Source organism: Pantoea sp. y20, from assembly GCF_054903455.1.
In genome coordinates this window covers 2,129,023-2,186,693 of sequence record NZ_CM142816.1, presented here as the reverse complement: position 1 = coordinate 2,186,693, position 57,671 = coordinate 2,129,023, and the positions used below count along the sequence as shown (strand labels likewise).

Here is a 57,671-nt window from a genome sequence, read left to right as displayed (position 1 = left end):
GATCGCCGCATCGGCAGCGACGTGGTGTCTGCACGCCATTTCGATAGCTGGTGGAAGCAAGCCAGCAAAGAGAATCCGGATCTGCTGAGCTTTGATAAGCAAATGCTGATCAAAGACGGCGCGGACAAAGTCAGCCAGCTCGATTACCCCAACTTCTGGCATCAAGGCAACCTGAAACTCAAACTGAGCTATCAGTTTGAACCGGGCGCGGATGCCGATGGCGTGACGGTGCACATTCCGCTGCCGCTGCTGAACCAAATCGAAGAGACCGGTTTTGAGTGGCAAATTCCGGGCGTGCGCCGCGAACTGGTTATCGCGCTGATCAAATCGCTGCCCAAGCCGGTGCGCCGCAATCTGGTACCCGCGCCCAACTACGCCGAAGCGTTTCTCGGTCGCGTTACGGCGATGAAACTGCCGTTGCTGGATGCGCTGGAACGCGAATTCCGCCGCATGACCGGCGTCACCATTGACCGGGAAGCCTGGCAGTGGGATCAGGTGCCCGATCACCTGAAAATGACTTTCCGTGTAGTTGACGAACACAACCGTAAGCTGCAGGAAGGCAAAAATCTGCATCAGCTGCGGCTGCTGCTGAAAGGCAAAGTGCAGGAAACGCTGTCGAAAGTGGCGGATGATGGCCTGGAACAGAGCGGTCTGCACATCTGGAGCTTTGGCGATTTGCCGCAAAGCTACGAACAGAAGCGCGGCAGCTATCAGGTCAAAGCCTGGCCGGCGCTGGTGGATGAAAAGGACAGCGTGGCGATTCGCCTGTTCGATAGCGAAGTGGAACAGCAGAAAATGATGTGGCGCGGTCAACGTCGCCTGCTGCTGCTCAACATTCCGTCGCCAACCAAGTATCTGCACGAGAAGCTACCGAACAAAGCCAAACTCGGTTTGTACTTCAATCCCTACGGCAAAGTGCTGGAACTGATCGATGACTGTATCGCCTGCGGCGTGGATAAGCTGATGGCGGAGGCGGGCGGCCCGGCGTGGCAACAGGAAAACTTCGAACAGCTGCGCGACAAAGTGCGTGCTGATTTAAATGAAACCGTGGTCACTATCGCCAAACAGGTCGAACAGATCCTGACCTGCGTGTTCAATATCAACAAGTTTCTTAAAGGACGCGTAGATATGTCGCTGGCGCTGGCGTTAGGCGATATCAAAGCGCAAATGAATGGCCTGGTGTATCGCGGTTTCGTCACCAGCAATGGCTGGTCGCGTCTTGGTGATACGCTGCGCTATCTGCAAGGTATTGAGCGTCGTCTCGAGAAGCTGCCGGTCGATCCTCACAGCGATCGTGCGCGTATGCTGAAAGTGCAGGCGGTGGAGCAAGCCTGGCAGACGTGGCGGAATAAATTGCCGCCTCAGCGTCAGGATGATGCCGACGTGCAGGCGATTCGCTGGATGCTGGAAGAGCTGCGAATTAGCTATTTCGCCCAGCAGTTGGGCACGCCTTATCCAATTTCGGATAAGCGTATTCTGCAGGCGATGGAGCAGTTGAGTTAATTGTTAGATGGCGCGATAAATCGCGCCGCTACGAAACAGCGCGGTTTTAACATCGCAAAATTCGCGAAGAAAACGGCAAGACGGTGCAGAGGCCCCAGGGATGGGTCCACGACGACGTTACGTAGCGGACCCGCCTTTTTGCCTGAGAGCGCCGAATTACTGAGCTAACTCTTCCAGCTTATCTTTAAAGGACGGCACCGCAATCGCGCGGTTATCGGCACGGTAACGATCGGCCGGCGCGGGTGCTGAACTCTGTACCGCAATCAACTGCCACTCATCACCGTTCTTCAACAGCAGCGGCGAACCGCTGTCGCCCGGCAAGGTATCGCACTGATGCGACAACACTGCACGCTGCGCCCAACCGGTCACTAAACAATCGCTGTGCGAATAGAGCGTATCCAGATGATCGGCCGGATATCCGGCTTGCGTCACTTTACGTTGCGTGGTTTTCAACGCGGCGGTTAAATCGCCACGCGAACCCTCAAACAATGGAATCGGCACAATACCGGAGGGCGGATTATGCAAAATAACCAGCCCATAATCGTAGGGTGCGGCTCCCGGCGGCACGATCCAGCCTTCGCCGTCTGCCTGCAACCGGCGCGCTAAAGAGGGTTCAACGCGCGCATCAATATCATGAATCTCGTAGCGCCAACCTTTCGCGCTGGCCATAAAACGCAGCGCCACCGGCTTATCAAACTTGCCGGGCGGAGCCAATAAACAGTGTCCGGCGGTCAACGCCAGATGGGCAGAAATCAAGGTGGCAGTGCAGAGGTTACCGCTTTCGGTCTCTAACTGACCGATGGCATCCCAGGGCGCGGCGCTCACGTCGCTGATCGCCTGGCGATGATCTTTGCCAAAAAACAACGTTTTGATGTCTTCCGGGCTTGGCCCATCTTCATCATCGGCATGTGCTGTGTGGGTAAAACTGAAAAGACCAACGAGTAACAGGATAGCCAGGCGCATAGTTCTCTCAATGGCGAGAATAAGTAGAAGTTGTTGTCATCACGCTTGAGCGATAACTATAGTCGGTGAGCGGTGAAAAAGGGAGAAATATTGGAGTAATCAGCACGCTACAACGACTAGATAAAAAAGCTGGCTGCAACTATGCCACAGAGGATCATCACAATCAGAATAATTTCGAAGCGATAGCGACGCACCATTTTTCGCTACTCCAGTAAATAAACACCCGGCATAACCGGGTGTTTTCAATCATCAATACGGTGTTGGCGCTAAAGCGATCTTATTTAGCTGCTTTTTTCACTTTGTGGTGCTTTTTAGCAGCCTGAGCTTTCTGCGCAGCTGGCTTGGTTACTTTGTGGTGCTTTTTAGCAGCCTGAGCTTTCTGTGCAGCTGGTTTGGTTGCTTTGTGGTGCTTTTTAGCTGCCTGGGCTTTCTGTGCAGCTGGCTTGGTTGCTTTTTTGTGGTGCTTTTTAGCAGCCTGGGCTTTCTGAGCCGCTGGCTTGGTTGCTTTTTTATGATGCTTTTTAGCGGCCTGAGCTTTCTGTGCAGCTGGCGCTTTCTTCTCTACTTTTTTGTGCTTCTTAGCCGCCTGCGCTTTCTGAGCAACAGGTTTCTTATGGTGTACTGCTTTGTGTTTCGCTGGCGCTGCAGTGGTTGCTGGCGTTGCTGGAGCAGCTGAGGTCTCAGCAGCGAAAGCAACAGAAGACATACCCATAGCAGCGGCGATCACCAGTGCAAATAATTTTTTCATTGCAAAATCCTCGAACTATTTTTTCATGTGTAGCCCACTGCGGGGCCGGTGAAAACACTATATGAAAAACAATTCAGGCTTTCCGTGAGGCATTGGTATCGGCGTGTAACGGATTGTACAAAGCGGCGTAAAGGAAGAGAAAAGGGCGGCCGCATCGGCCGCCGCGCAGTTTACTCAGAGAGATAACGTTGTTCAAGGTGCTGACGGAAATAGTGCGGATTCAGCGCTTCGCCGGTGGCATTGATCAGCAGCTGCTGCGTTGGGAAACGGCTGCCGTGCTGCCAGATGTTCTGCTGTAACCAGTCAAACACTGGCTGCAACTCACCTTGCTGGATCAGCGTCTCAACCTGCGGAATGGCACGCTTCACCGCCTGGAACAGCTGGGCTGCATACATCGCACCCAAGGTGTAGGTGGGGAAATAGCCAAACGCACCGTCGGTCCAGTGAATATCCTGCATGCAGCCATCGCGATAATTACCGCGCGTATCAATGCCCAACGATTGCTGCATCTTCTCGTCCCACAGCGCTGGGATATCTTCAACTTCAATCTCGCCCTCAATCAGCGCGCGCTCGATCTCGTAACGTAAAATCACGTGCGCCGGATAACTCAGTTCATCAGCGTCGACACGAATAAAGCCCGGCTTCACGCGCTGCGCCTGACGGATAAAGTTGTTTAACGCCAGCGCAGGCTGATCGCCCATCAGCGCCACCACCTGCGGATGAATATGCTGCAGGAAGGCTTTACTGCGCCCCAGCTGCATCTCCATAAACAGGCTTTGCGACTCATGAATTGCGGTAGAACGCGCCTGCGCCACCGGCTGACCGCGCCACTGTTTTGGCAAATTCTGCTCGTAGCGCGCATGGCCGGTTTCATGGATCACGCCCATCATGGCGCTAAGGAAGTCGTTCTCGTTGTAACGCGTGGTAATGCGCACATCTTCCGGCACGCCGCCGCAGAACGGGTGCGCACTCACATCTAGACGACCGTGATTGAAATCGAAGCCCAGCGTTTTCATCACGCTCAGGCCGAGCTGTTTCTGCGATTCGATAGCGAACGGACCCACCGGCTGCGCGATCGGGGTTTGCTGCTGCTTCGCCACTGCTCTTTGTAGCAGGTCAGGCAACCAGCTTTTCAGACCGCCAAAGGTTTGATCCAGCTGCGCGCTGGTCATGCCTGGCTCAAACACATCCAGCAGCGCGTCGTAGCGCGATACGCCAAGTGCATCGGCACGCAGCTGCGCCTCTTGACGACTCAGCTTGACCACTTCTTTCAGATTGGCGGAGAAACCTTGCCAGTCGTTCGCCGGACGCTGCTGACGCCAGGCGTGTTCACAGCGCGAACCGGCCAGCGACTTGGCTTCCACCAGTGAGGCGGGCAGCAGCGTCGCTTGCTGCCAGGCGCGCTGCATTTCGCTCAGGTTAACCTGCTCGACATCATTCAATGATTCCTGCTGCGCGGCATCAAACAGCCCGCCGAGGCGTTTATCGGTCAGCACTTCGTGCATGAACACGCTCAGTTCGGCCATCGCTTCACCGCGCGCCTGGCTGCCGCCCGGCGGCATAGTGGTTTGCATATCGACACCGGCAATGGCGCCTAAATGGCCAAAGCGGGAGAGACGCTGAAAAGTGCGGCTAAGTTCTTGATAAGCTGAAGTCACGTAAAAAGCTCCTTATGACGGTAAGCGTGGCGCAATGTCCCGCAAGGGTAGATCAACCGGCCAGCAAAAGCGAACGCTGGCGCCGCCAAGCGGGCTGCTCTCAATCGAGACATTTCCCTGCATGGCCAGCGCAATGGAGTGCACGATCGCCAGACCCAAACCACAACCGCCGGTGGCGCGATCGCGGCTCGGATCGAGGCGTACAAAAGGTTCGAACACGCGGGCGCGCTCTTCCTGTGGAATGCCCGGACCGTCGTCTTCCACCTGCAAACAGCCCAGCGCGCCATCAAACCATAAGCTGACGCGCAGGCGCTGTTGCGCATAGCGCAGGGCGTTATTCACCAGATTATCCAGCACACGCTCCATAAGGCGCGTATCAGCGCTGCCGACGTTCTCCAGCTGCGGGATATCCAGCGCAATCTGCGTCTGCGGATTCATGGTTTGCACGTCTTCAATATGTACACGCAGCCATTGCGCAAGATCGAAGGATTGCAGATGAAGATCAACGCGCGGACGATCGAGGCGCGCATACGTCAGCAACTCCTCAATCAAACTCTCCAGCTGGCCCACATCGCGGTTCAGCGCGGCGGATTCCGTGGCGGTGAGGTTATCGCTCATCTCCAGCCGGTAGCGCAGTCGTACCAGCGGCGTACGCAACTCGTGTGCGATGCCGTCAATCAGCTGTTTCTTACTGGCAACCAGCGTGTTGATGTTCTCCGCCATCTGATTAAACGCCACGCCAAGACTATGCAGGCTGGAGGTGCTTTCAAAATGGGTGCGCACGTCGAGTTCGCCACGGCCAAAACGCTGCGCGGCTTTCTCTAGCCGCTGCATCTCTTGCCAGTGCGGACGCAGCCAGATAAACACCGGCAGCGCCAGCGACATCCCGATAAATGCCAGCAGCGCGATATCCAGAATGCGCATCTGATGCAGATAGAAAAGATACGGAATCGGGCCAACGGAAAGCACATAGTGGCTGCGCGGAATATGCTGTAAGAAGGTGTACTGATCGTCAATCGCCACGATTTCCCCGGCGCGCAGGCGCTTCATGTCTGCATCACCCAACTGATATTTGCTCATCGGCTCAATATTCAGATCAAACGACAGGTCAAGATCGAGGCTGCGAATGGTTTTGCTCCAGTCGCGCGGTGGGATCTCACGCAGTTCGCTGCGCATCAAAAAAAGCGAGCTGGCCATCAAGTCGTTCATCGACTGACGTCCGGCGCGTTCGGCGGTAAATTTGTACACCAGCCCAACCAGCAGCGTCATCACCAGAAAACAGACGAACAGCAGCAAATAGAACTGAATAAAGAGCTTTCTCATGCGGAACGGGTATCCCAGGCCTGCGGCGCGAACAGATAGCCTTTGTTACGGATGGTTTTAATGCGGAATGGCTCGGTGGCGCTGTCGTAGAGTTTTTTGCGTAAGCGAGAAATCGCCACGTCGATGCTGCGATCCATGCCATCGTAGGTCACGCCGCGCAGGGTTTTCAGCAGCGCATCGCGATTGAGGATCTGTCCGGCGTGATTCGCCAGTTCCCACAGCAGATCGAAATCGGCGGTGGATAGCACAATATTCTCCTCAAACAGCGTCACCTGGCGATTGAGCGAGTCGATGGTCAGGGAACCAAAACGCAGCACGCGTTGTGAGCTTTGTAGGGCGGGCGTCACTTCCGGCTGACCGGCATGCGCCTGACGCAGATGCAAACGCAGGCGCGCCAGCAACACAGCCGGCGGCGTGGTTTTGAGGATGTAATCGTTAGCGCCCATCTCCAGCGACAGAATGTGGTTCATGTCGCTATCGAGCGAGGTGAGCAGCACAATCGGACCTTGCCAGCTGGCACGTAGATCGCGGCACAGTGTCATGCCATCTTTGCCGGGTAACATGATATCCAGCATCACTAAATCGGGATCGTGCAGGGCGATGGTGGCTTCGGCGCGGTCACCGCGCGTTTCAACAATAACTTCAATATCGTGGCGGCCAAGATAAGCGGCGATCAGTTCGCCTACTTCTGGCTCATCTTCCACATAGACGATTTTGTTCATAATTCACTGTGACGGATGAGAATCTCAGCAGCATAGCTTTTCCTGGTCCTGAGCTCTACGCTATCGCACGAAATATCCCTGCGTGACTGGTATGTATACCGTGAAATGTGCCATCATTAGCGGCGCGTTGTCGCGCAAGGTTCGGAACCGCAACGAAAAACAGGAGGAGTGCGAGAGTGTCTGATAAAGAGCTGGCTTCAGCCGGATACAGTGATCGCATCTGCTTCAATTACAGTGATTATCTCTCCGCTTCCTGCAAAAAACGCTGGAGTTTTGTTGATGCCATTTATGGCGTGATGCCTATTTTTGGCATGGTGACGCGTAAATCGGCGCACAATCTTCAGGCCAGCGACGATCATCTGAAAGAATTAGCATTACAAATCATTTCAACGCAGGTGAGCGACGAGATTAATATCGCGCGTTTGATCACCCTGGCCGAACAACAACATATCAGCCGCTTTGATATTCAGCTGCCGTATCCGCTGTCAACCGAGCAGCTTGACGCTATTCATCAGGAATACCGTAAGCCGCTCAATCTGTCACAGCAGGATGACCTGCTGTGCGTTTCCATTCCGGTTCAGCCGCACTAATTCGTTAGCTGCCACAACGCGGGCAGTGACGCCGCAATCAACAACACAATCGCGATGCGCTCCAGCTGTGACAACATTTTGTCGCCACGGCCGCCGCGTCGTGCGTACAGAAACAGCAGCAATCCGGGCGCATAGAGCACGACTGAAAGCAGCAAATGCAAAGGACCCGATGCATACAGCAGCCAAATGCCATACGCGCTGGCACCGACGCCGGTAAACATCGCCCAGGGTTTGTTCTGCCCGCGTACTACCTTAATCAGATACAGACCCACCAGCAGATAGGGCACCAAAATCATTTCTGAAGCGATGGTCAGCAGCGTGTTGTAATCCGCGCCGGTTAGGGCGATCAAAATCAGGCAAACCTGTACGCTGCCGTTGGTCAGCCATAACGACGCCGAAGGGGAGTTGTGGCGGTTCTGACGCGCGATGCTGCGCGGGAAGGCACCTTGTTGTGCGGCGAGGAACGGCACTTCAGCGGCCATAATCGTCCAGCTCAGATAAGCGCCGCACACCGAAATAATCAATCCGACCGCAATCACCGCATCGCCCCAATGACCGAGCAAATGCTTCATCAAACCCGCCATAGAAGGGTTACGCATCTGCGCCAGCTCGGCACGCGGAATCACGCCTAACGACAGCAGCGTAACCAGCAAGTAGACCAGCAGCGCGGCCAGCACCGCCATCAGCGTGGCGCGTCCGACATCCTGTTTATTACGCGCACGCGCAGAAACCACTACCGCGCCTTCCACACCAATAAATACCCACAAGGTGATCAGCATGGTTTGCTTCACCTGCTGCCACAGCGGCTGACCGAGTTCCACGCCGCTGAAATCAAAGCGGAAGCGATCGTAGTTGAATGCCAGCAGCGCCAGCACCACAAACAGCAACAGCGGCACCAGTTTTCCCAGGGTCGCCAGCACATTAATGCTGGCCGCAGTTTGCACGCCGCGCAGCACCAGACAATGCACCAGCCACAGCAGCACCGACGCGCCGAGCATCGCCTGCCACGTATTGCCATCACCAAACACCACGCGATCCGGCGTGTCGGTAAAGAAACTCAGCGCCGAGAAGACAATCACCAGATAAGAGACGTTGGCAATGACCGCACACAGCCAATATCCCCACGCCGAGCAGAAGCCCATCAGCTCGCCAAATCCGGCGCGCGCATAGGTAAAGATGCCGCCATCCAACTCCGGTTTTAGCCGCGTCAGTAACAGCATGGCGAGCGACAGGAAGATAATGCCAACGCCGGTGATGAGCCAGCCGATCAGCAGTGCCGCCGGGCCGGCAACCGCTGCCATATTTTGCGGCAGGCTGAACACGCCAGCGCCCAGCATAGAGCTGAGTACTAACGCGGTGAGCGCACTAAGACCTAATTTTTTATCCAAAACGCCCATCCTAAACAGCAGAGTATGCTGGGTGGTGACGATTCCGCTGGAGTGTCGCGTGGCAATGAGCCAACTTTGAAACGGAATCCCCTAAAAACAGGCGGCAGATTTTACGGAGTGCAAACGGGGAAGGCAATGCAAGACTATGCAAATCTGCGCACAGATTATGCAGTTAGTATGAAGGAGATTTTGAAAAGGGCGACGGACGCCGCCCTTGATCGCTATTACTTGAACAGATCGGCGGTGACGGTCAGGTTGCCGCCGCTCTGGTTCTGCCATTGACGCGTGATGTGGTAGTACTTAGCGCCTTTTTCCACTGCGCGTTTGCCAACCGCTTCCGAGATTTCGGTTGGGGTACCAAAGTGATCGGAGAAGGTGATGGTGTCAAACGGCTGCATCTGCGCAGCAGTAATCGCATTCACTTCCTGCACGCTACGGCCATCGGCAGTTTTCACCGTGTAACGTTGGCCGGTTGAGCTTTGCGTTTCGAAGAAACGACCAACGTTGCGGCTTGGGGTATCCGAAGAGGCCACGCCAGGAATGGCCACTTTAGTGGCGGCGGTGCCACCTGCGGCCAATGCTGCTTTACCGGCTTCAGAATCTGCTGGGATTGAATCAGAGGTGTTCTGTACTTTACGTTCTGGCGCATCAGCCTTGTAAACATACGCGGTCACGTACTGGTTGCCGCCGTTGTTAGCATCAACCTGACGCACGATAAAGAACGATGCCGCACCTTTATTTTTGGCTGCCTTGGCAATCGCTTCATTAACATCTGGCTGGCTGGAGAAGAAGCCATTTACCGATACGGTGTCATACGGCTCAAGGCGATAGGCTTCTGCTTTCGGCAGCTCTTTCACGCCTGAGAAGGTGCGATATTTAGTGGAGTCATCCGCTTTCGGTGCGTTGGCTTTATACAAATCAGCCGTTACGCGCCAGTTACCGCCGTTGCCGTTGCTATCATTAATACCCTGAACATAGAAAGAGTCAGCGCCTTTGGCATCGGCTTGTTTGGAGATGGCATCAGTTGCATCGCCAATCGCATTGAAACGGCCGCTGATATTAATACGTTCGAATGGTTTCAACGCGGCCGCTTGCTCTGGCGTTAACTCTTTAGCAGCAAACGCATTCGCTGCCAGCAGTGATAACAAGGTTGACGCCAGAATGGTGTTCTTCAGCTTCATAAAAATGATCCTTCGCCTTACGCAAAATGAGTACGAAAACGTGCTGGACTCTTGATGTATAACAGATTAGCCGATGATTATTGCATGTAATAATCGGCCTGTCTCAGCCAATTTAAGCGCATAACATTGACAATCTCTGCCGTTTATTCATCGACCTGTCATTGACTTCTGTTACGGCTCTTTTTTGCACAGATAACCACTTATTCTGGTAACACTTAGTGCCATAATAGTTAACGCATTGTTAATTAAAGGTTTTTAAAAACACTTAATTCGACATGACACGATTTTGCGCAGCACAATATTTTTTAATAAACACCAAATGCAGTGGCAAAACATGGCATTCAATCTTTGTGTCTGAATATTTGTGTGAATGTCATAAGTGGGCGTTATCGCTGTGGATCACTCTTCATATTTTCAGTAGGTTATAAAGACTTTGTTACATTGTGCATTTTGCTCATAAAAAGCTGAAACACTGTTTCGGCTTTTGAGCTTTTTGCCACTTACAGAACCTCATCCTTTAATTGTTGAAAGGAAACAGTATGTTAATTGGGATACCCAAAGAACGGTTAGCCAACGAGTCGCGCGTGGCCGCCACGCCAAAGACCGTTGAGCAACTGATCAAGCTGGGATTTAGCGTCACCGTTGAACAGAGCGCAGGACTTCGCGCCAGCTTTGATGATGAAAGCTTTATCGCCGTCGGCGCCACTATTACTAACACTCACGATGTGTGGCAATCGGACATCGTTTTGAAGGTGAATGCGCCGGACGATCAGGAGATTGAACTGACGCGCGCCGGTAGCACGCTGGTGAGCTTTATCTGGCCTGCGCAGAATCCCGCGCTGTTAGAAAAGCTGGCAGCACGCAACGTCACTGTGATGGCGATGGATTCGGTGCCGCGTATTTCTCGTGCTCAGGCGCTGGATGCGTTGAGCTCAATGGCGAACATCGCGGGTTATCGCGCCATCGTTGAAGCCGCTCATGAATTCGGCCGCTTCTTCACCGGCCAAATCACCGCTGCCGGTAAAGTGCCGCCAGCCAAAGTGATGGTGATCGGTGCGGGCGTCGCGGGATTAGCGGCCATCGGCGCGGCAGGCAGTTTAGGTGCCATCGTGCGTGCGTTCGATACGCGTCCGGAAGTGAAAGAGCAGGTGCAGAGTATGGGCGCCGAGTTCCTTGAGCTGGACTTTGAAGAGGAAGCAGGCAGCGGCGATGGTTATGCCAAAGTGATGTCTGAAGCCTTTATCAAGGCAGAGATGGAGCTGTTTGCCGCGCAGGCGAAAGAAGTCGACATTATCGTCACCACCGCGTTGATTCCTGGTCGTCCGGCCCCGAAGCTGATTACTGCCGAGATGGTTGCCAGCATGAAACCAGGCAGCGTAATCGTCGATCTGGCTGCGCAAACTGGCGGTAACTGCGAATTGACGGTGGCCGATCAGGTGACCTTAACCCCTAACGGCGTGAAGATTATTGGTTACACCGATTTGCCAAGCCGCCTGCCAACCCAATCCTCACAGCTGTACGGCACCAACCTTGTCAACCTGCTGAAACTGCTGTGTAAAGAGAAAAACGGCGAAATTACCGTGGATTTCGACGACGTGGTGGTGCGCGGGGTGACGGTGATTCGTGATGGCGAAGTGACATGGCCAGCGCCGCCGATTCAGGTTTCCGCCGCGCCGAAAGCGCAACCCGCCGCACAGCCGCTGCCGAAGGCAGAAGCCAAACCGGTTTCACCATGGCGCAAGTATCTGCTGCTGGCATTGGCGGTGGTGCTGTTTGCCTGCCTGGCCAACGTCGCGCCGCCGGACTTCCTGTCACACTTCACTGTGTTCGCGCTCTCTTGCGTGGTCGGCTATTACGTGGTGTGGAACGTGAGTCACGCATTGCACACGCCTTTGATGGCCGTCACCAACGCCATTTCCGGCATTATTGTGGTGGGTGCGGTGCTGCAGATGGGCCACGGCGGTTGGGTCACGATTCTGTCGTTTATCGCCGTACTGATCGCCAGCATCAATATCTTCGGTGGTTTCACCGTCACCCAGCGCATGCTGAAAATGTTTCGTAAGAATTAAGGGGTAGCAACATGTCTGGCGGATTAGTTACTGCAGCATATATTGTTGCCGCGATTCTGTTTATTTGCAGCCTTGCCGGTCTCTCGAAACACGAGACCTCCAAGCAGGGTAATATTTTTGGTATGAGCGGCATGGCGATTGCGCTGCTCGCCACCATTTTTGGCCCGAACACCGGGAACGTTGCCTGGATTCTGCTGGCGATGGTGATCGGCGGTGCGATTGGTTTGCGTCTGGCGAAAAAAGTCGAAATGACCGAAATGCCGGAACTGGTTGCCATTCTGCACAGCTTCGTGGGTTTGGCGGCGGTGTTGGTGGGCTTCAACAGCTACATCGATCACGCGCCGGGCCTCGCGCCGGTGATGGAAAATATCCATCTGACCGAAGTGTTCCTCGGCATTTTCATCGGTGCGGTGACCTTTACTGGTTCACTGGTGGCGTTTGGCAAACTGCGCGGCAAGATCTCCTCATCAGCGCTGATGCTGCCACATCGTCATAAAATGAACCTCGCGGCGCTGGTGATTTCCTTCCTGCTGATGCTGTGGTTCGTACAAACTGATAGCACCGGTGCGCAGGTGTTTGCGCTGCTGCTGATGACCGTCATTGCGCTGGTGTTTGGCTGGCATCTGGTGGCGTCAATTGGCGGCGCGGATATGCCGGTTGTGGTCTCGATGCTGAACTCTTACTCCGGTTGGGCGGCGGCGGCGGCAGGCTTCATGCTGAGCAATGATTTGCTGATCGTTACCGGTGCGCTGGTCGGTTCCTCGGGTGCCATCCTCTCTTACATCATGTGTAAAGCGATGAACCGCTCCTTTATTAGCGTGATCGCCGGTGGTTTTGGTACCGATGTAAGCGTGGGCGGCGAAAGCGATGAAGTGGGCGAGCACCGTGAAATTACGGCGGAAGAGACGGCAGAAATGCTGAAAGCCTCTTCTTCTGTAGTGATCACGCCGGGTTATGGCATGGCGGTGGCGCAGGCGCAGTATCCGGTAGCGGAGATTACCGAAAAACTGCGCGCGCGCGGTATCAAAGTTCGCTTTGGTATTCACCCGGTTGCCGGCCGTTTGCCTGGGCACATGAACGTACTGCTGGCGGAAGCGAAAGTGCCATACGATGTGGTGCTGGAAATGGATGAGATTAACGATGACTTCAGCGATACCGATACCGTTTTGGTTATCGGCGCGAATGACACTGTTAACCCAGCCGCACTGGAAGATCCGCGCAGTCCAATCGCTGGCATGCCGGTGCTGGAAGTGTGGAAAGCGCAGAACGTGATTGTGTTTAAACGCTCGATGAGCACCGGATACGCAGGCGTACAAAATCCGCTGTTCTTTAAAGACAATACGCAGATGCTGTTTGGCGATGCGAAAGCGAGCGTGGAAGGCATTCTGCGCGCGCTGTAAATAAGCAGGGCGGTGATGTGATTCACCGCCCTGAGTAGAAATAAGTAGGGCGGCCATTGCGAGCCGCCCTTTTTTTAATCAATCGTCTTCATCTTCTTCGTCATCGTAATCAATTGGCGATTTGAAATCGTCTGGCTTGATCGCCAGCAAATCACAACGCAGATGATCAATCACCTGTTCCGCAGTGTTACCCAGGAACGCGGCTGACAAACCGGTACGGCCAATGGTGCCAAGCACCACAATGCCGGCGTCCAGATGCGAGGCGATATCCGGAATCACTTCCTCGGGCAAACCTTTCGCCACGTGGGTGAACTCTTCACTGATGGAGAATTTTTGACGCAGCGCTTTCATCGCCACTAAATGCTGGCCGCGAATCGCGTCGTTGTAAACGCTGGGATCAAAGTCGGGCAGTTCGATAGCAATATTGATCGGTGTGATGGGATAAGCGCCGACCAAATGCACTTCGGTGTGATTCACCATCTCGGCAAGCAGCGTGGTTTCACGAATCAGCTTCTGATTGAGCTCATCATGATGCGGCTCTTCGCTGGCTAAGTTGACCGCCACCACCGCTTTGCCGCCTTCAGGCCACGCCTGATCTTTCACCATCCACACCGGACATGGACATTTACGCAGCAGATGCCAATCCGTCGGCGTAAATATCACCGCTTCCAGGCGATCGTGTTGGTGCGCCATTTTCAACACTAAATCATGCTGATGCGCCAGAATTTCCTGGATGATGGCTTCATACGGGCGGTTATGCCAAACAACTTTGATTTCAATTTCAACGCCAGCCTCAATATATGCCTGGGCCTGTTGGCGGATCCATTCGGTACGTTGACTGATCACCCCTTTGCGCATATTGGAGCGCTCGTCCGGCGACAGCAGCGTGGTCATTTCATATGAGAAGTCGTAAATAGGCAGGAAAGCTTTGATTTTTCCGCCAATACGTTGATTGAGATAAACCGCACGACGCAGCGCGGGCTGATCGTCCTGCTGGGCATCAATAGCCACCAGAATATTTTGGTACCGGGACATAAGCCGATCTCCTAAAACCAAAGCAAGTTGGGTTAAAGATAGCCTAAGTTTGGGCAGGGCAGAAGCGGAAAAGTTGTTGCCGGATCAATAAAATAACTTTTATTAACCCGGCACAGAATCACGCGGCTTGTTCGGTCTGGCCAGCTAATTCTGCCAGTAGAGCGTGGTTCTCAATGGTGATATATTTGCCTTTCACGGCCAGCATGCCACTTTTCTGGAAGCGACCCAGCAGACGACTAATGGTTTCTACGGTTAGTCCCAGATAGTTACCAATGTCGCCACGCGTCATGGTCAAACGGAATTCACGTTGTGAGAAGCCGCGCTGACCGAAACGACGCGACAGATTCCAGACAAACGCCGCCAGACGCTCTTCGGCATTTTTCTTCGACAGCAGCAGAATCATATCCTGATCGCCTTTGATTTCACCGCTCATCAAACGCATCATCTGCTGACGCAGCGCCGGCATTTTACCGGAGAGGTCGTCGAGCGTTTCAAACGGGATTTCGCACACCATCGCCGTTTCCAGCGCTTGCGCAAAGCTTGGATGTTTGGCACCAACAATGGCGTCAAAACCCACCAAATCGCCTGCCAAATGGAAGCCAGTAATTTGCTCGTCGCCTTGTTCAGTGATGGTGTAGCTTTTGATGGTGCCGGAGCGGATTGCGTAGAGAGATTTCAGTTCATCACCGGCTTTGAACAGCGTCTGGCCTTTTTGAATCGGCTTTTTGCGCTCAATGATGTTATCCAGCTGATCCAGTTCGTGCTCGTTCAGCGTGAAGGGAATACACAATTGGCTGATACTGCAATCCTGACAATGGATGGCACAACCGCCAGACTGAATACGTCGAATGCTGCGTTTTTCCTGGATCATATAGTTACGCTCGATGATTATTGACTGCGGTCAATTTTAACATTTTTCTAAGCGAAGGGAACTCATCCGAGCAGTAAATGTCCTTAAAACCCCACAAATGTCAGGTATTACGCGGTTTGCGCTGGTCTGACTGAAGCGCATTTATTGATCTGGAACGTTTTGTTGCCAGGTTTACAGCTAGAGCGCGCTTATTACAGCGCAAAAAGTGACAGATGTTTTGCCCATAATCCTTTGCTACTCTTTTGCTTTAGCGTCGAATTGGACGCGCAGGCAAACACCAGGCGAGAGGAGACACCATGAACCTTGATGATGAAGACCTTTTCCGTGATGCCATGGGTGATGTGACACCATTAAAAAATTGCGCTAATACCCAATGGCTACGCGCACCTTCGCCTAAAGCGCCACGTGCGCCGCAGGAAAGTGACGAGCAGGAAAATTTCCTCACGCGTGGCTATCTCGACATCGTTCCGTTGACAACACCGCTGGAATTTAAAGTTGAAGGCGTACAGCAAGGCGTGCTGGATAAGCTGCGACTGGGCAAATATCCGCCTCAAGCCAGCCTTAATCTGTTGCGTCAGCCAGTAGAAACCTGTCGTCAGGCGCTGTTCAGCTTTATGCAGCAGGCCAATAAACATGGGTTGCGCAATCTATTGATTATTCATGGCAAAGGGCGTGACGATGAGTCGCACGCCAATATCGTGCGCAGCTATGTGGCGCGATGGTTGCCGGAGTTTGCAGAAGTGCAGACCTTTTGTACGGCGCAGCCGAAAGATGGTGGGGCGGGCGCGCTCTATGTCGGTTTACGAAAAACCGAACAGGCGCGCCTGGAGAACCGTGAGCGTCATGCAAAACACAGTCGCTAGCTGTGGAATTTGCGGATGGTCGCCATCAACACTTCGGCGCTCAGGCTTAACGGACTGCCGCTGCGCGTAATAATGCCCACCGGTTCGCCTGGCCCCGGCGAGGCGATCGGTAGCGCACACAACGCATCGTGATTCAAATCTTCTTTGATGGCGCCAGAAGGCACAAACCACACATAGTCGTAACGCAGTGCCAGCTGTCGCGCCAGCGATGTCGATGAAGTTTCGACGCAGTTTGCTGGTAAGGTACAACCTTGCTCATTCAGCATATGCTGCGCGATACGGCGAGGTGCGGTGCCTTCCGGCGAAATCACTACTGGCCACTGCATCGCGCGCGACAGCATAACGTTCTCGCTTAATAGCGGATGATCGGGGCGCACCACCAGTTTGAGTGATTCCAGAAACAGCAGTTCATAAGTGAGTCCGGCCATCATATCGCTTTCCGCCATACGACCAATCCCGACATCAAACTCACCGGCACGTAAACCGGCCAACAACACGTTGTTATGCAATGTCGCAACCTGCACCGTGGTGTTGGGTTGCTGTTCATGGAAGCGATCGAGAATTTGCGGCAGCATGCCCATCGCCGCAGTCGTCAGCGCGCCGAGTCGAATCACCACCGGTCGGCCCGGCTGCGGCGCGTTGAAGCTCTGACCCGCATGATTAAGCGCATCCAGCACTTTCACCGCATGAACCAGAAATTGTTCGCCCAGCGTGGTGAGCTGCGCGCCGAGTCGTCCGCGCTCAAACAGTCGCGCGCCCGCCAGCTCTTCCAGCTCATTCAGTGTTTTCGATAAAGCGGGCTGGCTCAGATTGAGCGTTTCAGCGGCACGACCGAGCGTGCCTTGCTGCGCCACCGCCACAAAGGTATGTAAATGACGCAAGCGAATGCGCTGATTGAAAAGGATATTTTTGTCCATACGCCCAACATAATGAGTTATGCCGAGGTGCAGCAATGAGGAAACGTTAATTATGTTAACTTGCCTGCAAATTTATATTAACAAAAACACCGCTATGCAAGCTTCGCCGCTAACCTGATGTATTTATGGGTAAAGCTGAAAAAGACACTTTTTGCAGCATATTCGCGCGCTCTAAAATCAATAACATACAGCGTAAAAAGTTGAATAGTTCTCAATTACATCCAAAAAGAGTGCCTGTTATTGTTAACGATGAGCTATGATAAGCGCCGTTTTTTTTACTAAAACTGATGCCCTAAACGGTTAAAAGTGCAGGAGTCGTTACGTGACCAGCGTTGAAGCAGTAGACGTTCGCCAGCTTATCAATAAGAGTGCGCTTAGCAGCTGGCAGAAGCGCTTAATCGCGCTGTGCTTCGTGGTAGTGGCGCTGGACGGCATGGACATTGCGCTGATGGGCTTTATTGCGCCCACGCTGAAAGCCAGTTGGGGCGTCACGAATCATCAACTCGGCATGGTGATCAGCGCGGCGCTGATTGGTCTGGCATTGGGGGCGATGGTCGCCGGACCGCTGGCCGATCGCTATGGGCGCCGCGTGATGATCCTCATCAGCGTGCTGTTTTTCGGTCTGTGGACGCTGGCCACGGCGATGGCGCAGAACATCGAACAGATGATGCTGTTCCGCTTTCTCACCGGGTTAGGGCTTGGGGCCGCGATGCCCAACGTGGGCACGCTGGTGGCCGAATACGCGCCCGAACGTCGCCGCTCATTTATTATTACCGTGGTGTTCTGTGGCTTTACCTTTGGTGCCGCGACGGGAGGCTTTGCCGCTTCGTGGCTGCTGCCGCGCTATGACTGGCACTCCGTTATGCTGATGGGCGGCGTGCTGCCGCTGCTGGTGCTGCCTTTTTTAGTGCGCGGCTTACCGGAATCGGTACGTTTTCTGATTAGCCGTCGCGCGCCTGCCGCACGTATTCACGCCATCCTCGAACGTATGCTGCCCGGCAGCGTGCAGCCGGATAGCCATTATCAAAGCACTGAGTTGCCGACCGCGCGTAAAGGCTCGGTGGCGACCGTGGTGTCGCGCCGCTATCTGTTCGGCAGTTTGATGTTGTGGGGCGGCTACTTTATGGGGTTGTTCCTCGTTTACCTGATTGGCAGCTGGATGCCTTCATTGATCAGCACGCTCGGCATGTCGGTGACGGAAGCGGCGATTGTCACGGCGATGTATCAGGCCGGCGGAACCCTTGGCTCGCTGTTTGCGGGTTGGTTGATGGACCGCATCAACGCCAATCTGGCGCTGGCGGTGATCTATTTCTGCGGTGGCATTGCCATTGTGGCGCTGGGTTTTTCACCCGCGCAGGTCGGATTAATGAGCGCCATCGCTTTCTGCAGCGGCTTCTGTTTTAACGGCGCCAATACCGGCATGAATGCGCTCTCCGCCAGTTATTACCCAACTCATGCGCGTGCCACCGGCTCCAGCTGGATGCACGGCATAGGGCGCATCGGCGCCATCATTAGCGCCTTTGTCGGTGCCGAGTTGTTAACGCTTGGCTGGACGTTCAGTCAGATCTTCCTGCTGCTGGCGATTCCCGCCGTGTTAACCACCATCATGCTGGTGCTGAAATGTCGCTTTGGTGACCAGTCAAACCTCACCGAGTGACAAGGCGATCACAGTTCCACGAAATTGTTACCCGCCGCTAAAGGGTTGATCTACAGTAGCAACAACCCGTTAGCCCAAGGTGATGATGATGCCAAACTTTCTCAGCAGCGATGCCATCCGCACGCTGTTCTCGCAGGCAATGTCGACCCTGTATCAGCAGGAAGTGCCGCAATACGGCACGCTGACGCAGTTGGTCACCGCTGTTAATGAACGTACGCTGGAAGCCAATCCCGAGTTAAAAAACCGCTTGTCGGCCGCCGATGAACTGAGTCGCCTGAGCGTCGAGCGTCACGGTGCAATTCGCGTCGGAAAGGCTGATGAACTCAGCACGTTGCGCCGGATGTTCGCCGTGATGGGCATGGAAGCGGTGGGGTATTACGACCTGTCGCAAGCCGGTGTGCCGGTGCACTCCACGGCGTTTCGTCCGGTCAGCGATCGCGCGTTGCGCCATAATCCATTCCGCGTTTTCACTTCGTTGCTGCGTCTGGAACTGATTGATGATGCGGCGCTGCGCGAGAAGGCCGCTGCAATTCTCGCCGCGCGCGATATCTTTACGCCAGGTTGCCGCGCGTTGATCGCTAAGCATCAGCAGCAGGGCGGTTTGAACGCCGCGGATGCCGCCACTTTCGTGCAGGAAGCGCTGGAAACCTTCCGCTGGCATGCGCACACCACCGTAGACAGCACCACTTATCGCGCACTGAGCCAGCAGCATCGTCTGATTGCCGATGTGGTGTGTTTCCGTGGTTGCCACATCAACCATTTGACGCCGCGCACGCTGGATATCGATCGGGTGCAAGCGCTGATGCCTTCACGCGGCATCGATCCCAAAACCCTGATTGAAGGCCCGCCGCAGCGTAAAGTACCGATTCTGCTGCGCCAGACCAGCTTCAAAGCGCTGGAAGAAGCGGTGCACTTTAACGATGGCACGCCGGGCACGCACAACGCGCGCTTTGGTGAGATTGAACAGCGCGGCGCGGCGCTCACCCCGAAAGGACGCGAACTTTACGATCGTCTGCTGGCCGAAGCCGGTACCGGCAGCGATAACCAGCATCACCAGCAACATCTTAGCGCGGTGTTTAGTGATTTCCCCGACGACGAAGAGTCTTTGCGCGAGCAGCAGCTGGCGTGGTTCCGCTATCGCCTGACCGAAAAAGGCGAGCATCTGCCACCACGCGCGGGCGAAACCGTGACGCAGTTGCTGGCAGAAGAGCGTTTGAGTGCCGAACCGATCGTTTACGAGGATTTCCTGCCGGTCAGTGCCGCGGGGATTTTCCAGTCGAATCTGGGCGACGTGGCGCAAACACGCAGCGCGGGGAATGCCAGCCGAGCGGATTTTGAAAGCGCGTTAGGTTGCGCGGTGCAGGATGAAATGGCGTTGTACCAGCAGATGCAGCAGCGCAGTCTGGAACGGTGTGGCGTAGCCTGAGGAGAAATGTTACAGCCGGTCTGAAATTCAGCAGACCGGCTGCTTTTCTTGTGGTTATTGCAAGCGCGCGTCACGCACCAGCGTGTACTTCCCGGCACCTAAAAACATAATGGCGAGCGCACCCAGCAGGTAAAGCGCTTCTGTCTCCAGCGCCCACGCACCAACGTCGGTGCGATGCCAGACAGCGCCCATTTTTACCAGCAGTGTCGCAATAATCATGTTCACCGCAATAATGAACGCCGCAGGGCGCGTCAAAAATCCGATGATCACCATTACAGGTGCCGCTATTTCCCCGATGTAAGCACCGTAAGCGATGAAACCTGGCATTCCTTTGACGGCGAGCATGTGCGCAATCCAACCCACGCCATGCACCACTTTGAACGCCCCATGAAACAGCAGTAATCCGCCAAACGTCAGGCGCAAAAGCAGTTTGCCAAGGTCCGGGTGATCGCACATCCGGTTGAACATTTGATTAATGCCACCAAACATGGTGTTTCTCCGTCGCGCCAGGTTAACTTGCAACCTTAAAACAAATGGCCTCGATGGGGTTAGCCAAAATATTTGATGGAGTTGTTCAAAGAATCGCGCCGCGTTTCGGCTTAATCTGCAAATGCTTTCAGAACATGGACATTCGTCTAAGGCCTGCAAATAATGGAACGATGCATTATTAGGGAAGCCGAGATGAAAAATGAACGACGTCTGAGGATCATGACCGCAGAAGGGGAACTCAGAGGCCTGATGGACGAAGATCTTTTTGTCTTCAAAGGAATACCGTACGCAGCTGCACCTACTGGCGCTTTACGCTGGCGACCGCCGCAGCCGGTCCAGCCGTGGCAAGAGGTGCGTGATGCGACCAAATGGGGCGCAGCAAGTTGGCAAAATCGTGACTATTGCGTGGCCGCCGGCGGTGGCGATCCCGGTCGCTTTAGTGAGGATTGTCTCTACCTGAATATCTGGACGCCGGATGTTGAGCCTTCGCGGCCGTTGCCGGTAATGGTCTGGTTGCATGGCGGGGGATTTTCCATCGGCGCCGGTAATCTTGCTCCTTATCGCGGTAAAGCGCTGGCGGCGCAAGGTGTGGTGGTGGTAACGCTCAATTATCGCCTCGGTCACTTCGGTTTCTTCTCTCATCCGGCGCTGGATGCGCAATACCCCGACGGGCGCGTGATCAACAACTTTGCCTTACTCGATCAAATTGCTGCTTTGCAGTGGATTCAGCGCAACATTCCTGCCTTTGGCGGAGATCGCCATAACGTGACGCTGTTTGGTGAATCCTCCGGTGCGCGCAGCGTGTTATCGCTGTGCTGCTCGCCGCTCTCCGAGGGGCTGTTTCATAAAGGCATCGTACAAAGCGCCTACAGCCTGCCCGACATCCCGCAAAAGCAGGCACAACAGATCGGTTTACAGGTCGCGGCGCATTTTGCGTTACCCGAAGATGCCAGCGCCGAGCAGCTGCGCGAGCTACCGGCCGAACAATTTTGGCCGTTAGAACGCCCGCTGGCGCTCGGCCCGGTGCCCATCAGCGGCGATGCGGTACTGCCGAAACCGATGTTAACCACGTTTATGTCCGGCAAGCAGCATCGCATTCCGTTAATGATCGGCAGCAACAGCGATGAAGCCAGCGTACTGGACTATTTTGGCGTGGATGCCACAGCAGTATTGCGACAGATGCGCAGCAAAAACCGCATCAGTTATCGCCTGATGAAGTGGCTGTACGACATTCATGATGATGCGCTGCTGGGACGTGCGGTGGCGCGCGATATGGCGTTCACAGTGTTACCGTTAATCATCGCTCAGGCGCAGCACAATATCGGCCTGCCCGCATGGCGTTACTGGTTCGATTACGTCTCCGAAAACGCGCGCGATCTCTACCCGCACGGCACCTGGCACGGCAACGAAATTCCCTATGTCTTTAACACGCTGGATACGCTAGCGCCGCCAGCGGAACGCAGCTACAGCGAGCAGGATAAAGCGTTCGCCTCCACAGTCAGCGCTTATTGGGTCACCTTCGCGCGTGAAGCCAGCGAGTTTAGCTCGCACTTAGCGGGTGAAGTAGATTGGCCAGCCTGGCGACCGGGCGACGATCTGACGCTGGCGCTGGGCGAACAGGGCAAAGCCCAGGCGGTGGTGAAGGCGCGCTTTATGCGTGGACGGCTGCGTTTGTTCCGTTTGATGATGCGCAGCCACGTTAAGCTTTAATGAGCGTGCTAATGGTGTAATCTGGCAAATCAATTTATAAGGCAAATTTTCGCCTATCTTGCTGATAAATCTTAAAAGCGCATATTCCTCACCCGCGTCAGTAAGCAATTAATTAGCTTACAAAACCGTTACATTTTCCCGATCCGATGCCGATAAACGCAATATGCCCGATTTTATCGGGCCTCCTTCGCGTTTCACACCAAGGGATTATGTATGGGTATCTTAAAAAATTTCACCATCCGCGCCGTATTGCTCACCATTCTTGGGCTGTTTTGCCTGCTGTGGTGTGCCGTTGGGCTGTTTAGCGTCCACTCACTGAACGCCCTCGGCGAGGGCAACGAGATTGACCGCCAACTGGTCAATCAAATGACCATTTTAAGCAAAGGAAATGATCAATATTTTCGTGTCGTTACGCGTCTGTCTCGCGTGATGGAAGGCCGCGCCTCAGGCAGCGCAGTCGGTGCTGATGCTTTTACCCCGGTGCAACAAGCGCTCGACAATATGAAAACGCTGCTGGCGCAGTTTAAAACCATGGCGCCAGGTCCGATGGATGCGGAGACCGCCAATAGCGTCATCGCCAACTGGCAAAAACTGCTCGATGAAGGCATCGCACCGCAGGTATCGCTGGCGCAGCAGGGCACGCTTGAAGCCTATCGTGCGCAAGCCAATAACGTCACGCCGCCACTTAGTCGTGCGTTTGGTGCCAGCGCGGAAGCCTTCAATAAAGCCGCAGGCAGCAAACTGGATGAGACGCGAGTCACCGTCGATAAGCTCACCAGCATCACTAAAGTCATTATTCTGGTGGCGGTGGTGATTGGCTTGTTTATCTTGCTGTTTACCGATCGCTATCTGGTGGCGATGCTGGTGAAACCACTGGAGCGTATCCGTAACCATTTCACGATTATTGCGCAGGGCGACCTCAGCCAGCCGGTGGAAGATTTTGGCCGTAACTGCGTCGGCAAGCTGGTGCCGCTGCTGCGTGCCATGCAGGACAGCCTGCGCGAAGCGGTAAGCGCGATTCGCAGCGGCACTGAAAACATTTATCGCGGCGCAGCGGAGATCTCCTCCGGCAACAACGATCTCTCATCGCGTACCGAAGAGCAGGCGGCCGCGCTGGAGCAAACGGCGGCCAGCATGGAGCAGTTAACTGCCACCGTGAAGTTCAACGCCGACAACGCGCGTCAGGCCAGTTCGCTGGCTGAAACCGCTACCGGCACCGCACAGCAGGGCGGACGGTTGGTGGGCGAAGTGGTTACCACCATGCAAGGCATCTCAGGCAGCTCGAAGAAGATCGCTGAGATCACGAGCGTGATTAACAGTATCGCTTTCCAGACCAACATCCTGGCGCTGAACGCCGCGGTAGAAGCCGCACGCGCCGGTGAACAGGGCCGCGGTTTTGCCGTGGTGGCCAGTGAAGTGCGCAATCTGGCGCAGCGCAGCGCCGGTGCGGCGAAAGAGATCGCCACACTGATCGAAGATTCCGTGCAGCGCGTGGAAAAAGGGTCGGCGCTGGTGAGCAGCGCGGGTAGCACCATGCACGACATTCTTAAGTCGGTGCAGGATGTGAATGAAATCATGAAGCACATCGCTGCTGCGTCAGAAGAGCAGAGCAAAGGGATTTCGCAGGTCGGTACCGCCGTCACCGAGATGGACAGCGTCACCCAGCAGAACGCCTCGCTGGTTGAGGAAGTTTCTGCCGCTGCCAGCGCGCTGGAGCGCCAGACGCAAGAGCTGCAGGCCTCGGTGGCGAAATTCCGTCTATCGGACAGCGCGCCTGTGAATAAGGTCGTGGTATCGCCAACCGCGCTGCGTCGGCCGGTGTTGACCGGCGCAGGCCTCGCACAGCCGAAATCAGCCTCTGACGAATGGGTCTCGTTCTAAACCTCAGATAACCACGCCACCAGTTCCGGCAGGAACGGTGGCGCATCTTTTTCCGCCCGCTGTAACAGGCTGTAGCTTGCGCCGGTCGCCACACTGGTGGCAAACGGCGCAATCAGTCGCCCATTCACCACATCGTTCTGCACCAAGGTGACATCCGCCACCGTGACGCCAAAACCCTGAATCGCAGCGCTGATCGCGAGATCCATGGTGGCGAAATGCTGATTGCGCGCCATTGGCAACGCGGCATCCAGCCCGGCCAGCCAAAGCTGCCAGTCGCGTGAATCCGGCGTGGGATGCAGAAAAGTAAACTTCGCCAGTTCGCCAATCTGCGTGGGCGGCGTGACGCTGCTGGCCATCACCGGCGTTAAACGCTCCTCAAACAGGCAAATCGAACCGGCTGGCGACGGGCCAAACACAATCGCCGCGTCAAAGTTATCGAGCTGCGAGCCATGATCGAGTGTGGTGGTCAACGCTACGTGAATATCTGGCCGCTGCTGTTCTAGCGCTACCAGACGCGGCACCAGCCAGCGCATGGCGCAGGTAGGCGCTTTCAGGCGAATCGAGGCGTTGCTGCGGCTGGCTTTTTCTGTGGCATTCACCAGCATGGCGAAACCTTGCTGCAATTCCGGCAGCAGCGCGGCACCTTGTTCGGTGAGATGTAGACCACGTGCGTGGCGGGTAAACAGCGCGAAGCCCAGCCAACTCTCCAGCGTGGCGATTTTACGGCTCACCGCGCCTTGGGTGATGCACAGCTCGCTGGCGGCACGCGTCAAATTGAGATGGCGCGCGGTGACCAGAAACGCGTGGATGGCATTGAGCGGCAGAGCAGAGCGGGACATAACAACCTCAAGCTATGATTTTTAATCATGGCTATTATGACAACAATTCGCTTGTCGACTCAAGCCGCACACCGTTGAATAGAAATCTACTTTCGATACGTGGTTATGCAACCTTACGAGGCACCGATGACCTTGAACAGCAGTGTTAACATCTCTTCCAAACAGCCCGATGTCGGCACGACGATTTTTAGCGTCATTGGCCAGCTGTCGGCGCAGCATAAAGCCATTAACCTGTCGCAAGGCGCACCCAACTTCCCGTGTGATCCCCAGCTGGTTGAGCTGGTCAGCCAGGCGATGCGTGACGGTCATAACCAATACGCTTCAATGACCGGCCTGCCGTCGCTGCGTGAAGCGCTGGCGGAGAAAGTTCACACGCTGTATGGCCAGCACTATGATGCCGGCAGCGAAGTGCTGATCACCGGCAGCGCCAGCCAGGGCATTTACATGGCGATTTCCGCGCTGGTCCACGCAGGCGATGAAGTGATCTTCTTCGAGCCGGCGTTTGACAGCTACGCGCCGGTGGTCCGTCTGCAGGGCGCTACGCCAATTGGCCTGAAGTTGCAGGTGCCGGATTTCGCCATCAATTGGGACGAACTGCGCGCCACCATTACGCCGCGCACGCGCATGATCATTATCAATACGCCGCACAATCCCAGCGCGCAGGTGCTGTCAGCTGCGGATCTGGATCAGTTAGCCGCGTTGACGCGCAACACCGATATTGTGGTGCTGTCTGACGAAGTCTACGAACACATCCTGTTTGATGGCCGTAAGCACTGCGGCATGGCAACGCATCCGGAACTGGCGCAGCGCAGCGTGGTGGTTTCCTCCTTCGGTAAAACCTTCCATGTCACCGGCTGGCGCGTGGGTTATGCGCTGGCACCGGCAGCGCTGATGGAAGAGATCGTCAAAGTCCATCAGTTCATGATGTACGCCGCCGATACGCCGATGCAGGTCGGTTTTGCTCACTATCTGCAAAATCCGCAGAACTATCTGCAGCTGTCGCCGTTCTATCAGGAGAAGCGCGATCGCCTGCTGACCTTGATGGAGGATTCGCCGTTTAAACTGCTGCCGAGCGCCGGTTCGTTCTTTATGTTAGCCAGCTACGGACATTTCAGTGACGAAAGTGATAGCGAAATGGTAAAACGTCTCATCGTCGATCACGGTGTGGCCACCATTCCGCTGTCGGCGTTTTATATGGACGGCACTGACAATAAATTAATTCGCCTGTCATTCGCAAAAGACGACGCAACACTTCAGGCCGGTGCAGAAGCGCTCTGCCAGGTCAAAGGGTAACTTAGGGGTAAATATAATGAAAAAATTGAACGCACTGTTTGTCGCTTTGGGCATGCTGACTTCGGCGCACGCGCTGGCGCAGGAAACCTTACGCTATGGTCTTGAATCACAGTATCCGCCCTTTGAGAGCCGCAACGCGCAGGGTGAACTGGAAGGTTTCGACATCGAACTGGGTAAAGCGATTTGTCAGGTAGGCAACTTCGACTGTAAGTGGGTGGAAAGCAGCTTTGATGCGTTGATTCCGGCGCTGCAGGCGAAAAAATTTGATGCCATTAACTCCGCAATGAACATCACCGAAGCGCGGGCGAAAAGCATCGACTTCACTAAGCCGATCTACCGCATTCCGACCATGTTAATCGTGAAAGAGGGCGAGAAGCTGCTGCCAACCGCCGAATCACTGAAAGGCAAAAACATCGGTGTGCTGCAGGGTTCGATTCAGGAAACCTATGCCAAGAAGCACTGGGAAGCGCAGGGCGTTACGGTGACCTCTTATCAGGATCAGAACCAGGTTTATAACGACATGATTGCCGGTCGTCTTGACGGCACGCTGGTGATGTCAGCTGCCGGTCAATCGGGCTTCCTCGAAAAGCCGCAGGGTAAAGGTTTCGCCTTTGCCGGCAAGCCGGTAGAAGATGACACCATTCTCGGCACCGGTATCGGTTTTGGCCTGCGTAAAGGCGATGACAAACTGAAACAAGAGCTGGATGCGGCAATCACCAAGGTGCAAGCCGATGGCACCGTCACTAAGCTGGCGGCGAAATTCTTCCCTGGGATTGATGTTTCAGCGAGCAAATAACTTAAAACAGGTCGCGTAATGCTTGCCGGTTTAACCAACGGTGTTTGCGCAGGCCGGGGCCACTTTTGGTCCGGCGGTCCTCTCGCCGCTTACGCGGTTCCTTCACTTCGTTCGTCTGCCTGACGGACCGGCGGAGACGGGACTTCCATGTCCCGGCTCCGCCTTTCGCCCGCGTCCTGCGGGCTCTCCTGGCTTCCTCGCTTCGTTCAGCGCTGCGGATTGCCTGCCCAAAAGTGGCCCCGGCCTGCTTCTTAGCTTCCGTACATGTTGTTGAAAACGGCTCAATTTTGAGAGGCGCTGGCACGTCTGCTGCGGCAAAAGGGCTATTCGCAGCGCTGAGGCTTTTACGTTGGGCCAGGAGCCTCACGCATGGATGCGTGAGGCAGTTCGGGGTCGGCCAGGACGGCCGATCCGCGAACGGTCCGTTGGCACGACGTGGAAGCCGAAGGCACCGCGCTAGCGGCGCGAGGACGGCCCGTGACGCAGCAGATGTGTCAGCGCCCGCAGGAGTTCGTGTCGTCATTTATGACGACCTTCTTCTTTTATTTCGCGGCTAAATAACACAACGCTTCTGCCACCTGATACGACTTCACAAACGAGGGAACCGGCAAAAACTCAAAGCGCGAATGGAAATTGTGCGCGCCGGTGAAGAAGTTCGGCGTCAGCAGCCCTTTCGCTGACAGCGCTGCACCGTCGGTGCCGCCGCGCATCGGGATCACCTTGGGTTCCACGCACACTTGCTCTAACGCGGCAAAAATCAGGTCAATCGCGCGGCGATCTTCACCAATCGCATTACTGATATTGCTGTAAATATCGTTAATCGTCAGCGCTACATGGCCGGTGGGATAACGCGCGGCGATTTCATCGGCCACTTCCACCAGTTGCTGTTTCTTCGCATCAAAACCCTGCAAATCGAAATCACGAATCGAGGCTTTCAACACCGCGCGGCTGGCGTTGGCATTCATATCGTTGAACCAGATATAACCTTCGCGGCCTTCGGTATGTTCGGGGGTTTTTAAGCGATCGAAGCGGGAGATGAAGTCATGCGCCATCAGCAGCGGATTGACCAATACGCCTTTGCCCGACATCGGATGCGCCGGCACGCCGGTAAACACCAGCTCAGCGGCGGCAGCATTGAAGTTTTCATACACCACTTCACCCAGCTCGCAGCAGTCGATAGTCCAGGCGAAATCGACGTTAAAGCGCTGCTCCAGATCCAGCGCTTTAGCGCCGCGCAGGCCAATCTCTTCATCGGGCACAAACGCCACCACGATATCACCGTGATCGCCGCGCAGGTTCTCCAGCAACGTCATCACCACCGTCACCGCTGCTTTGTTATCGGCGCCCAGCACGCTGGTGCCGTCGCTGAAGATAATCTCCTGCCCGAGATAAGGTTTGATCTCCGGATGTTCCGCCACGCGCAGCCAGATGTCCTGCGTGCTGTTAAGGCACAGATCTTCCCCGGTGAACCTGAGGGTTTGCGGGTGGATATCCGGCGACAGGCCAACATCCACGGTATCAATATGGGTGATAAAACCGATACGCGGCGCATCAGGGCGATTACCGGGTTTCACCGCAGTGACCGTGGCGTGCTGGTCAATCACGATATCCTGTAAACCCAATTCGTCCAGCTCCTTTGCCAGTAACTCCGCCATCGCATGTTGGGACGGCGTACTCGGCAGCGTGGTTGATTTGGCATCGCTCTGGCTGGAAACCGCCAGATAACGGTAGAAACGCTGGGTCAATTGGCTGGCAAGTTGGTCTGTCATCACAATTCCTTATTAGCATTGCGGCGTCTGTAGTACGCGTGCTGGTTAAATCATGTTATTTATTAATCAGATGAACATTACATAACGAAGCAGACTCATGGAAGTCAATAAAAAGCGAGGATCATGATGAAAAAAATGATGGCAAATCTCACTCTCACTGCAATCGGCTTGGCGGTCGCGGGCGGAGTTTCGGCAAAAACGCTGGTGTACTGTTCAGAAGGATCGCCAGAGAACTTTAACCCACAGTTGTACACGTCGGGAACCAGCGTCGATGCCAGCGCGGTACCGATTTTCAACCGCCTGGTGGACTTCACGCCCGGCACCACCGAACTGGTGCCGAGCCTCGCCGAGAGCTGGGATATCAGCCCGGATGGTAAGGTCTACACCTTTCATCTGCGCAAAGGGGTGAAATTCCAGAGCAACAAGCTGTTTAAGCCGTCGCGCGATTTTAACGCCGACGACGTAATCTTCTCGTTTATGCGCCAGATGGATGCCAAAAACCCCTACCACAATGTCTCCGGCGGTAACTATGCCAACTTCGAAAGCCTCGAGCTGGCGAAGCTGATCACCAGCATTGAGAAGGTCGATGACAATACCGTGCGCATCACCTTAGCTCACGCTGAAGCGCCATTCCTCGCCGACTTAGCCTGGTATTTTGCCTCGATCCATTCGGCTGAATACGCCGACCAGATGTTGAAAGCCGGCACGCCGGAGAAGGTCGATATGGAGCCGATTGGCACCGGGCCGTTTGAGCTGGTGCAGTATCAAAAAGATTCGCGCATTCTCTATAAAGCCTTCCCGGAATACTGGCAGGGCAAGGCGAAGCTCGATCGTATTGTCTTCTCGATCACGCCGGACGCCTCGGTGCGTTATGCCAAGCTGGAGAAAAATGAATGCCAGATTATGCCGTTCCCCAATCCGGCCGATCTGGAGAAGATGCGCACCAATCCCGATTTAACGCTGGAACAGAAATCGGGCCTGAATACCGGTTTCCTGTCGTTCAACACCACCAAAGCGCCGCTGGATAACGTCAAGGTGCGTCAGGCGCTGGCGATGGCGATCAATAAGCAGGCGATCATTGATGCCATCTTTAAAGGTACTGGCACGGTAGCGAAAAACATCCTGCCGCCGGACGTGTGGAGTGCGGATAAAGATCTGAAGGATTACGACTACGATCCGCAGAAAGCCAAAGCGCTGCTGCAGGAGGCGGGGATTAAGCCAGGCACCGAAATCGCCCTGTGGGCGATGCCGGTACAGCGACCGTATAATCCAAACGCGCGACGAATGGCGGAGATGATTCAGGCGGACTGGGCCAACGTGGGTATCAAAGCCAATATCGTCAGTTATGAGTGGGGCGAATACCTCAAGCGCGTGAAAGGCGGTGAGCATCAGGCGGCGCTGATGGGCTGGACCACGGCGACCGGCGATCCGGATAACTTCTTCGGTCCGCTTTACAGCTGCACCTCGGCGAATGGCGGCTCCAACTCGTCAAAATGGTGTTATCAGCCGTTTGAGAAGATCATTACCGAAGCGCGCGCCGAGCAAAATCACGACAAACGCGTGGCGCTGTATCAGCAAGCGCAGCAGATTATGCATGATGAAATGCCAGCGGTGATGATTGCTCACTCAACCATCTTCGAGCCGGTGCGCAAATCGGTGAGTGGTTATCAGGTCGATCCGTTCGGTAAACACATCTTCTACCCGGTGGATATCAAGAACTGAGTTACGGCTTCCAGCGCTGGCGCAGCGGTTCCTCTAACGCATCCAGCTGTTGCAGCATAAAGGTGAGAAACACATTCAGGGCGGCACTGCGAGGCCGCCCTGATTGCGTCTGCAATTGCAAGGTGCGTTGGCTCAGCTGATCGATGCCTACCGAGCGCAATATCAAACCGTGCGTTTCCGCTTCCTGCAGCACGGTAAAGGCGCTGCAAATTGTCACCGCCTGCGGCGTGCGCAGCAGGAATTGAAACAACATCGAAAAGGTATCGCAGGTCATCACCGGCTCAACCAGGCTGCCGTTCATATGGCTGGCGAGCTCAAACAGTTGCCGCACGGTGGTGTTTTGCTGCGGCAAGGCCAGCGGATAGTGACTGAGATCGGCGAGCGTGACCTGCGGCGCGTTGGCCAGCGGATGCGTTTGGTGCATCACGATTAATACCGGTGCCGGCCATGAACCCATCACTTCCACACCGCGCTCAGCGTGAAGACTAAATTGCAGCGCCACGTCACACTCGCCGTTGCGCAGCGCTTCCGCCACGCCTTGCGTGCTGGCGACTTTCACATCAAACAGCACGCCCGGATTGTCATTGCGAAAATCTGCGATCAAACGAGGTAGCAGCGTAAACGCCAGCCCATCGGTGCAGGCCACGCGAATCAACGTGCGGCGCACCGCTTTCAGTCCCTTAATTTCCGCCAGCGCATACTCCATATCCAGCAGATTCTTACGTACGTGATGTGCAAAGATTTCCCCCGCTTCGTTCAACACCATGCCGCGCGCGTGACGCGCAAACAGCGGCACGCCAACCTGATTTTCCAGCCGCTGAATTTGCCGGCTGATCGCCGACACCGCCACAAACAGCTGTTCGCTGGCGGCGCTGAGCGAGCCGGTGTTGGCGACGGCGAGAAAATAGCGGATTTCACTGCTTAACATGCGGATGCCTCATGGTGGTGCATGCCTCGAAATCGGGCAAGCTAGCTTTGCTATAAAAGCAAATCTTACTCGATAAATTGATAATTGTGGCAAAGCAGTGTTTCCGCAAAGATGCCTTAACGACAAAACAATAAAAGACAGGGCAAACATGACGGCACAACAGGCGGTTCAACAAGCCACCGCATATTTTGACAGCGGGGAGTTTCAACAAATTTTGGCGCGTCGCGTGGCGCAACGTACCGAAAGCCAGCGCGACGATCGTGACAACGAATTACAGCGCTATTTGCAGGATGAGATCGGCCCGCAGCTGATCGCTCTGGGCTTCACGTTGCATTTCATCGACAACCCGGAAGCCGCTAATCGACCGTTCCTCGTGGCGGTACGCATTGAAGATCCCATGCTGCCAACCTTGCTCAGCTATGGTCACGGCGATGTGGTGTTTGGTGATGATGAAAACTGGCGCGACGGCTTATCGCCATGGCAGATGGTTGAAGAGGGCAATCGCTGGTATGCGCGCGGCAGCGCGGATAATAAGGGCCAGCACTGCGTCAATCTGGCGGCGCTGGAGCAGGTGTTTGCGTTGCGCGGCGGTAGCCTGGGCTTTAACTGCAAAATACTGTTCGAGATGGGTGAAGAGATCAGCTCGCCAGGGCTGGCGCAGTTGTGCCAGCAGCATGGCGAACTGCTGCAAGCCGATCTGTTTATTGCTTCCGACGGTCCGCGTCTCAATGCGGTTCGTCCAACGCTGTTCCTGGGCTCACGCGGCGCGGTTAATTTCCGTTTGACGGTCAACGCGCGTGACAACGCTTATCACTCCGGCAACTGGGGCGGATTGTTGAGCAATCCGGGTACGCAGTTGGCCAACGCCATCGCCTCGCTGGTCAACGCGCAGGGCGTGTTGCAGGTCGAGGCGCTGAAACCCAACTCTTTGACGCCGCAGGTGCGCGATATTCTGGGCGATATCGAGGTGGGCGGCATGCCGGGCGATCCCGATATCGACGTGAACTGGGGCGAGCCGGGACTGACGCCAACTGAACGCCTGTATGGCTGGAACACGCTGGAAGTGTTGTCGTTTCTCACCGGCAATCCGGCGCGTCCGATGAATGCTATTCCGGGCAGCGCCACCGCCGTTTGTCAGCTGCGTTTTGTGGTGGGTACCGACTGGGAAAATCTCGCCCAGCATGTGCGCGCACATCTGCATCAGCACGGTTTTGACTATGTGGACGTGGAGTTTATGCGCGGATCGCCCGCGACACGCCTTGATCCCACCGATCCGCTGGTCAACTGGGTGCTGACCAGCATGGTGGAAACCAGCGGCAAGAAACCGGCGCTGCTGCCTAATCTTGGCGGCTCGCTGCCCAATGACGTGTTCTCCGACATTCTCGGTTTGCCAACCTTGTGGGTGCCGCACTCGTATCCAGCTTGCGGCCAGCATGGCGTCAACGAGCATATGTTGAAATCGATTGCCCGCGAAGGTTTGCAGATTATGACGCGTCTGCTGTGGGATCTCGGCGAGCAGGGAACGGAACTGGTGGCGCAGCATCGTGCGCACGTTGGAGGTGGCCAATGAGTACATTAAATACCACGATGCCGTTGAACGCAGCGAAGCCCAATCTGCACAAAACGCTGTTCGCGACCTGTATCGGTAACGCGCTGGAGTGGTTTGATATCGCCGTGTACGGCTTTTTTGCCAGCTACATTGCGCATGCCTTCTTTCCTACCAGCGATCCGTCGGTTTCAATGTTGCTCACCTTTGGCAGTTTTGGTGTGTCATTCCTGATTCGTCCGCTGGGCGCGATTGTGCTGGGCAACTATGCCGATCGTCACGGTCGAAAAAAAGCGCTGCTGTTATCGATCAACCTGATGATGCTCGGCGGCGCGGTCATCACCTTTATGCCGAGCTACAGCAGCATTGGCCTGATGGCACCGCTGCTGATTTTGCTGGCGCGTCTGGTGCAGGGTTTCTCTGCCGGGGGCGAATTTGGCAGCTCGACGGCGTTCCTGGTTGAACACTTCCCGGAGCGCAAAGCCTTTATCGCCAGCTGGCAGTTCGCCACGCAGGGCGCCAGTACGTTGATGGCGTCGGCATTTGGACTCGGACTGACGCAGATTCTCAGCGAAAGCCAGATTCAGGATTGGGGATGGCGTATTCCATTTGCCTTCGGCCTGCTGATTGGCCCGCTGGGGATCTATATTCGACGTCACGTACATGAACCGGCGAGCTTTGCTGAGCACAAACCGGAAGCCGCGCCGCTGAAAAGTCTGTTTGGCCGCCAGAAGGAGTTGATGCTGTTGGCGATCGGCCTGATGGTGATCTCGACTGCGGTGAACTACATGCTGAACTATGTGCCGACTTACGCCACCAAAAATCTGCATCTTTCGGGCAGCGTGGCGTTTACTGCTACCTTGTTGGCGGGTGTGATTCTGACGGTGGTCACGCCCATTATGGGGTTATGGGCCGAGCGTGTGGGCCGCGTGCCGCTAATGTGGGGATCGCTGATTTTGCTGATCGTCACCATCTATCCGGCCTTTAAGCTGGTGGTTGATCACACCACGCCAACTACGTTGATTTTGCTGGTGTGCTGGATGGCGCTGCTGAAGTCGATCTACTTCTCAACGGTGCCGTCGGTGATGGCGGATCTGTTCCCGATGGGTACGCGCGCCAGCGGCATGGCGATCAGCTATAACGTGGCGGTTACGGTGTTTGGTGGCTTTGCACCGCTGATTTGTACACTGCTGATTAGCGCGACCGGCACCAGTCTGGCGCCCGGCTATTATCTGATGGCGATGTCGGTGTTAAGCGGCCTGGCGCTGCTGCGCAGCCAGAAGCGGGTTTTATAAAGGTTTCAGGGTTACAGGTCGCCACTTATGGCGTAATGCTTGTCCGTTAAGAAACCATTTTGCTTTAAATCTGGTGCGGGCTCTGACACATCTGCTGCGTCATGGGCCGTCCTCGCGCCGCTAACGCGGTGCCTTCGGCTTCCACGTCGTGCCAACGGACCGTTCGCGGATCGGCCGTCCTGGCCGCCCCGAACTGCCTCACGCATCCATGCGTGAGGCTCCTGGCCCAACGTAAAAGCCTCAGCGCTGCGGATAGCCCTTTTGCCGCAGCAGACGCGCCAGAGCCTCTGGCAAATGTGCCCTTTTCAGAAACACGCACTGAAGCTTTAAAGCAGGCCGGGGGCACTTTTGGGCAGGCAATCCGCAGCGCTGAACGAAGCGAGGAAGCCAGGAGAGCCCGCAGGACGCGGGCGAAAGGTGGAGCCGGGACAAGGACGTCCCGTCTCCACCGGTCCGTCAGGCAGACGAGCGAAGTGAAGGTACCGCGCTAGCGGCGCGAGGACCGCCGGACCAAAAGTGCCACCGGCCTGCGCCCTCGTCGTTGGCTTAATTGACAAGCATTACGCCATGAATGGCGATCCTACGAGAACTGCAAATATGCCACGTGCGTCTGTAAGAACTCTTCCAAACCGTGACGGCCATCAGCGCCGCCAATGCCCGATTTACGCCAGCCCGCATGGAAGCCTTGCATCGCCTCGAAGTTCTCGCGGTTGATATAGGTTTCACCAAACTTTAACTTACGCAGGGCAACCATCGCGGTGTTGAGGTTTTGGGTGTAAATCGATGAGGTCAGACCATATTCACAGTCATTCGCCAGCGCTATGGCTTCATCAAGGGTTTTAAAGGTCATTACTGGCAGCACCGGACCAAAAATCTCCTGCTGCATGATCTCCATATCCTGACGCACGCCCGTGATAATGGTTGGTTCAAAATAGAAGCCTTTGCTGCCTGCACGCTTCCCGCCTAGCACTACTTTGCCGCCATCCGCGACCGCGTTCGCCACTTTCTGCTCAACGCGTTCCAGCGCGGCCGCAGTGATTAGCGGCCCCATATCGATATCGTTTTGCTCGGCCGGATTACCCAATTTCACCTGCTGCATGGCGGCAGTCAGCGCACTGATAAAGCGATCGTAGATGCCTTCCTGCACGTAAACGCGTTCAGCACAGTTACACACCTGTCCGGTGTTGATCACGCGAGAGCTAACAATCGCTTTAACCGCCAGATCGAGATCGGCATCATCCATGACGATGGCTGGCGCTTTTCCGCCCAGTTCAAGCGAGACTTTGGTAACGTTTTTCGCTGCAGCTTCCATGGTGGCGATACCGGCGTTGACGCTGCCGGTCAGACTGACTAAGCCGACTTTCGGGTTGCCTGCCAGCTCCTGACCAATCTCCGGGCCATAGCCGTAAACAAAGTTGATCACGCCTTTCGGCAGACCAATTTCATGGATGATGTGCGCAAAAATCGCCGCATTGTTAGGCGTCAGCTCACTTGGCTTGATAACAATGGTATTGCCGGTTACCAGCGCGGGCGCGGCTTTACGTGCAATCAGGAAGAAGGGGAAGTTCCACGGCAGAATGCCGGTGGTGACGCCAATCGCTTTCCTGAACACAAAGATGTTTTCGTTGGGACGATCGCTATTAACGATCTCGCCATCATAACGGCGTGCCCATTCGGCCATGTACTCAAGATAATCAGCTGTAAACAGTACTTCAGTTTGCGCCAGACCCTGAGTTTTTCCGCCTTCGGCGACGATAGTGGCGGTCAATTCTGGTTCACGCTGACGAATAGCGACGGCAATTTTGCGCAGCCAGTTGCCGCGTTCAACGGCGGGGAGCGCTTCCCAATCCGGCTGCGCCACTTCAGCAGCGTCGATGGCCTGCGCGGCGTCGTGTTTACTGCCTTCCGGCACGCGCGAAAGTAATGCCTCAGTTGCCGGGTTAATCACTTCTATCCACTTGTCGTTCTGATCGGCGACAAACGCGCCATTAATATAATGTTGATGGTGTGTTGTCATGTACAGGTTCTCCGCGATCGGTTTCGTTAAAGATTTGTGAATTGCAGAGTGAAACAGATCAGGGTGTAGCACCTTTTTGCTATTGCCAATGCAACTTGAGGGATGGCAAAGAAGGGAAGAACAGCACGACAGACGCAGCATTCCTGGCGAAATGCCGCGCTTTCAGCGGCTTAGAGACGATTCAACGTATGTTAAATACATGTCAGGAACCTGGCATCGCCGCGCCGCTGGCAATAAACCACGCCAAAAAACTGACGCCAGCAATGATGATGGCAATAGGGAAAAGCAGTCCGATTTTCATAGTCATCCCGAGAGTTAAGCGATCTGCACGATCGCGCGATGGGTTTTCATCATACTGAACAGCTGGAATTGCGTGGCGTCGTCGACCTGACGCAGATGCTCACCTTTCTGATAATGAATCGCATGAACGTGACCCAGCTGTCGCCACACCACAATCACCGAAGCCAGCAGGGCGCAATTCTCCTCGCTCTGCACGCAATCCAGCGTGGCGTAATGTGCTTCATCTAATCCATTAATAAAGACGTTCAGCGCCTGCGCCGGCACGATGGCCCGGATGTCATCCAGCATCACGCGGCTCACCGATTGTGACAGCAACAGTCGCAATCTTTTGGTATTCATCTCAATCCTTCGTCCTGATGATTTTCCCAACGTTATACGGATTAAACGCCTGCGGGGAAAGTCTGGTACGCGGCTTTGTGTGACTGCCATGTTAACTGTTGCAGTGGCAGTGAATCAAAAACTGTGCTGATCGGCACAGCACAATAGAAAAATATGTTGAAGAATAAGCCACTTATAAAAATCACCCCGTGACCTGCCTGCGAATGCGATTTTGTGATCCCTATGTTGACGACCCACCGAATTTTGCCAGCAACCTCCGCTTTCCGGCAGCCATCCAAAGGCTGACGAAAAGCTGCCCACCGTAGACTGCCGGTAATCGGGAAACCGCCGGTTTCCTGTTGGCCTCAACCTTACGAAGGAATAACAATGAACAGTGCCATCATTGCAGGTATTTTCTGGCATCTGGTGGGTGCCGCCAGTGCCGCCTGTTTTTATGCTCCATTTAAGCAGGTGAAAAAGTGGTCCTGGGAAACGATGTGGTCGGTAGGCGGCGTCATGTCGTGGCTGATTCTTCCCTGGGCAGTCAGTGCGGTATTACTGCCGAACTTCTGGGCGTATTACGGCAGCTTTAGTTTCTCTCAACTGATGCCGGTATTTCTGTTTGGCGCCATGTGGGGCATTGGTAACATCAACTACGGTTTGACCATGCGTTACCTCGGGATGTCGATGGGCATTGGTATTGCCATCGGTATCACCTTAGTGGTGGGAACCTTGATGACGCCGCTGCTGCAGGGCCGATTTGTCGAGCTATTCAGCTCACCAGGCGGACGTATGACGCTGCTCGGCGTGTTAGTTGCGCTGATCGGCGTAGGGATTGTATCGCGTGCCGGTCTGTTAAAAGAGCGGGCGCTGGGCATCAATGCCGAAGAGTTCAACCTGAAAAAAGGGCTGATTTTGGCCGTAATGTGCGGCATCTTTTCGGCCGGCATGTCGTTTGCGATGGATGCCGCTAAGCCGATGCATGAAGCCGCAGCCAATCTGGGCATCAATCCACTCTATGTCGCGTTGCCAAGCTATGTGGTGATCATGGGCGGTGGTGCGTTAATCAATCTGGCTTACTGCTTCATCCGTCTGGCGGTAAAAACCGATATTTCAGTACGCCGTGATTTCTCCGTCGCTAAACCAATGCTGCTGGCCAATATCGCGTTTGCTGTGCTGGGCGGCACCATGTGGTATCTGCAGTTCTTCTTCTACGCCTGGGGACACGCCAAAATTCCGGCACAGTATGACTTCATCAGCTGGATGCTGCATATGAGCCTCTACGTGCTGTGCGGTGGATTGGTTGGTCTGGTACTAAAAGAGTGGAAATCGGCGGGGCAACGTCCGGTTCGCGTTCTGTCACTGGGTTGTGTGGTGATTATCATTGCTGCCAACATTGTTGGATTAGGCATGGCAGCCTAATGTAAAGCCTGACGCCGCTACGGCACGTCAGGCCTTCACTTTCTCTGCTGAGAATTCACGCTGCGGCAGGAAACGCTGCCGCCAGGCGCTCGGCGTTAAACCGGTTTCCCGCGTAAACACCACCGAAAAGTAGTTACTGTCATCGAAGCCGCAACGCGCGGCCACTTCACTGATTAAGCAATCCTGCGTCCGCAGCAGATATTTCGCCTGACACAGCTGTAGTTGCCGCAGATAGTGTCCCACGGTCATACCGGTTTGCTGGCGAAACAGTTGCTTCAATGCGCGCTCGCTCAACTGATTCTGCTGACAGAACACTGCCAAATCGAATGGACGGCTGATGGCACCTTGCAATGCTGACATCAGCAGATCCAGTTGCTCACCCTCAGGTAATGCCCAGGGCCGATCGGCGGCATAACCGTGACGGCGCAGAATCAATGCTAATTGCAAAAACAGCGCCTCAGAGAGTTGAATCGATAGCGAATCACTTTTGCGGCTTTCGCGTTCCAGCTGGCTAATCACACCGCGCGCTAACGCCATCCCGCGGGTGGTCAAACGCCAGCAGCCCGGCGAATCTTCTTCTTGCGGCGGCAACAACTGGCTCCAGTCAAGGCTAAGACGAAAGCGATCGCGGCAGTAAAGAATGTTATCCAGCGCCAGATCGTTGACGCTGTCATAGCTGTGGCAGTCGTTATCGTGAATGTAAAAAACGTCGCCGCAGGTTACCAACCATGGACGATCGTTCAACACATGCAGGCCGTTACCGCGCCAGACGATAACGATTTCACTGAATTCATGACGGTGCGGAGGAAAGGAGGGCTGCGGCATGCGCTCGGCCACCGCAATCGGCAGATTGGAGGCCGGAAAATAGTCTTCCCGCGTTAAGATCAGCGACATGAGGAAACGCTCCAGTTATAGCATCTGCTGGCGCTCCGCTCTGGGCGCACAGCCAAATTCCCGCCGGAACAGCGTGGAGAAGTGATTGCTGTCACCAAATCCACACTGGTAGGCGATGTCTGTAATGCGCATATCGCTATGACGCAGTAAATGCCGCGCCTGTAACAGGCGAAGCCGATTAAGGTAACGCTGCGGTGTATTACCGGTTTGCTGCTTCATCTGGCGGTGCAGAGTGCGCAGCGACAATGAAAAACGATCGGCTAATGCATCCCACACAATCTCTTCACTGTAGTGCTCATTGAGCCAGTCGAGCAACCGATGTAAGCGTGCTTCCTGATCCTGTGATTGATCGTTGTGAGCCGCTTCGCGCAACAACACCAGCAGTTGCAGAAAAAGTTGCTCCTGACGTGCGTGACGTTCCAGCGACCACACATCTTGCTGCTTCATCTGCGTAACGATTTGCAGCGCCTGCGCCATCACCTTGTGATTAATGCGCCAGTGCGACGCGTAGTGATCCTCTTCTTCGCGCGGCAGGAGAGCCTGCAAACCCGAGAGAAAACGAAATGACGCCGGACTGCGATACAGCACGTTGGTCAGGCACAAATTTTCCGTTTGCTCATAAAGATGACGATCGTGATCGCGCACAAAGCATACGCATCCTGCGGATAAAGCTTGTGGCTGACCGTTAAACACATGAATGCCAGAACCGTGTTCCACCAACACGATTTCATGGAAATCATGATGGTGTTCCGGAAATGCCTGCTGCGGCACACGCGGCTCGATGGCGATGGCGTAATTCCCTTCAGGGAAGAAATCTGCGCTATGTAGAACGGTCATGATTCGCCTCTTAATTAACTCAACCGTTGCCGAGTCTACGCAGGCGCCCCGCACCTTACCTTGAATTTTCATCTTAGTGACGCAGGAAAATGGCTAATTTTTCAAGATCTCACCGGCGATTGACAGAAATGCGGCAAGGCTCACATCTCGCCACTTGTGTGGTTCTGTGAGCTTTCTCACGAACTTCTTTGTCAGCCTGCCAGTGACTATTACGCACTGGCAGTAAGGGGAAGGTGGCAAAAAGCGGAGATTTCTAATCTGTAGTCATCTCATTACAGGAAGAACACGCCATGAGTATGCGTAACATTGTTGCCATTGATTTAGGCGCATCCAGCGGGCGCGTGATGCTCGCACAATGGAGTTCAGCGAATCAGCAGATCAGCCTGCGCGAAGTGCGTCGCTTCACCAATCAGCGTGTGCGCCGTGCAGATTATGATTGTTGGGATTTGGATCGACTGGAGCAAGAGATTCGTTTAGGGCTGGCCCAGCTTGATGATGAAGGCATTGTGCCGGACAGCATTGGCATCGATACCTGGGGCGTTGATTTGGTGTTGCTGGATGCCAACGGTAAACGCGTCGGCGAGGCGGTAAGTTATCGCGATAAGCGTACAGAAGGGCACATGGCTCAGGCCATTAACGATCTCGGCAAAGGAGCAATCTATCAGCGCACCGGCATTCAATTCTTGCCGTTCAACACCCTTTATCAACTGCACGCACTGCATCAGCAGCAGCCAGATTGGCAGGAAAAAGTGCAGTATGCGCTGATGATTCCTGACTATCTGCACTATCGCCTTACCGGCCAGATGAACTGGGAATACACCAACGCCACCACCACACAACTGCTCAATATTCACAGCGGCGAATGGGACAGCGATTTGCTTGCGTGGGCTGGCGTGCCGGCTAAGTGGTTCGGCAAACCCACATCGCCAGGTAACACTGTCGGTAACTGGACCAGCGCCAGCGGCAACCACGTTCCGGTGATCGCGGTTGCGACTCACGATACGGCGAGCGCGGTTTTGGCCACCCCGTTAATGCAGGATGATGCCGCTTATCTCAGCTCGGGAACTTGGTCACTGATGGGGATTGAGAGCTTGCAGCCTTGTGTCAGCACGGCGGCGCTCAATGCCAACGTAACCAATGAAGGTGGAGCAGAAGGCTACCGCGTTCTGAAAAACATTATGGGTTTGTGGCTGCTGCAACGTGTCTGCACTGAGCTGCAAATTACCGATCTCTGTTCGCTGATCAAAGAAGCCGCAAAAGAGCCCGCCTGTCGTACGCTGGTTAACCCCAATCACAGCCGTTTTATCAATCCAGACAGCATGGTTCAGGAGATTCAAAACGCCTGCGCCGAACAGAACATGCCCGTACCGCAGACGCCGGCTGCGCTGGCTCGCACCATCTTCGACAGTCTGGCCTTACTCTATCGCCAGGTTATTGGCGAACTCGGCACACTGCGCGCGGCACCGCTGCGTCAACTGCATGTGGTGGGCGGCGGCAGTCAGAACCCGCTGTTAAATCAATTGTGTGCCGATGCCTGTCAGCTGCCGGTATTGGCGGGGCCGATTGAAGCCTCGACGCTCGGCAACGTCGGCTGCCAGCTCATTGCTTTGGGCGAACTGCGTGACGTCAGCGATTTACGCCGCTGCATTAGCCAAAACTTCCCGTTAGAAAAATTTGAACCGTTGAACAACAGCGCCTTCGCTGCCCATCAGGCACGCTTTGCAGCGCTCAGCCAACCTGCTAAGGAACTTGCATATGACTAAGCTGATTGAACAGGCCTTCGAACTGGCCAAACAACGTTACGCCGCCATCGGTGTGGATGTGGAACAGGTAATGGCGCAGCTGGATGGCATTCCGGTCTCGATGCACTGCTGGCAAGGTGATGACGTGCGCGGCTTCGAAAATCCGAACGGTGAACTGACCGGCGGTATTCAGGCTACCGGCAACTATCCGGGACGCGCCCGTAATGCTGATGAGCTGCGCTCTGATGTTGAAAAAGCGATGTCACTCATTCCGGGTGCTAAACGCCTCAACCTGCATGCGATTTATCTGGAGAGCGATAAGCCGGTCGACCGTGATGCGATTGAACCGAAACACTTCAGCAACTGGGTGGAATGGGCCAAAACGCACAAGCTGGGCCTCGATTTTAATCCAAGCTGTTTCTCCCATCCGCTGAGCGCCGATGGCTTTACCTTGTCACACGCCGACAAAGGGATTCGTCAGTTCTGGATCGATCACTGCAAGGCCAGCCGTCGTATCTCTGCACACTTTGGTGAGCAACTGGGTACCGCATCCGTTATGAATATCTGGGTGCCGGACGGAATGAAAGATCTCACCGTCGATCGTTTAGGACCGCGTCAACGCCTGGCGAGTGCGCTTGATGAAGTGATCAGTGAAAAACTCAATCCTGCGCACCACATTGATGCGGTAGAGAGCAAACTGTTTGGCATCGGCGCAGAGAGCTACACCGTGGGTTCCAATGAATTCTGCCTGGGTTATGCCAGCAGCCGCCAGACCGCGCTGACTCTGGACGCCGGCCACTTCCATCCAACCGAAGTGATTTCCGACAAAATTTCCACGGCCATGCTCTATGTGCCGCGCCTGCTGCTGCACGTAAGCCGTCCGGTGCGCTGGGACAGCGATCACGTGGTGATTCTCGACGATGAAACCCAGGCCATCGCTACCGAGATCGCGCGCCACAAATTGTTCGACAAGGTGCACATCGGTCTCGACTTCTTCGATGCGTCGATCAACCGCATCGCGGCGTGGGTAATTGGGACACGCAATGCCAAAAAAGCGCTGCTGCGTGCTCTGCTGGAACCTACCGACCAGTTACGCAAGCTGGAGAACGAAGGGGATTACACCGGCCGCCTGGCGATGCTGGAAGAACAAAAATCGTTGCCGTGGCAAGCGGTGTGGGAAGCCTGGTGTCTGCGCCACGATGTCCCTGCTGATGCCAGCTGGCTGAGCGAAGTCCGTCATTATGAACAACAAACACTGCGTCAACGTTAAGGTACACACCATGCAAAATATCCTCTCTTCCGCTTTTGTTCAGGGAATGGTTAAAGCGACCAGCGACATGTGGTTGAAAGGCTGGGATGAGCGTAATGGCGGCAACGTCAGCTTACGTTTACTGCCGGAAGAAGTTAATGATTTCGCCGGTGATTTCTATGCCGAGCCGCGCTGTATTGAGCTGACCAAACCTGCTCCAGCGCTGGCCAATGATTGGTTCCTGGTCACCGGGTCGGGGAAGTTTTTCCGTAACGTTCAGCTCGACCCGGCCGACTGTCTGGCGCTGCTGCAGGTGGATGACAAAGGCTTGTCATACAAAATCCATTGGGGTTTGAGTAACGGTGGCCTGCCAACATCAGAGTTGGCAGCTCACTTCCAGTCGCACAGCGTGCGCAAGCAGGTCTCAAACGACATTGATCGCGTCATCATGCATTGCCACGCCACCAACTTTATGGCGCTGAGCTATGTGGTCGATCTGGATTCCGCACGATTCACACGCCTGTTGTGGGAAGGCAGCACCGAATGTCTGGTGGTGTTCCCGGATGGCGTAGGTATTCTGCCGTGGATGGTGCCCGGCACCGATGGAATTGGTCAGGCAACGGCAGACGCAATGGCAAATCACAGCATTGTGATGTGGCCGTTCCATGGCATCTTTGGCGCGGGTCCAAACCTCGACGAGACTTTCGGCCTGATCGATACGGCGGAGAAATCCTCCGAAGTGGTGGTAAAAGCGCTGTCAATGGGCGGCATTCGTCAAAGCATCACCACTGAGCAGCTGATCGCGCTGGGTGAACGCTTCAACGTTAAGCCGTGGCAAGCCGCGCTGCAGGCGGAGCGCAGCGATGTTGCGTAAAGCCTTTGTGATGCAGGTGCATGCACACTGCCACGATGAGTATCTGCGCCGTCATACGCCAATTTGGCCGGAGCTGGCTGAGACGCTAAAAGCGCATGGCGCGCACAATTACGCTATCTGGCTGGATGCTGAACGCAATCTGCTGTTTGCCAGCGTGGAAATTGAGTCTGAAGCGCGCTGGGAAGCAGTGGCAAAAACGGAAGTGTGTCAGCGCTGGTGGGCATCGATGAAGGATTTAATGCCATCGAATCCGGATAACAGTCCGGTGAGTGCAGCGTTGAAACCGATGTTTTTCCTGCCTTAACGCTCGCTCACCTCAGTATTTGTACGGAGGCAATAATTTTAGGCCGACACGGAAGTCGGCCTGAATTTTATTTGGTGCTCAATTCACAATATCCCGCCAGAGCGGGCCAGATTGCCATCTGCGTATCCACGATCTGGTCAAGGTCCTCACGATTAGCGCCTTCACGCGCACGCACCGACATTCCCTGCAGTAAACACGCCAGGTAGCGGGCTAACCTTGCACTATTGGCACATTGCGGTAACTCGCCGCGCTGCTGCCGGGTATCAAGAAATGCTTTTAACGCTGATTCCTGCGCGTGATGCTGTTGAGCCAGCATTTGCGCCACTTCTTCTGAGCCGGAAGAGAGCGCGCTCGAGGTACAAATGAAGAAACAACCAGCAGGCTTATCACATGCGGTGAAGCATGCGGCGGTTGCGCGAAAATAGGCTTCAATGGCCGTTTTCACGTCTAATGCATCGTCATTTAGCACGGCGTTGCGTTGTGCGCTGAACGTTTCAATGTATCGCTGCATCGCCGCACGGAATAACCCTTCTTTATTTTCAAACTCAGCATAAAGGGTTGGGGCCTTAGCGCCGGTAGCGTTAACCAAATCGGACAGCGAAGTGCCTTCATAGCCATGCGCCCAGAACAACATCAATGCCTTATCCAGGGCATCGTTGCGATCAAACACTTTCGGACGGCCGCGCGTTTTCCTGTTCACCACATCGATAACTTCTGTCATTGGGCACCTCAAAGCGTAGAAACACCCCATTAAATTACCGATCATTAAATAAATATGCAAGCGCAGCCCGGAATGAGTCTATTCGTCTTTGCCCGTTTGTGCTTTTTGCTTGCGAAAGCACCCAAATGGATAAGTCAAAAAGGGCTGGGAAGCCCATAATCACGCCACTTCCGATTAAAATAATGATCGTTAATAAAATGATTGACGCGCGGGTCCATTCGGCGGTAGCATTTAATTAACGGTTGTTAACTTAATCGCGACCGACCCCAATTCACCCGTTTAAGAGAGCAAAATTATGAAAAGCATCAAACTGACTTTGGCCGCTGTAGCATTGTCTTCAATCGCGTTTGGTAGCATGGCTGCAGACTTAGTAAACGAAGCGCCGTTGAATCAACAACAGATTGGTGTGGTTAGCGCATCAGGTAGCACTAACCTGACATCGCTGGAGAATCAGCTAGCGGAAAAGGCCAGTGCTGCCGGAGCAAAGTCATTCCGCATCACTTCGACCTCTGGCAACAACAAGCTAAATGGCACAGCAGTAATTTATAACTAAGAGAATTGAGCGGAGGGCAATGAAGCATTCCGCAGGAAGTGAATAAAAGGCTTCGGAAGATAACCTTCTGAAGCCTTTTTTCTTATCCGTTAGAACGCAGCTGTGGATAGCGGCGGAAGATAGCGATACACCAGAACAGTGCGGCAAGGCCAATAATGCCGCCGACGTTACCGACATCCGACATTTGCATATGCAAACTGACCTGATTACCCAGTAGCGCACCCGCGCCGATACCGATGTTGTAGATACCCGAGAACAGCGACATCGCGACGTCGGTGGCATCCGGTGCCAGCGCCAAAACGCGCACCTGCATCGCCAGACCAATCATCATCATTGCCATGCCCCAAACGATGCACAGCACGGTGATTGCAGCGGGACGTACAGCAGCAAACACCAGCAAGCCCATGCTTAGCGTGATCATCGCAATCGCGGCGATCAGCATCGCAGAAGGGAATCTATTGCCCAGCGTACTAAACAGCACGCTGCCGAGAATGCCCGCTGATCCAAATAGCAGTAACAGCAGCGTGGTGAAATTATCATCGGCATTAGCCACCACCTGCATAAACGGTTCGATGTAGCTGTAAGCGGTGTAATGCGCCGTCACCACCACGGTAACCAGAACGTACATTGCCACCAGCGCCGGACGGCGGAATAGCATCGGAACGCTGCTCAGTGAACCCGTGTGCTCGCTCGGCAGACGCGGCAGTATGCGCATCAGCAAAATCAGCAATACCAAAGCAGACAAGCCGATCATGCCAAAAGTAGTGCGCCAGCCAAGATATTGACCGACGATACGCCCAATCGGCACGCCCAGCACCATCGCCAGCGCGGTACCGGTTGCCAGCATACTCAACGCCTGAGTTTTCTTGCCTGCAGGCGCCACGCGAATGGCCAGCGAAGCGGTAATTGACCAGAACACGGCGTGCGCTAAGGCAATACCGATGCGCGAGATAACCAGTGAGGTGAAATCCCATGCCAAAGACGAGAGCACATGGCTGGCAACAAACACAATGAACAACACCGCCAACAGCAGGCGACGCTCAATATTGCGCGTTAACAGCATCAACGGCAGTGACAATAGCGCGACAACCCACGCGTAGATGGTCAGCATAATGCCAACATCGGCAGTCTTCATGTCATAGCTGGCGGCGATATCCGACAGCAGACCGACAGGCACGAATTCTGTGGTGTTAAAGACAAAAGCAGCAATAGCCAGCAGTACAACGCGTAGCCAGGCCGTTTTACGGGAAACAGTAGTAGATTGCATGGAGTTCAAATCTGTCAGACGGCAAATGAAAGGGCAAAAAGCACCCCAGAAAGTGACCGGAGTCACAAATTGCCGCTATTGTGGAGCATTAATGAGCGGAGGGAAACCGTTTGTCGGGCTTTTATTACTGAATATTTTTTATCAAGAGTGGCGTAATTAATAGCCTGAGGTTTTTACGCTTTCTGTCATCAATACGAGAGCGAGCAAGATTAACAACGGGGGAGAAAGAGGCAACTGGACCTGACGCCACCTTGAGCGCCTTAAGGTCCAGTTATTATTACACTTAAATTTATAATTATTATGAAACGCCGCAGTGCTGCTTAACAAAAGAGTTAGGTCTGCTGACCACTCTCACATCATGATTATCAGAGTCGCACCATATGTTTTAGTGCCACACTATTCTGAGTCGTCATGTTTTTTTTTAACCCCACCGGACAGCAGTGCTCGCAGCCCAGCGCGCTGGCATAAAATTTACGCGCTTGCTGAATGGCGGCATTTGGCGTGTAGAAAGTCCCAAGGAAACGGCGTGCCTCATCGGCGGGTAGGTACGGGCATCCCGTTGCGTGTACTACATGGTTGTCGTTATAGCCGGCATGCTTATCGACGTAATAATAGAGTCCCATCTATCGTCCTCATTGCTGTGAAATAATAAAAGTCTAACTATTGTTGGAATGGAATGAATTATAGCGACGAATGGCCGTTTTGTTTTATCTGGGACTGTGAGATCACCGGATGGCGTGGACCTGATAAGAGAACGGGGCGTATTAGCCCCGTTTAACAGATGAAAGGTATTACAGTTTCCGGCACTGCAATCGCCAGCCGACCAGCAAAGCCATTAATAATAGCAAGCTAATGAATGCCGTAACGCCCATCCAGCCATAGCTGTGCCAGAACACGCCGCCCAATGTACCCGCCACGCTGGATCCAACGTAATAGCTAAACAGATAGAGTGACGATGCCTGGCCTTTAGCCCGACGCGCACGCGGGCCAATCCAGCCGCTGGCAACAGAATGCGCCGCAAAGAATCCGGCGGTGAACAACATCATGCCGGGTAAAATCAGCCACAGTGAGTTAAACGCCGTCAGCAGCAATCCCGTCAGCATAATCGCAGTTGCGCCAATCATCACCGGACCGCGTCCAAAGCGGCTGGTCATCGCGCCGGCTTTCGGTGAACTCCAGGATCCGGTCAGATAGACCACCGACAGCAATCCCACCACCGCCTGGCTCAGCGACCAGGGCGCACTCAGCAGGCGATAGCCGATGTAGTTGAACAGCGTGACGAACGCGCCCATCAGCAGGAAGCCCTCAGCGAACAGCAGCGGTAATCCTTTATCGCGCCAGTGCAAACGGAAGTTGATCAGCAAACTACGCGGACGTAGCGAAGCTGGACGGAAATGACGCGACGCAGGCAGGATTTTCCAAAACATCAGCGCGCCCGCCAACGCGAAACAGCCAATCACGCCCACCGCAACGCGCCACGAGAAGAAATCAGTCAATACGCCCGTCAACAGGCGTCCGCTCATGCCGCCAATCGAGTTACCGCTGATGTACAGCCCCATGGAAAAGGCGATAACGCGTGGATGAATCTCTTCACTCAGATAGGTCATGCCAACCGCCGCAACCCCGCTCAGCGATAAGCCAATCAGCGCGCGCATCAGCAAAATCCCCTGCCAACTGCTCATGGTGGCGGAAATCAAGGTACAGATAGCCGCGAGCAACAGCGCGGTAACCATCACCGATTTACGCCCAATCGCATCCGACAGCGGCCCGGTAAACAGCAATCCCAATGCCATTAAGCCGGTCGATAGCGAGAGAGAAATACTGCTTTGCGCTGGAGAAACACCAAACTGTTGCGATAACACCGGCAAAATGGGCTGCACGCAATACAGCAGGGCGAAAGTGGCAAGACCGGCAGAGAACAGCGCCAGCGTCACGCGCATAAACTGCGGCGATCCGCGTTCAATCCATTCTGAAGGGGCTGCAGCTGGAGCAGGCTTTACGGACAACTCGTCTTCATCGAGTATCACCCCCTGAGAAGAGCGACTCACGGAACATCCTCGTTTGAACAATCATGCCGTTACTGTAGGAAAGGGCGAATAGGTTGTACAATATATTAATAATCTCAAATGAGACGTTTAAAGTATGAATGTTGAGTTGCGTCATTTACGCTATTTCGTTGCCGTCGCGGAGGAACTGCATTTTGGCCGCGCCGCGCAGCGCCTGAATATTTCGCAACCGCCGCTGAGTCAGCAGATCCAGCAACTGGAGCAGGAAATTGGCGCCCAGCTGTTTACCCGCACCAATCGCAGCGTACAGATCACGCCCGCCGGCGCGCTGTTTTTGCAGGATGCGCGTGCCATTTTGTTACAGGTGGAGCAGGCCACCCGCCGCGCCGCACGCGTGCATAGCGGGCAGGAGGGCGAGTTGCGCATCGGCTTTACCTCCTCAGCGCCGTTTACCGGTCTGGTTTCTGACGCGCTGTACCAATTCCGTCAGCGTTGGCCAGAAGTGCACATTCAGATGCAGGAGAACAATACGCGGCAGCAGCTTGCGCCACTTCATGACGATCGGCTCGACCTCGGTGTGATGCGCAATACGCCGCTGCCCAGCGATCTGCAGCACCGCGTGTTACTGCGTGAGCCGCTATGCGCGGTAGTGCATTGGGCGCATCCGCTGGCCGATGCAGAGTCGATTTCCATTCAGGCATTAGCCAACGAGCCGTTTGTATTTTTCGATCCGCAAGGCGGCACTGCGTTGTACGGTGAAATCCTGGCGCTGCTGCATCGCTATCAAATCAAACCTTTTATTACGCAGGAGGTGGGCGAGGCGATGACCATCCTTGGTCTGGTGGCGACCGGACTCGGCGTGTCGATTCTGCCGGCGTCATTCAGCCGTGCACGTCTGGCCGATGTGGTGTGGATCCCGTTGCAGGAGAGCGACGCGATTTCTGAAGTTTGGCTGGTCTGGTCAGCGACGCGAGAACCAACGGCGCAAATGAGCAATATGATGTCGCTGATGCTGCAAAATGCAGAGAATTGAGTCCGCAGTTGAATGAGGGCCCAAACTTTATGTGCGATAAATCACATTTCTAATCAAATATTTGACGCTGCAGGGCAATCTGCATCACCATAGCTGCTGTTTATTTAGAAGCGCGAAAATAATGGGAGCAGGGCGTGAATCTGTACAGTCAACCTGGTCATATTGATCAGATAAAACAGACCAACGCTGGTGTGGTTTACCGACTGATTGACCTTTACGGCCCGATTTCGCGTATTGAGCTTTCTAAACGTGCCCAGTTAGCCCCCGCCAGCATTACCAAAATCGTGCGTGAAATGCTCGATGCCCATCTGGTTCAGGAAACTGAATTTCAGGAGCCAGGCAGTCGCGGTCGTCCCGCGATTGGTTTGATCCTCGATACGCTCGCCTGGCACTATCTCGCCGTTCGCATTCAGCCCGGATTTATTACGCTGACGCTGCGCGATCTCAGCAGCCGCGCGCTGCAGGAAGATCGCCTGCCGCTGCACGCCAGCGCCGACAAACCACTGCTGCAAACCTTGCACGAGACAGTGAATGACTTCTTTATTCGCCACCAAAGCAAGCTGGAGCGTTTGACCGCCATCGCCATTACCTTGCCAGGATTGATCAACGCCGCTTCTGGCGTGGTCCATCGTATGCCGGGTTATGACGTGCAGGATATGCCGCTGGGAGAAACGCTGGCGCAGCGCACCGGTCTGCCGGTGTTCGTGCAGCATGATATTTCCGCCTGGACGTTAGCCGAAGCGCTGTTTGGCGCATCCAGTGGCGCGCAACATGTGATTCAGATTGTGATTGATGAAACCGTCGGCGCGGGCGTGATCAGCGGCGGACAACTGCTGCACAAAAATGGTCGTACGCTGGTGGAAATTGGTCATACGCAAATCGATCCTTACGGCCAGCAGTGTTATTGCGGCAATAATGGCTGTCTGGAAACCGTCGCCAGCATCGGAAGCCTGCTTAATCTCACCGCCCAGCGTTTGCCGTCGCAGCCGGACAGTGTATTGCATCAGACGCCGTTGACGATTGAGAGCTTATGCGCAGCCGCGCAGCAGGGCGATCGCCTGGCGCGTGATGTGATTGCGGGCGTCGGACATCATATTGGCCGCATGCTGGCGATGATGGTAAACATCTTTAATCCTCAACAAATCCTTATCGGTTCGCCGCTGAATCAGGCCGCCGATGTGCTGTTCCCTGCGGTGAGCAGTACCATTCGACAACAAGCCTTGCCCGCATACAGCAGTAAAATCCAGCTCACACCAACGTCTTTCAGCGATCCCGGCACCTTTGGCGGCGCCGCACTGATAAAAGACGCGCTCTATAGCGGCCATTTATTGGTAAAACTGTTGCAGGGATAATTACAGCTCACCTTAAGTTTGTCCTAACGCAATCTGCCCGCGAAAACATTTCCTTAAACTGCCTCCTTCGCACGTTACACATCGCTTTAATGAAGGAGGAGAATGGTGAAAACGCTTTTTGTCACCGGTACCGACACCGCGGTGGGTAAAACCGTGGTATCACGCGCATTATTGCAGTGCTTTGCCAAGACGAATCTGTGCGCCGCAGGCTTCAAACCTGTCGCCAAAAGCGCGCAACTCACATCTGAAGGCTTACGTAATAAAGATGCCCTGTTATTACAGCAGGCTTCAGGTCTCGCTCTCGATTATTCCGCCGTCAATCCTATCGCCTTACAAGAGGATGAAATCAGCACCAGCGCGTCGCAGCGTATAGATTATCCGTTGCTCAGCCGCAGTCTAAACGATTTGCAGCAGCGCGCCGCGCGCGTGGTGGTAGAAGGCACCGGCGGCTGGCGCAGTTTAATGAACGACTTACAGCCTTTGTCCCACTGGGTGCGGCAGGAACATTTACCCGTTGTGTTGGTAGTCGGCATTAAAGAAGGTTGCATCAGCCACGCTTTACTGACCGCCGATGCGATTGCGCAGGATGGATTGCGACTCGTGGGTTGGGTAGCCAACCGTATTAATCCCGGTCTGGCGCATTACGCTGAAATTATTGATGTTTTGAGCAACAAGTTAGGTGCACCTTTATTAGGCGAGTTGCCTTATCTGCCGCGCGCAGAACAACGGGAACTGAGTGGTTATCTGGATATTTCACTGCTCGATGACAATATTACGCACGACAACAGTGCAAAGCCTGCGGCCTGATGAAACAAAAAGCCGCAAATGATCAATGGCTGAATCTAAGATTTCAGATTCAGCCCTCCTCTTTACTGAATTAATTGCCATAATATTCAATATCTTACTTGCAAATTTTAATAAACCCCTTGTTCTGGCGTGATTCATGCATCAGCAGCTCTGATGAATATCTTGCCGGAGCACCTGTATGTCGCAATCAGATGAGAAAGGTTTGTTGTATGGGCTGAATGACCGCATCGGTCCATTGCCTGCATTTTGTGCCGCACTACAACATGTGCTGGCCAGCGTAGTGGGCATCATTACGCCGCCGCTGATTATTGGTTCCGTGTTGGGATTACAGGCATGGATCCCTTACCTGATCAGCATGTCGCTGCTCGTTTCCGGTCTCGGTACTTTCTTGCAGGCGCGCCGCTTTATGGGCATTGGCGCAGGCATGATCTGCCTGCAGGGCACCAGCTTTGCCTTTCTCGGGGTGATTCTGTCGGGCGGATTGATGGTCAAAGCGCGCGGCGGATCGCCAGAAGAGATCATGGCGATGATCTTTGGCTGCAACTTAGTAGCGGCGATGATTCCGATGTTGATCAGCCGCTGCATCGCGCCATTACGCAAAGTGTTGACGCCGGTGGTTACCGGCACCGTTATTACCTTAATTGGTATCAGCCTGATCAAAGTCAGCATCACCGATTGGGCTGGCGGCCATAACGCCAGCGATTTTGGCGCGCCCGGCAATCTGGCGCTCGGTGCCTTGACGCTGCTGGTAATTATCGTACTTAACCGTTCGCAAAATCGCTGGACGCGGCTGGTTGCGGTGGTGGCCGGCATTGCTGCGGGCTGTATCGCCGCAGCGTTAACCGGCCATCTCACCCTTAAGCCAATGGGTGATACGCCGTGGCTGGTAATGCCGGCGCTGTTCCGTTTTGGTTTTGCCTTTGACTGGACCATCTTCATTCCCATCGCGCTGGTATCGGTGATAGCCGTGATTGAAGCGGTGGGCGACCTCACGGCGAACTGCATGTTGTCGCAGCAGCCGATTGAAGGCGAAGCGTTTGAGCGCCGCATGCAGGGCGGTATTTTCGCCGATGGCATCAGCTGCTTGCTTGCCGCCCTGTTCTCTGCCTTTCCCAACACCACTTTTGCGCAAAATAATGGCGTCATCCAAATGACCGGCGTTGCCAGCCGTTATGTTGGCATGGTGATCGGCGTAATGCTGGTGCTGCTCGGTATGTTCCCGGCGATTGGCTATATGCTGCAGCAGATTCCACCGCCGGTGCTGGGCGGCGCGACCATTGTGATGTTTGGTAGCGTGGTGGCGGCCGGCATCCGCGTGATGACGCAAACGCCGCTTGGCCGCCGCGAGATGCTGATTGTTGCCGTGTCGTTTGGTATCGGTTTGGGTGTCGAAGCGGTGCCTGAGGTGCTGAAACAGTTCCCGACGCTGATTAGCAACCTGTTTGGTCACGCAGTGACTACCGGCGGGATGCTGGCGATTATTTTGAATGTCGTGCTGCCTTCAGAGCGCAGCGAAGCAGTGGCGGCAAAAACGGCTGAGGAGTCGCGTTAACAAAGCGCACGGAGTCAAATAGCCGAGGGGCATATGGCAGAGGAGTAAAGCATCCCGCGCCAGGGAAGGCGCGGGCTGAGCCTCAGGGATGATTTATGGCGACTTTACGATCTGCCATATGCCCCTCGGCGACTGCTTAGGGTTTTACGGATTCAACCGACGGCGCGTACGTCCAGAACTGAGATAATCGGCAATGTAATCCTGCGATATCTCGCCGCTATAACGACCTTCCTCATCGACGATCGGCATCCACACCGTGTTGTGCTCATACAGCTTCGACAGCACCACGCGCAGGTTTTCTTCCGCTTTGCCCGTCACTTTAAAGGTATGCAGCATCTCTTCGCAGCGGCCAGTGGCGCCGCGCGCTTCACGACGCTTCACAAATCCCAGCGGCTTGCCATCTTCATCAACCACCGTCACCGAACGCATATCGTTATCGTCCATGGTGGCGAAGGCCTCCTGCAGTGGCGTATTACGCTGCACGGTGATGGTGGGCTGCTGATCGGTGACATCGCCGGCCTGCACCAGCAACAAACGTTTCAGCGTACGGTCCTGACCGACAAAGGAGCCAACAAAGTCGTTCGCCGGTTTGGCTAACAGCTCATCCGGGCTGGCGCACTGCACAATTTTCCCCTGACCAAACACCGCAATGCGGTCGCCGAGTTTCAGCGCTTCATCAATATCATGGCTAACCAGCATCACGGTCTTCTTTAACTGGCGCTGCATCTCAAGGAATTCGTTCTGAATCACTTCACGGTTGATTGGGTCGACCGCGCCGAAAGGTTCATCCATCAGCAATACCGGTGGATCCGCAGCCAGCGCGCGAATCACGCCAATACGCTGCTGCTGACCGCCGGACATTTCGCGCGGATAGCGATGCAGGAACTTGGTCGGATCGAGCGCCACCATGCTCATCAATTCCGTGGCGCGTTCGCGGCAGCGCTTCTTATCCCAACCCAACATGCGCGGCACCACGGTAATGTTCTCCTCGATGGTCATATTCGGGAACAGACCAATCTGCTGGATGACATAGCCAATATTGCGGCGCAGGGTGACGGTATCTTGTCCGCTGGTGTCTTCACCGTTGATCAAAATCCTGCCGCTTGAGGAGGGAATCAAACGGTTAATCATCTTCAGGGTGGTGGTTTTGCCACAACCCGATGGGCCGAGCAGCACGCACATTTCCCCGGCAGGCACTTCAAGGCTGACGTTATCCACGGCATTAAGTGATGTGCCGTTCTTTTGCGTAAAGGTTTTCGTCAGGTTTTCCAGTTTTATCATTATCGAATCCCCTTAGGAGTCAGCGCCGACTGCAAACGGTGCAGCAGCCAATCAAGCACAATCGCGAGCAAACAAATCATTAAGGCACCGGCAATCAACATGCGCACATCGCTGCCGCTGATCCCGTCGAGCAGTTGCAGGCCCAAACCGCCCGCACCAATTACGGCGGCAATCGCCATCACGCCAACATTCATCACCACCGCTGTACGAATACCGCCAAAAATCACCGGTAGCGCCATCGGAATTTCTACCCAGCGCAGACGCTGCCAGAAGGTCATGCCAATCCCGCGACCGGCTTCACGCAGTCCGGGAGACAAATTCTCCAGCGCGGTGTGGGTGTTACGCACAATCGGCAGCAGCGAGTAAAGGAACACGGCGGTAATAGCGGGAAGGGCGCCAATGCCCTGACCGATCATAGAAAACAATGGAATCATCAAACCAAACAACGCGATGGTGGGAATGGTTAACACAATGGTGGCGATGCCGAGCACGGGCGTGGCCAGCCACTTAAAGCGCACAATCAAAATGCCCAGCGGTACGCCAACGATAATGGCGAAACCGACCGCAACCAGCACCAGCCACGTGTGTTGCCAGGTGAGCGTCATCAAGGTGTGCCAGTTATTCATGATGTAATGCAAGGTATCCACAGCGCCTCCTTACAGCATGTTCTTGGATTGAAGGAAATCACGCGCCACCTGTTGCGGCGACTGATGATCAATATCTACACGCTTATTCATCTCGGTGATCGCTTCGTCATTAATTAACGCGGAGAGCTGATTAAGCGCCGTATCCAAACCCGGATGGCTCTCGAGCACATCCTGACGCACGACAGGCGTGACGTTGTAACTTGGGAAGAAGTGCTTATCATCTTCTAACACTTTGAGTTCGAACCCTTTCACGCGGCCATCGGTGGTGTAGATCAAACCGGCATCAACAAAGCCATCGCGAATCGCGTTGTAAACCAAGCCGGGATCCATCTGGCGAATCTGCGGACGATCGAGCGGCATGTTGTAGGCTTTCTGCAGTGGCTTAAGACCATCGGAGCGGCCCGAGAATTCCAGATCCAAACCCAGTTTCCAGTTATGATCCGGATCGTTCTTGCGTACCTCTTCCAGCTTCGCCACCAGTTGCGACATGGTGTTGATGCCTTCTTTCTCCGCGCGATCGCGTTGCATGGCAAACGCATAGGTATTGTTCATCGGTGCAGGATTAAGCCAGACCAGACCCAATTTCGCATCCAGCTGTTTCACCGTTTTATACGCGTTTTCCGTCGACATTGGCTTATTGATGTGGTTAAAGATGATTAGCGAAGTACCGGTGTATTCCCATGTCATATCAATCTGTTTATTAATCATCGCGTTACGACCAATAGTGGTGGCGATATTGGTCTTGGGGATCACCTGAAAACCTTTCTTCTGCAGCCAAATCACCGTCATCGCGGAGAGGATGTGCTGCTCCGTAAAGCTCTTAGTTGCCATGGTAATCGGTGTTGCAGCCGCAGCGCTTTGGCTGATTGCCAGCGTCGCGGTGAGTGCCAGCGCAGTACGTCTAACCCAGCGCGCCAGCTTATTGGCAGTGGCCATCACAAAACTCCTTGTGTTAAGCCGCAGAGTGCGGGCTGAGATAACGTCCCAATGCTGCGAGCAGCATGTCGAGCACCAGCGCAACCAGCGCGGTGGCCACAGCGCCGAGGATCAGCGTAGGGAAGTCGTTGAGGTAGATGCCGGGGAAAATCAGCTCACCAAAACTGCTGGCACCGATCAGGAACGCCAATGGCGCGGTACCGACGTTAATCGCCGTGGCGATGCGCACGCCTGCCAGAATCACCGGCAGCGCATTAGGGATTTCCACCTGACGCAAACGCTGAAACTTGGTCATACCTATACCGTTGGCGGCTTCGATTAGCGACGGCGGTACCGCGCTTAAACCGGCAAAAGTATTACGCACAATCGGCAGCAGCGAGGCGAGGAACAGGGCAATCAGCGCGGGACGATCGCCGATACCGACAATCACCATCGCGAGCGCCAATACCGCCAGCGGAGGCAGCGTGTTACCCACGTTGAAGATTTGCATCACGTACTCTGCCCAGCGACGAGCAAATGGACGGCTAAGCAGGATGCCGCTGGGAATGCCCACCAGTAACGCAAAGAACATTGACCAAAACACTAAAAACAGATGCTGCTGCCCGAGATAAACCAAATCTTCCCGCCGGTCGCGCAGCGTATTCAGCCCCAGCCCCCAAACCAGCAGGGCAATCACCGCAACAATCGCGAGCAGAGCCAGCCCAGCGCGGCGGGCGAGCGATGCATTTTGCATAGCCAGTGTCTCCCTGATTCAAGAAATCGTTCGATAGGTAATGTCATTCCCAGGATGACGGCGCAGTGTTAAAACGCACACATACGAAAATCCTTCACCCCGTTAAATTGCAGTTAAAATGACTGTTATCAGATGCTTTTTCAGTGAATATCTGGAAAGCACCGCTTAGACCTATAGCAATGCTTGTCGATAAGCGCTAGTTTTTGCGGCAAAATCAGACAGATAGAAATAATAAAAAACGCCA

General features: G+C 54.7%; 52 protein-coding genes (1 of these 52 running past the window's edge). 24 read left to right on the top strand and 28 right to left on the bottom strand.

Annotated elements, in window-relative coordinates; translation table 11 throughout:
* A protein-coding gene (hrpA, locus tag ACYAC5_RS10265; RefSeq protein ID WP_462061694.1) for an ATP-dependent RNA helicase HrpA crosses the window boundary here: on the top strand, positions 1-1,503 show its 3' portion. Its footprint begins 2,394 nt before the window's first position; 1,503 of the gene's 3,897 nt are visible here — the last part of the coding sequence; its start codon lies beyond the left edge, outside the window; its stop codon occupies positions 1,501-1,503.
* Positions 1,504-1,659: 156 nt separating this feature from the next.
* Here the strand turns inward: hrpA and ACYAC5_RS10260 are convergent, their stop codons facing one another.
* From ACYAC5_RS10260 to rstA, 6 genes are all read right to left on the bottom strand, one after another.
* Positions 1,660-2,466: a trypsin-like serine peptidase gene (locus ACYAC5_RS10260; RefSeq protein ID WP_137385851.1), complete on the bottom strand. Its 807-nt coding sequence runs from the start codon at positions 2,464-2,466 to the stop codon at positions 1,660-1,662.
* 116 nt (positions 2,467-2,582) lie between these two features.
* Positions 2,583-2,663, bottom strand: coding sequence for a small membrane protein YdgU (gene ydgU / locus ACYAC5_RS10255; RefSeq protein ID WP_455843913.1), 81 nt, complete (start codon positions 2,661-2,663; stop codon positions 2,583-2,585).
* 80 nt (positions 2,664-2,743) lie between these two features.
* Positions 2,744-3,214, bottom strand: coding sequence for an acid resistance repetitive basic protein Asr (asr, locus tag ACYAC5_RS10250; protein ID WP_462061693.1), 471 nt, complete (start codon positions 3,212-3,214; stop codon positions 2,744-2,746).
* Positions 3,215-3,384: 170 nt separating this feature from the next.
* Positions 3,385-4,872: a carboxypeptidase M32 gene (locus ACYAC5_RS10245; protein ID WP_462061692.1), complete on the bottom strand. Its 1,488-nt coding sequence runs from the start codon at positions 4,870-4,872 to the stop codon at positions 3,385-3,387.
* Between the two features lie 12 nt (positions 4,873-4,884).
* Positions 4,885-6,195 (bottom strand): two-component system sensor histidine kinase RstB, encoded by a 1,311-nt coding sequence (gene rstB / locus ACYAC5_RS10240; RefSeq protein WP_137385849.1) that lies wholly within the window; start codon positions 6,193-6,195, stop codon positions 4,885-4,887.
* On the bottom strand, positions 6,192-6,917 hold the full coding sequence (rstA, locus tag ACYAC5_RS10235; protein ID WP_101764317.1) for a two-component system response regulator RstA: 726 nt from the start codon (positions 6,915-6,917) through the stop codon (positions 6,192-6,194). The genes rstB and rstA overlap by 4 nt, the downstream gene beginning before the upstream one ends.
* Positions 6,918-7,093: 176 nt before the next feature.
* On the opposite strand from rstA, the gene ACYAC5_RS10230 reads away from it, so the two are divergent.
* Positions 7,094-7,507 carry a hypothetical protein gene (locus tag ACYAC5_RS10230; protein WP_192411786.1) on the top strand — a complete coding sequence of 138 codons (414 nt, stop codon included), beginning with the start codon at positions 7,094-7,096 and terminating at the stop codon, positions 7,505-7,507.
* Here the strand turns inward: ACYAC5_RS10230 and ACYAC5_RS10225 are convergent.
* Entirely contained in the window at positions 7,504-8,895 is a 1,392-nt protein-coding gene (locus tag ACYAC5_RS10225) for an amino acid permease (RefSeq protein ID WP_192411787.1), read from the bottom strand. The genes ACYAC5_RS10230 and ACYAC5_RS10225 overlap by 4 nt on opposite strands.
* Positions 8,896-9,119: 224 nt before the next feature.
* Complete coding sequence (gene ydgH / locus ACYAC5_RS10220) at positions 9,120-10,076, bottom strand: DUF1471 family protein YdgH (protein ID WP_101764318.1); 957 nt, start codon at positions 10,074-10,076, stop codon at positions 9,120-9,122.
* 539 nt (positions 10,077-10,615) lie between these two features.
* On the opposite strand from ydgH, the gene pntA reads away from it, so the two are divergent.
* Together pntA and pntB are read left to right on the top strand one after the other, a co-directional pair.
* Positions 10,616-12,145, top strand: a complete 1,530-nt coding sequence (pntA, locus tag ACYAC5_RS10215) for a Re/Si-specific NAD(P)(+) transhydrogenase subunit alpha (RefSeq protein WP_101764319.1) — start codon at positions 10,616-10,618, stop codon at positions 12,143-12,145.
* A gap of 11 nt (positions 12,146-12,156) precedes the next feature.
* Positions 12,157-13,545: a Re/Si-specific NAD(P)(+) transhydrogenase subunit beta gene (pntB, locus tag ACYAC5_RS10210; protein WP_137385846.1), complete on the top strand. Its 1,389-nt coding sequence runs from the start codon at positions 12,157-12,159 to the stop codon at positions 13,543-13,545.
* 78 nt (positions 13,546-13,623) lie between these two features.
* Here pntB and uspE read toward each other — a convergent pair whose 3' ends face one another.
* Both uspE and ACYAC5_RS10200 read right to left on the bottom strand, forming a co-directional pair.
* Positions 13,624-14,580 carry a universal stress protein UspE gene (gene uspE, locus ACYAC5_RS10205; RefSeq protein WP_222182185.1) on the bottom strand — a complete coding sequence of 319 codons (957 nt, stop codon included), beginning with the start codon at positions 14,578-14,580 and terminating at the stop codon, positions 13,624-13,626.
* A 118-nt stretch (positions 14,581-14,698) separates the two neighbouring features.
* Positions 14,699-15,451, bottom strand: coding sequence for an FNR family transcription factor (locus ACYAC5_RS10200; RefSeq protein WP_008106391.1), 753 nt, complete (start codon positions 15,449-15,451; stop codon positions 14,699-14,701).
* A 296-nt stretch (positions 15,452-15,747) separates the two neighbouring features.
* Between ACYAC5_RS10200 and smrA the strand changes: the two genes are divergently transcribed.
* Complete coding sequence (smrA, locus tag ACYAC5_RS10195) at positions 15,748-16,314, top strand: DNA endonuclease SmrA (protein WP_110866213.1); 567 nt, start codon at positions 15,748-15,750, stop codon at positions 16,312-16,314.
* Here smrA and ACYAC5_RS10190 read toward each other — a convergent pair.
* Positions 16,311-17,231, bottom strand: coding sequence for a LysR substrate-binding domain-containing protein (locus ACYAC5_RS10190; protein WP_462061691.1), 921 nt, complete (start codon positions 17,229-17,231; stop codon positions 16,311-16,313). The genes smrA and ACYAC5_RS10190 overlap by 4 nt on opposite strands.
* A 322-nt stretch (positions 17,232-17,553) precedes the next feature.
* Between ACYAC5_RS10190 and ACYAC5_RS10185 the strand changes: the two genes are divergently transcribed.
* Positions 17,554-18,888, top strand: a complete 1,335-nt coding sequence (locus tag ACYAC5_RS10185) for an MFS transporter (RefSeq protein ID WP_101764324.1) — start codon at positions 17,554-17,556, stop codon at positions 18,886-18,888.
* Positions 18,889-18,976: 88 nt separating this feature from the next.
* Positions 18,977-20,314 (top strand): 2-oxoadipate dioxygenase/decarboxylase HglS, encoded by a 1,338-nt coding sequence (hglS, locus tag ACYAC5_RS10180; RefSeq protein ID WP_462061690.1) that lies wholly within the window; start codon positions 18,977-18,979, stop codon positions 20,312-20,314.
* Between the two features lie 54 nt (positions 20,315-20,368).
* On the opposite strand, the gene ACYAC5_RS10175 is transcribed toward hglS, so the two are convergent.
* A complete protein-coding gene (locus tag ACYAC5_RS10175; protein ID WP_462061689.1) occupies positions 20,369-20,803 on the bottom strand; it encodes a DoxX family protein in 435 nt (144 codons plus the stop codon).
* Between the two features lie 192 nt (positions 20,804-20,995).
* Here ACYAC5_RS10175 and ACYAC5_RS10170 point away from each other — a divergent pair, with 192 nt between their 5' ends.
* Both ACYAC5_RS10170 and ACYAC5_RS10165 read left to right on the top strand, forming a co-directional pair.
* Positions 20,996-22,513, top strand: a complete 1,518-nt coding sequence (locus ACYAC5_RS10170; RefSeq protein WP_462061688.1) for a carboxylesterase/lipase family protein — start codon at positions 20,996-20,998, stop codon at positions 22,511-22,513.
* Between the two features lie 213 nt (positions 22,514-22,726).
* Positions 22,727-24,394, top strand: a complete 1,668-nt coding sequence (locus tag ACYAC5_RS10165; RefSeq protein ID WP_192411791.1) for a methyl-accepting chemotaxis protein — start codon at positions 22,727-22,729, stop codon at positions 24,392-24,394.
* On the opposite strand, the gene ACYAC5_RS10160 is transcribed toward ACYAC5_RS10165, so the two are convergent.
* Positions 24,391-25,233: a LysR substrate-binding domain-containing protein gene (locus tag ACYAC5_RS10160; RefSeq protein WP_192233938.1), complete on the bottom strand. Its 843-nt coding sequence runs from the start codon at positions 25,231-25,233 to the stop codon at positions 24,391-24,393. The genes ACYAC5_RS10165 and ACYAC5_RS10160 overlap by 4 nt on opposite strands.
* Positions 25,234-25,359: 126 nt before the next feature.
* Between ACYAC5_RS10160 and ACYAC5_RS10155 the strand changes: the two genes are divergently transcribed.
* A complete protein-coding gene (locus ACYAC5_RS10155) occupies positions 25,360-26,526 on the top strand; it encodes a methionine aminotransferase (RefSeq protein WP_192411792.1) in 1,167 nt (388 codons plus the stop codon).
* Between the two features lie 16 nt (positions 26,527-26,542).
* Positions 26,543-27,322 carry a transporter substrate-binding domain-containing protein gene (locus ACYAC5_RS10150; RefSeq protein WP_192411793.1) on the top strand — a complete coding sequence of 260 codons (780 nt, stop codon included), beginning with the start codon at positions 26,543-26,545 and terminating at the stop codon, positions 27,320-27,322.
* 542 nt (positions 27,323-27,864) lie between these two features.
* Here ACYAC5_RS10150 and pepT read toward each other — a convergent pair.
* Positions 27,865-29,091: a peptidase T gene (pepT, locus tag ACYAC5_RS10145; protein ID WP_462061687.1), complete on the bottom strand. Its 1,227-nt coding sequence runs from the start codon at positions 29,089-29,091 to the stop codon at positions 27,865-27,867.
* A gap of 126 nt (positions 29,092-29,217) precedes the next feature.
* On the opposite strand from pepT, the gene ACYAC5_RS10140 reads away from it, so the two are divergent.
* Positions 29,218-30,813, top strand: a complete 1,596-nt coding sequence (locus tag ACYAC5_RS10140; RefSeq protein WP_462062968.1) for an ABC transporter substrate-binding protein — start codon at positions 29,218-29,220, stop codon at positions 30,811-30,813.
* A gap of 1 nt (position 30,814) precedes the next feature.
* Here ACYAC5_RS10140 and ACYAC5_RS10135 read toward each other — a convergent pair whose 3' ends face one another.
* Entirely contained in the window at positions 30,815-31,741 is a 927-nt protein-coding gene (locus tag ACYAC5_RS10135) for a LysR family transcriptional regulator (RefSeq protein ID WP_137385838.1), read from the bottom strand.
* 148 nt (positions 31,742-31,889) lie between these two features.
* Between ACYAC5_RS10135 and ACYAC5_RS10130 the strand changes: the two genes are divergently transcribed.
* Together ACYAC5_RS10130 and ACYAC5_RS10125 are read left to right on the top strand one after the other, a co-directional pair.
* The gene (locus ACYAC5_RS10130; RefSeq protein WP_462061685.1) at positions 31,890-33,311 is read left to right on the top strand and encodes a M20 family metallopeptidase; all 1,422 of its coding nucleotides are present in this window, start codon (positions 31,890-31,892) and stop codon (positions 33,309-33,311) included.
* A complete protein-coding gene (locus ACYAC5_RS10125; RefSeq protein ID WP_462061684.1) occupies positions 33,308-34,582 on the top strand; it encodes an MFS transporter in 1,275 nt (424 codons plus the stop codon). Before ACYAC5_RS10130 ends, ACYAC5_RS10125 begins: the two co-directional genes overlap by 4 nt.
* 580 nt (positions 34,583-35,162) lie before the next feature.
* Here ACYAC5_RS10125 and aldA read toward each other — a convergent pair.
* The 3 genes from aldA to ACYAC5_RS10110 form a co-directional block, all read right to left on the bottom strand.
* Complete coding sequence (aldA, locus tag ACYAC5_RS10120) at positions 35,163-36,599, bottom strand: aldehyde dehydrogenase (RefSeq protein WP_462061683.1); 1,437 nt, start codon at positions 36,597-36,599, stop codon at positions 35,163-35,165.
* 202 nt (positions 36,600-36,801) lie between these two features.
* On the bottom strand, positions 36,802-36,900 hold the full coding sequence (locus ACYAC5_RS10115; RefSeq protein WP_008108862.1) for a YoaK family small membrane protein: 99 nt from the start codon (positions 36,898-36,900) through the stop codon (positions 36,802-36,804).
* Positions 36,901-36,914: 14 nt separating this feature from the next.
* The gene (locus tag ACYAC5_RS10110) at positions 36,915-37,238 is read right to left on the bottom strand and encodes a hypothetical protein (protein ID WP_101764337.1); all 324 of its coding nucleotides are present in this window, start codon (positions 37,236-37,238) and stop codon (positions 36,915-36,917) included.
* A gap of 366 nt (positions 37,239-37,604) precedes the next feature.
* Between ACYAC5_RS10110 and rhaT the strand changes: the two genes are divergently transcribed.
* Positions 37,605-38,639: an L-rhamnose/proton symporter RhaT gene (rhaT, locus tag ACYAC5_RS10105; protein WP_101764338.1), complete on the top strand. Its 1,035-nt coding sequence runs from the start codon at positions 37,605-37,607 to the stop codon at positions 38,637-38,639.
* A gap of 27 nt (positions 38,640-38,666) precedes the next feature.
* Here rhaT and rhaR read toward each other — a convergent pair whose 3' ends face one another.
* A complete protein-coding gene (gene rhaR, locus ACYAC5_RS10100) occupies positions 38,667-39,533 on the bottom strand; it encodes an HTH-type transcriptional activator RhaR (protein WP_462061682.1) in 867 nt (288 codons plus the stop codon).
* A gap of 15 nt (positions 39,534-39,548) precedes the next feature.
* Complete coding sequence (gene rhaS, locus ACYAC5_RS10095) at positions 39,549-40,370, bottom strand: HTH-type transcriptional activator RhaS (protein WP_217546563.1); 822 nt, start codon at positions 40,368-40,370, stop codon at positions 39,549-39,551.
* 290 nt (positions 40,371-40,660) lie between these two features.
* Between rhaS and rhaB the strand changes: the two genes are divergently transcribed.
* Genes rhaB through rhaM form a run of 4 tightly spaced genes read left to right on the top strand, consistent with a single transcriptional unit; the run spans position 40,661 to position 44,539 of the window.
* A complete protein-coding gene (rhaB, locus tag ACYAC5_RS10090) occupies positions 40,661-42,133 on the top strand; it encodes a rhamnulokinase (RefSeq protein WP_462061681.1) in 1,473 nt (490 codons plus the stop codon).
* Entirely contained in the window at positions 42,126-43,382 is a 1,257-nt protein-coding gene (locus ACYAC5_RS10085) for an L-rhamnose isomerase (RefSeq protein ID WP_217546568.1), read from the top strand. Before rhaB ends, ACYAC5_RS10085 begins: the two co-directional genes overlap by 8 nt.
* Before the next feature lie 10 nt (positions 43,383-43,392).
* Entirely contained in the window at positions 43,393-44,235 is an 843-nt protein-coding gene (rhaD, locus tag ACYAC5_RS10080) for a rhamnulose-1-phosphate aldolase (RefSeq protein WP_277974894.1), read from the top strand.
* Positions 44,225-44,539, top strand: coding sequence for an L-rhamnose mutarotase (rhaM, locus tag ACYAC5_RS10075; RefSeq protein ID WP_008108878.1), 315 nt, complete (start codon positions 44,225-44,227; stop codon positions 44,537-44,539). The genes rhaD and rhaM overlap by 11 nt, the downstream gene beginning before the upstream one ends.
* Positions 44,540-44,606: 67 nt before the next feature.
* Here rhaM and ACYAC5_RS10070 read toward each other — a convergent pair whose 3' ends face one another.
* On the bottom strand, positions 44,607-45,260 hold the full coding sequence (locus tag ACYAC5_RS10070; RefSeq protein WP_192411802.1) for a TetR/AcrR family transcriptional regulator: 654 nt from the start codon (positions 45,258-45,260) through the stop codon (positions 44,607-44,609).
* A gap of 295 nt (positions 45,261-45,555) precedes the next feature.
* Here ACYAC5_RS10070 and bhsA point away from each other — a divergent pair, with 295 nt between their 5' ends.
* Positions 45,556-45,813 (top strand): multiple stress resistance protein BhsA, encoded by a 258-nt coding sequence (gene bhsA, locus ACYAC5_RS10065; protein WP_101764345.1) that lies wholly within the window; start codon positions 45,556-45,558, stop codon positions 45,811-45,813.
* A gap of 82 nt (positions 45,814-45,895) precedes the next feature.
* Here the strand turns inward: bhsA and ACYAC5_RS10060 are convergent, their stop codons facing one another.
* The 3 genes from ACYAC5_RS10060 to ACYAC5_RS10050 form a co-directional block, all read right to left on the bottom strand.
* Positions 45,896-47,080, bottom strand: a complete 1,185-nt coding sequence (locus ACYAC5_RS10060) for a sugar transporter (protein WP_101764346.1) — start codon at positions 47,078-47,080, stop codon at positions 45,896-45,898.
* 365 nt (positions 47,081-47,445) lie between these two features.
* Positions 47,446-47,703, bottom strand: coding sequence for a hypothetical protein (locus ACYAC5_RS10055; RefSeq protein WP_101764347.1), 258 nt, complete (start codon positions 47,701-47,703; stop codon positions 47,446-47,448).
* 168 nt (positions 47,704-47,871) lie between these two features.
* Complete coding sequence (locus tag ACYAC5_RS10050) at positions 47,872-49,128, bottom strand: MFS transporter (RefSeq protein ID WP_462061680.1); 1,257 nt, start codon at positions 49,126-49,128, stop codon at positions 47,872-47,874.
* A 94-nt stretch (positions 49,129-49,222) separates the two neighbouring features.
* On the opposite strand from ACYAC5_RS10050, the gene ACYAC5_RS10045 reads away from it, so the two are divergent.
* The 4 genes from ACYAC5_RS10045 to ACYAC5_RS10030 all read left to right on the top strand — a co-directional run bounded on the left by ACYAC5_RS10045 (position 49,223) and on the right by ACYAC5_RS10030 (position 53,830).
* Complete coding sequence (locus tag ACYAC5_RS10045; protein WP_280172859.1) at positions 49,223-50,119, top strand: LysR family transcriptional regulator; 897 nt, start codon at positions 49,223-49,225, stop codon at positions 50,117-50,119.
* A gap of 134 nt (positions 50,120-50,253) precedes the next feature.
* Positions 50,254-51,471 carry a sugar metabolism global transcriptional regulator Mlc gene (gene mlc / locus ACYAC5_RS10040; RefSeq protein ID WP_192411804.1) on the top strand — a complete coding sequence of 406 codons (1,218 nt, stop codon included), beginning with the start codon at positions 50,254-50,256 and terminating at the stop codon, positions 51,469-51,471.
* Positions 51,472-51,573: 102 nt separating this feature from the next.
* Positions 51,574-52,278 carry a dethiobiotin synthase gene (gene bioD / locus ACYAC5_RS10035; protein WP_462061679.1) on the top strand — a complete coding sequence of 235 codons (705 nt, stop codon included), beginning with the start codon at positions 51,574-51,576 and terminating at the stop codon, positions 52,276-52,278.
* 178 nt (positions 52,279-52,456) lie between these two features.
* Positions 52,457-53,830, top strand: coding sequence for a nucleobase:cation symporter-2 family protein (locus tag ACYAC5_RS10030; protein WP_462061678.1), 1,374 nt, complete (start codon positions 52,457-52,459; stop codon positions 53,828-53,830).
* A gap of 144 nt (positions 53,831-53,974) precedes the next feature.
* Here ACYAC5_RS10030 and osmV read toward each other — a convergent pair whose 3' ends face one another.
* The 4 genes from osmV to ACYAC5_RS10010 are packed head-to-tail and all read right to left on the bottom strand — an operon-like array spanning position 53,975 to position 57,427.
* Positions 53,975-55,111: an osmoprotectant ABC transporter ATP-binding protein OsmV gene (gene osmV / locus ACYAC5_RS10025; RefSeq protein ID WP_101764353.1), complete on the bottom strand. Its 1,137-nt coding sequence runs from the start codon at positions 55,109-55,111 to the stop codon at positions 53,975-53,977.
* Positions 55,111-55,758 (bottom strand): osmoprotectant ABC transporter permease OsmW, encoded by a 648-nt coding sequence (osmW, locus tag ACYAC5_RS10020; RefSeq protein WP_064738719.1) that lies wholly within the window; start codon positions 55,756-55,758, stop codon positions 55,111-55,113. Before osmW ends, osmV begins: the two co-directional genes overlap by 1 nt.
* Positions 55,759-55,767: 9 nt before the next feature.
* Complete coding sequence (locus ACYAC5_RS10015; RefSeq protein ID WP_192411807.1) at positions 55,768-56,694, bottom strand: glycine betaine ABC transporter substrate-binding protein; 927 nt, start codon at positions 56,692-56,694, stop codon at positions 55,768-55,770.
* A 16-nt stretch (positions 56,695-56,710) separates the two neighbouring features.
* Positions 56,711-57,427 carry an ABC transporter permease gene (locus tag ACYAC5_RS10010; protein WP_101764354.1) on the bottom strand — a complete coding sequence of 239 codons (717 nt, stop codon included), beginning with the start codon at positions 57,425-57,427 and terminating at the stop codon, positions 56,711-56,713.
* Positions 57,428-57,671: the final 244 nt, after the last annotated feature.

Excerpts from the sequence above, each read along its gene's own strand:
- ACYAC5_RS10160 (WP_192233938.1), bottom strand. The coding sequence starts at position 25,233 with ATGTCCCGCTCTGCTCTGCCGCTCAATGCCATCCACGCGTTTCTGGTC.
- ACYAC5_RS10115 (WP_008108862.1), bottom strand. The coding sequence starts at position 36,900 with ATGAAAATCGGACTGCTTTTCCCTATTGCCATCATCATTGCTGGCGTC.
- uspE (WP_222182185.1), bottom strand. The coding sequence starts at position 14,580 with ATGTCCCGGTACCAAAATATTCTGGTGGCTATTGATGCCCAGCAGGAC.
- rhaD (WP_277974894.1), top strand. The coding sequence starts at position 43,393 with ATGCAAAATATCCTCTCTTCCGCTTTTGTTCAGGGAATGGTTAAAGCG.
- smrA (WP_110866213.1), top strand. The coding sequence starts at position 15,748 with ATGAACCTTGATGATGAAGACCTTTTCCGTGATGCCATGGGTGATGTG.
- ACYAC5_RS10135 (WP_137385838.1), bottom strand. The coding sequence starts at position 31,741 with ATGTTAAGCAGTGAAATCCGCTATTTTCTCGCCGTCGCCAACACCGGC.
- ACYAC5_RS10045 (WP_280172859.1), top strand. The coding sequence starts at position 49,223 with ATGAATGTTGAGTTGCGTCATTTACGCTATTTCGTTGCCGTCGCGGAG.
- ACYAC5_RS10165 (WP_192411791.1), top strand. The coding sequence starts at position 22,727 with ATGGGTATCTTAAAAAATTTCACCATCCGCGCCGTATTGCTCACCATT.
- rhaR (WP_462061682.1), bottom strand. The coding sequence starts at position 39,533 with ATGTCGCTGATCTTAACGCGGGAAGACTATTTTCCGGCCTCCAATCTG.
- ydgH (WP_101764318.1), bottom strand. The coding sequence starts at position 10,076 with ATGAAGCTGAAGAACACCATTCTGGCGTCAACCTTGTTATCACTGCTG.
- ACYAC5_RS10085 (WP_217546568.1), top strand. The coding sequence starts at position 42,126 with ATGACTAAGCTGATTGAACAGGCCTTCGAACTGGCCAAACAACGTTAC.
- ACYAC5_RS10175 (WP_462061689.1), bottom strand. The coding sequence starts at position 20,803 with ATGTTTGGTGGCATTAATCAAATGTTCAACCGGATGTGCGATCACCCG.
- ACYAC5_RS10260 (WP_137385851.1), bottom strand. The coding sequence starts at position 2,466 with ATGCGCCTGGCTATCCTGTTACTCGTTGGTCTTTTCAGTTTTACCCAC.
- osmV (WP_101764353.1), bottom strand. The coding sequence starts at position 55,111 with ATGATAAAACTGGAAAACCTGACGAAAACCTTTACGCAAAAGAACGGC.
- hglS (WP_462061690.1), top strand. The coding sequence starts at position 18,977 with ATGCCAAACTTTCTCAGCAGCGATGCCATCCGCACGCTGTTCTCGCAG.
- ACYAC5_RS10150 (WP_192411793.1), top strand. The coding sequence starts at position 26,543 with ATGAAAAAATTGAACGCACTGTTTGTCGCTTTGGGCATGCTGACTTCG.
- ydgU (WP_455843913.1), bottom strand. The coding sequence starts at position 2,663 with ATGGTGCGTCGCTATCGCTTCGAAATTATTCTGATTGTGATGATCCTC.
- rstB (WP_137385849.1), bottom strand. The coding sequence starts at position 6,195 with ATGAGAAAGCTCTTTATTCAGTTCTATTTGCTGCTGTTCGTCTGTTTT.
- ACYAC5_RS10200 (WP_008106391.1), bottom strand. The coding sequence starts at position 15,451 with ATGATCCAGGAAAAACGCAGCATTCGACGTATTCAGTCTGGCGGTTGT.
- ACYAC5_RS10030 (WP_462061678.1), top strand. The coding sequence starts at position 52,457 with ATGTCGCAATCAGATGAGAAAGGTTTGTTGTATGGGCTGAATGACCGC.
- ACYAC5_RS10070 (WP_192411802.1), bottom strand. The coding sequence starts at position 45,260 with ATGACAGAAGTTATCGATGTGGTGAACAGGAAAACGCGCGGCCGTCCG.
- ACYAC5_RS10110 (WP_101764337.1), bottom strand. The coding sequence starts at position 37,238 with ATGAATACCAAAAGATTGCGACTGTTGCTGTCACAATCGGTGAGCCGC.
- ACYAC5_RS10130 (WP_462061685.1), top strand. The coding sequence starts at position 31,890 with ATGACGGCACAACAGGCGGTTCAACAAGCCACCGCATATTTTGACAGC.
- ACYAC5_RS10010 (WP_101764354.1), bottom strand. The coding sequence starts at position 57,427 with ATGCAAAATGCATCGCTCGCCCGCCGCGCTGGGCTGGCTCTGCTCGCG.
- rhaM (WP_008108878.1), top strand. The coding sequence starts at position 44,225 with ATGTTGCGTAAAGCCTTTGTGATGCAGGTGCATGCACACTGCCACGAT.
- aldA (WP_462061683.1), bottom strand. The coding sequence starts at position 36,599 with ATGACAACACACCATCAACATTATATTAATGGCGCGTTTGTCGCCGAT.
- ACYAC5_RS10060 (WP_101764346.1), bottom strand. The coding sequence starts at position 47,080 with ATGCAATCTACTACTGTTTCCCGTAAAACGGCCTGGCTACGCGTTGTA.
- bhsA (WP_101764345.1), top strand. The coding sequence starts at position 45,556 with ATGAAAAGCATCAAACTGACTTTGGCCGCTGTAGCATTGTCTTCAATC.
- rstA (WP_101764317.1), bottom strand. The coding sequence starts at position 6,917 with ATGAACAAAATCGTCTATGTGGAAGATGAGCCAGAAGTAGGCGAACTG.
- ACYAC5_RS10125 (WP_462061684.1), top strand. The coding sequence starts at position 33,308 with ATGAGTACATTAAATACCACGATGCCGTTGAACGCAGCGAAGCCCAAT.
- ACYAC5_RS10155 (WP_192411792.1), top strand. The coding sequence starts at position 25,360 with ATGACCTTGAACAGCAGTGTTAACATCTCTTCCAAACAGCCCGATGTC.
- ACYAC5_RS10170 (WP_462061688.1), top strand. The coding sequence starts at position 20,996 with ATGAAAAATGAACGACGTCTGAGGATCATGACCGCAGAAGGGGAACTC.
- pntB (WP_137385846.1), top strand. The coding sequence starts at position 12,157 with ATGTCTGGCGGATTAGTTACTGCAGCATATATTGTTGCCGCGATTCTG.
- rhaS (WP_217546563.1), bottom strand. The coding sequence starts at position 40,370 with ATGACCGTTCTACATAGCGCAGATTTCTTCCCTGAAGGGAATTACGCC.
- pntA (WP_101764319.1), top strand. The coding sequence starts at position 10,616 with ATGTTAATTGGGATACCCAAAGAACGGTTAGCCAACGAGTCGCGCGTG.
- ACYAC5_RS10015 (WP_192411807.1), bottom strand. The coding sequence starts at position 56,694 with ATGGCCACTGCCAATAAGCTGGCGCGCTGGGTTAGACGTACTGCGCTG.
- ACYAC5_RS10055 (WP_101764347.1), bottom strand. The coding sequence starts at position 47,703 with ATGGGACTCTATTATTACGTCGATAAGCATGCCGGCTATAACGACAAC.
- asr (WP_462061693.1), bottom strand. The coding sequence starts at position 3,214 with ATGAAAAAATTATTTGCACTGGTGATCGCCGCTGCTATGGGTATGTCT.
- bioD (WP_462061679.1), top strand. The coding sequence starts at position 51,574 with ATGGTGAAAACGCTTTTTGTCACCGGTACCGACACCGCGGTGGGTAAA.
- ACYAC5_RS10140 (WP_462062968.1), top strand. The coding sequence starts at position 29,218 with ATGAAAAAAATGATGGCAAATCTCACTCTCACTGCAATCGGCTTGGCG.
- pepT (WP_462061687.1), bottom strand. The coding sequence starts at position 29,091 with ATGACAGACCAACTTGCCAGCCAATTGACCCAGCGTTTCTACCGTTAT.
- rhaT (WP_101764338.1), top strand. The coding sequence starts at position 37,605 with ATGAACAGTGCCATCATTGCAGGTATTTTCTGGCATCTGGTGGGTGCC.
- ACYAC5_RS10190 (WP_462061691.1), bottom strand. The coding sequence starts at position 17,231 with ATGGACAAAAATATCCTTTTCAATCAGCGCATTCGCTTGCGTCATTTA.
- rhaB (WP_462061681.1), top strand. The coding sequence starts at position 40,661 with ATGAGTATGCGTAACATTGTTGCCATTGATTTAGGCGCATCCAGCGGG.